Below are 56,361 nucleotides of genomic sequence, written 5' to 3'. Positions count from 1 at the left end.
GCGCCAGTGAAATCATCGACCGCGCAACACTGTCCGAACCGGGCAAACCTTTGGCGAAAGAACGTTGGGCGGCGGTGATTGATTCGGTCGGCAGTCACACCCTGGCCAACGCCTGTGCGGCCACCAAGGCCAACGGCACGGTCGCCGCGTGTGGCCTGGCGCAAGGCATGGAGTTCCCGGCCTCCGTCGCGCCGTTCATTTTGCGCGGGGTGACATTGGCCGGGATCAACAGCGTGACCCAACCGAAAGCCAAGCGGGTACAGGCATGGGATCGTCTGGCGAAGGACCTGGATTTCGCCTTGCTACCTCTGATCAGCCATGAAATCGGTTTGAGCGAAGCAATCGACGCCGCGCCACGCCTGCTTGCCGGGCAATTGCGTGGGCGGGTGGTGGTCGATGTTAATCGCTGATCAGACGGTTTCGCGTTCCAGCAATTGACGCTTGCGCTCGACACCCCAGCGATAGCCTGACAGGTTGCCGTCGCTGCGCACCACGCGGTGGCATGGAATCGCCACCGCGATGTTGTTCGCGCCGCACGCTTGAGCTACGGCGCGCATCGATTTGGGCGCGCCGATGCGCTGAGCGATCTCGGCATAACTGGCGGTGCTGCCGACCGGAATCTCCCGCAGCGCCTGCCAGACGCGCTCCTGAAAGGCTGTGCCGCGCACGTCCAGTGGCAAATCCAGGCCAATGGCTGGCGACTCAATGAATCCGACCACTTTGGCGATCAATTGCTCGAACCCGTGATCGGCACCGATCAGGTTGGCGCGGCGAAACTTGTCCTGCAGATCGCAAACCAATTGGTGCGGGTCATCGCCTAGCAGAATCGCGCAAACGCCGCGCTCACTCTGCGCCACCAGAATCGCCCCCAGCGAACACTGGCCGACGGCAAAGCGGATGTCGTTATTTTTCCCCGCGGCGCGGTACTCACCGGGTTTCATCCCCAGCAACTGATCCGCCGCCTCATAGAAACGGCTGTTGGAGTTGAAGCCGGCGTCGTACAACGCATCGGTGACCGAGTTGCCTTCTGCCAGCCGCTCGCGAACCCGGCGAGAACGGTGGGCAGTGGCGTAGCCTTTGGGTGTCAGGCCAGTGACCGCTTTGAACACCCGATGGAAATGGAAGCTGCTCAATCCGGCCGCGTTCGCCAACTCGCTCAGCGCAGGCAAATCCTCGGCGGCTTCGATTTGTCGGCACGCGGCGGCTACAGTGGCGGCGTGTTGCGCGGCGCCATCGCTCTGATCTTTTGTCGACCGTTTGCTTGGACGATAACCCGCAGCCTGGGCCTGCTCGGCGGTATCAAAAAACTCGACGTTTTGCGGATTCGGCAACCGTGCCAGGCTGCTCGGGCGGCAATAGACGCCGGTAGTCTTCACCGCGTAGACAAATTGCCCGTCGGCGCGCGGATCACGTGCGACCACTGCGGCCCAGCGCGGATCATTTTCGGTAGCAGTTTTCAGCGAATGGCGTGTCATGGCGTTCTGTCCGTTGACCAGTTTCATTCAGATTAATCAGGCGCTGCAAACGCGGCACTCCGGGTCTTGCGGTTGAATTCGAACGCGTCAGCCGGCAACCCGAAATGTGAAGTTGATTCGCTGCTCGCCCAGTTGTGGATGCAGCCCTTCCTTGATCGGCAAGACGCCGTGAAACCGCAAGCGATCCACGCCGCCCCAGACCACGATGTCGCCATGAAACAGTGGCACGCGCTGGCTTTTATCACTGCGGGCAAATCCTCCAAACAAGAACATTGCGGGCAATCCAAGCGAAACCGAAACGATCGGTGCTGCGTAGGAACCTTCGTTTTTATCCTGATGCAACGACATCTTCGCCCCAGGGACATAGCGGTTGATCAGGCAGGAATCGGGCATGAAGTCGTTAAATTCCGCGGCCTCAGCCGCCGCGTGTGCCAGTTCGAGAAACACGTCGGGCATGTCGGGCCAGGGTTGGCCGGTTTGTGGATCGGCGCGGGTGTAGCGATAACCGCTGCGGTCGGTGGTCCAGCCCAGTGTGCCGCAACTGCTCAGTGCGACCGACATGGTAAAGCCGCCCGGGGTGACCATCTGCCGAAATGGCGCCGCCACCAGCACGTCTTCGAGCGCCGGCAACAAACGGTCGAGCGACGGCAGGGCAAAGCCTCTCAGCACGTAGGACTGTTCACCGATCTGTTCGCGTTTTGGCGGCTGTTCGGGTTCGGTGTTGCCAAACAAGTCGAGGGTGCTCGGGGTCATTGGGTCATAACGCATCGTGAAAGATGATTCCAAGGGTATGCCGTTGTCCGCTGTGCAGGCGACTGACGCCGTGGCGCATTGTCACCCGGTAATAGCCGCGAACGCCTTTGACCGGACGCTGGTTGACGGCAAAGATCAGTCCATCGCCTTTATTGAGGCTGATCACCTGAGGGCGCGACTGCATCCGTGGACGCTGCTCGGTCAGCACAAACTCGCCACCGGTAAATTCCTCGCCCGGTTCTGACAGAAGAATCGCCAATTGCAGTGGGAACACGTGTTCGCCGTACACATCCTGATGCAAACAGTTGTAGTCCTGCGGCCCATATTGCAGCAACAACGGGGTGGGTCGTTCCTGACCGGCGGCATGGCAGCGTTCGAGAAACGCTTGATGCGATGCCGGAAACTGCTGCGGCATGCCCATGGCTGCATGCCAGCGGTTGGCGATGGGCACCAGCCGCGGATAGAACTCGCTGCGCAACGTGGCGACCCTGTCTGGCAGCGGATAGCGGAAGTACTTGTATTCACCGCGACCAAAACCGTGGCGAGCCATCATGACCTTAGAGCGAAACGGCTCAGTGTGTGTATAGAGGGCGCTGACTTGTGCGCACGCCTGAACACTCAGCAGCGACGGAATGATTGCGCAGCCTTGTTGATCAAGCTGTTGTTCCACAGCTGCCCAGTCAAGCGTGTCGAGCGTGTATTCGTGCGGCATGTTCTGACTCCCTGACCAACGGTTCAAGGTGACAGTCTGGGTTCAGGGCGCGGTGCGAACACCCCGGCGCTTGCGGTTGAATTCAATCGCGTGTGGAGCAGGACGTCCTGTCGCTCCGGGGGGACGGATCGGGTTACAGCGCTTTGCTGACGGCGATGTCGCTGATGACGTCTTCACTCGAACCGTGAATGGCATCCAGCGCCGCTTTGGCTTCTTCTTCAGTGCCTTGTTCGAGTTGGGCAAATTCGAAGCGGCGTTCGCCGTTGAGTTTGTACTTGATGACGTACTTGGTCGTCTGGGCCACGGTCATACCTGCCTGTGTTCGTGTGTTGACGCTACTCAGCTCAGTTTCGTGCTGGAGCGGCGAATGATCTTGATCGAGTGAGTCAGTGTCGGTTTGCGGGTCACGCTGATCGGCCGGCGGTTGACCGTGTCGATGGTGATGTTCCAGAAACCGGTGCTCGGCGCAGTAATGCGGGCGGGGAATGTATCGAAGGCTCCGCCGTGGTAGGTGTGGCGGCCGCCATTTTTGAAGCTGCGGAAGTTGGCGTCGTTCATCAAGCGAATGTTGCACGTTTGCGAGCACTGGATGACGACGATGTCGTCTTCATTGAGGTGCTCGCGCTGGTGGATAAATTTCATGAGGCGCCTCCAGAAGGGCTTTTTCTACAAAATCAAAACGATAGCATGGGCGATTGGCGCAGTTTATCAGCCCGAACAGGTTATTATCCGGTCCTCGGGGCCCGGTTTGACAATTAAAAACAGTTAATCGGAATTCTATGAGCGATAAAAGCATCGAGCCTCGGAGAAAAACAGCCTTTACGCTGTCGGAGGGTCTTTATCGGAGGTTTTGTATGAAGTGGGGTGTGTGGGTGTTGCCGTTGGTATTGGCGGTCAGTGGTTGTGCGAATGTGTCTGAAATCAATGAGACCCTGCCGACCATGAACGTAATTTCAGGCAAGAAACCCCATGAGTATGCGCAATGCCTGGTCGAAAAACTGGCCGACAGCCGTGGCGCGTTGCAGTTGGAACCGCACAAAGACGGAATGCGGGTGATTGTTCCAGCGAAGTTCTCGTCAGCGCCCGCCGCCGTGTTCGACATCGAAGACCGCTCCGGTGGCAGCAGCATCAAGCTGCATGAGCGCATGTCCAATGTGCCGGTGCGGCCAAAGGACGTACAGAAAGCTGCCAACGCCTGCATTTCCGGCTGATAAACTGCCGGCCAACCCATCAATGCCGTCGAAGCAGCGCTTTGACGGCATTGTCATTTCTGGAGTGAGCATGAAGCGAGAGCAGGTACGGCAACGTCATGTAGAGGGTCAGATCTCTGCCACCCATGTGATTCAGAATCCGGCGAGCCCAGGCGAATGGATCGTATTTTTCAAGAAGAGCGCCGGGCGCAGTTATTTCCTGGTGGACGATAACGATGAAGTCGAATCTTTCGGTCACCTCGATGAACTGGTCGAAACCGTGCGGGGCCTGGGGATCAAATTCGCCGAAATTCACATGTAGGGCAGAGCGCCTTACTTGCAGACCACCACGACGCTGCGCGTCTTGAAGTTTCCGACATCGACGCCCAGGGTCTTGTCGCTTTCCTTGGATTGCGGCGTGCCGTCAGTGCCGACGATCCGGTAACCGGTGCCCGCGCACGACGCATCGGCTTTTTCATAGCAGGTTGCCCAGGAGTTCGCTTCCCCGGAGCAGTCGATGGTCAAGCCTTGCTCGCCGTTGTTGAGGTAAGTGGTTTCCGAAGTGGCGCAGCCGTTCAGGGCCAGGACTGCTAATAACGGCAAAAATCTATTCATGGTGTGGTCGTCGTCAGAATGATGGGGCTAAGCCTGTGACAGCACCGGCTTCAAAAGGTTATAGCGAATGGCCACTTCATTTTGCGTTATCACAAAAAAGCCCTGCGCCAGGGCAGGGCTTCGGTCGATTCGGCGGCGTCTCAGGATTTGTCCTTGCCGCGACGCTTGGGCCCCGCAGGCTGATCTTGCAACACCGATGCCACCTCGATAGCCAACGCTTCGGTAGGAAACGGCCCGGCGATATTTTCGCCGCTCGCGCTGTCCACCCACCATTGCCCATCCTTCGCCTGATTGATCAGGTACCCGTTGACGCTTTTTGCTGCCGACATCTATCTGCCTCTTTGGCTGGTTCAATTGCGCAATGATAGCGCCAAATGCCCCCGGACGGTGCTGATGGGCGTATGGTGGTTTCGGATAATTCGACGGTGCAGGTTCGACGATCTCTGCTATCTGTTAGTGGCGGTGAAAAGTTCTGCGCAGCTTCTTGCGGAACTATCGGCAAGAATATTTCTCTATGATGGCATCGGTTAGCCAGCGCGGGGCATTGTAAGGTGTGCGCCGCCTGATTAGACTGCGCCGAAACTCGTACACACAGCCCTTTCAAGGACTTATATGATCAAGAAATGCTTGTTCCCAGCAGCCGGTTACGGTACTCGCTTCCTGCCAGCGACTAAAGCCATGCCCAAAGAAATGCTGCCGGTGGTGAACAAGCCACTGATCCAGTACGGCGTCGAAGAAGCCTTGGACGCCGGGTTGACTGAAATCTCTATCGTTACCGGACGCGGCAAGCGCGCCCTGGAAGACCACTTCGACATCAGCTACGAGCTGGAAAACCAGATCAAGGGCACCGACAAAGAAAAATATCTGGTTGGTATCCGCAAACTGCTCGACAACTGCTCGTTCTCCTACACCCGTCAGACCGAAATGAAGGGCCTGGGCCATGCGATCCTGACCGGCCGTCCGCTCATCGGTGATGAACCGTTCGCCGTGGTACTGGCGGATGACTTGTGCGTCAACCTGGACGGCGACGGCGTTCTGACCCAGATGGTCAAGCTGTACAAACAGTTCCGCTGCTCGATCGTTGCGATTCAGGAAGTCGATCCGCAAGAAACTCACAAGTACGGTGTGATCGCTGGCGAAATGATCCGTGACGACATCTATCGCGTTCACAGCATGGTTGAAAAACCAAAGCCTGAAGATGCACCGTCGAACCTGGCGATCATCGGCCGTTACATCCTGACGCCGGACATCTTTGACCTGATCGAGCAAACCGAGCCGGGCAAAGGTGGTGAAATCCAGATCACCGACGCCCTGATGAAGCAAGCCCAGAACGGCTGTGTAATGGCCTACAAGTTCAAGGGCAAGCGTTTTGACTGCGGCGGAGCCGAAGGTTACATCGACGCGACCAACTTCTGCTTCGAGAACTTCTACAAGACTGGCAAGGCTTACTGATAGCGCCTGACCGACTTGTATCGAAAAGCCACCTTCGGGTGGCTTTTTCATTTTCCGGCCCCATATCGTCTGCAGCGCTTGCCCGGCAGATGGCTGCGGGTATGCTGGTTGCCTGCCGAGGAGAGATTGAAAATGGCCTACGATTTTGACCTTTATGTGATTGGCGCCGGTTCCGGCGGTGTGCGGGCTGCGCGATTTGCTGCCGGTTTTGGCGCAAAAGTGGCAGTGGCGGAGAGCCGCTATTTGGGCGGCACCTGTGTCAACGTCGGCTGCGTGCCGAAGAAATTGCTGGTCTACGGCGCGCACTTCGCTGACGACTTCGAGCAGTCTTCGGGGTTTGGCTGGACGCTGGGCGAAGCGGAGTTTGATTGGGCCACGCTGATCGCCAACAAGGATCGTGAGATCAATCGCCTGAACGGTATTTACCGCAACTTGCTGGTTAACAGCGGCGTGACCTTGCATGAAGGCCACGCCAGGATCGTCGACCCCAATACCGTCGAGATCAATGGCCAGCGACATACTGCGAAAAACATCTTGATCGCCACCGGCGGCTGGCCGCAGATCCCGGAGATTCCGGGACACGAGCATGCGATCAGCTCCAATCAGGCATTCTTCCTCAAAGAATTGCCCAAGCGTGTGCTGGTGGTGGGTGGCGGTTACATTGCGGTCGAGTTCGCCGGGATCTTCCACGGGCTTGGTGCCGACACCACGCTGTTGTATCGCGGTGATCTGTTCCTGCGTGGTTTTGACGGGGCGGTGCGCAGGCATTTGCAGGAAGAGCTGACCAAGCGTGGCATGAACCTGCAATTCAACGCCGACATCGAGCGCATTGAAAAACTGGCTGACGGCAGCCTGAAGGCCACCCTCAAGGATGGTCGTCAGCTGGAAGCGGATTGCGTGTTTTACGCCACCGGCCGGCGCCCGATGCTGGACAATCTCGGGCTGGAAAACACCGGCGTCACACTCGACAAAAAAGGTTTTGTCGAAGTTGACGAGCAGTATCAAACCCGCGAGCCGTCGATCCTGGCGCTTGGCGATGTGATCGGTCGCGTGCAGCTCACGCCGGTTGCGCTGGCAGAAGGCATGGCCGTGGCGCGGCGCCTGTTCAAACCGGAGCAATACCGTCCCGTGGATTACAAGATGATCCCGACCGCGGTATTCAGCTTGCCGAACATCGGCACGGTCGGTCTGACCGAAGAAGAGGCGCGCGAAGCCGGCAATGACGTGGTGATCTACGAAAGCCGTTTCCGCCCGATGAAGTTAACGTTGACCGACTGCCAGGAGCGCACGTTGATGAAACTGGTGGTGGACGCCAGGACCGACAAGGTGCTGGGTTGCCATATGGTCGGGCCGGATGCTGGCGAAATTGTGCAGGGCCTCGCCATCGCCTTGAAGGCGGGTGCTACCAAGCGCGATTTCGACGACACCATTGGTGTGCATCCGACGGCTGCCGAAGAGTTCGTTACGATGCGCTCGCCCGTCGCGGGTTAAGCGTCTTTGTCGACCTGTGATGCGTCTGGCGCGTTCGCAACAACCGCTGCCAGGCGCACACTTTCATCGAGGCTTGCCTGAGTCTTGAACAGTTCGACTTCCAGCGCTTTATTGATCTGCGATTGATCATCGATGCTTTGCTTGAGTGACTGACAATCCAGCAGCGCAACGCGCAGGCGTTCCTGGAGGAGGGTGCGTTCGCTGTCGATACGATTGACCTGCTCCAGCAGTTGGTCCTGTCGGCTATTAGTCTGCTTGAGTTGATCCTGCAGCAGGTTCAACTCTCTCAGCGTGCCGCGGTTTTCAGTAAGTAATCGCTCGTTGTCGCGGTGCAGTTGAGTGATCTCGTCTTGCCGCACCATCGCGCTTTGCTGCGCCTGGCGCAATTCCATTTGAACCTGCTGCACCTGGCTTTCGTGGCGGCTGTGTTCCTGCTCGCGTTGTTCTTTGACGGCGCTGCGGTAATGCTCCAGCGCTTCGCGCGCGTGCAGGTGCTTTTCTTCCAGAGAGCGGATCTGCTCGTCCTTGTCCTGCAAACGCAACTCGAAATCGGCCAGCGCCTGATTCAGGCCGGCGTTGCGGGTTTGCTCGGTCTGTAGCATCGAGCGGGTTTCTTGCAGCGCTTCAGATTCCTGAGTCAGTGCCAGGCTTTGAATTTCGTATTGCTTATGCAATTCAGTGTTGCCTGCGTGCGCCTCGGCCAATTGCACTTCCAGCGCTTTGCGCTGCTGATCGAACTGCTCGCGAGCGTTATCGATAGATTCTTGCGCTTTCTCCTTGAGGCGCTGCGCCAAGCGTGAAACCAAGCCTGCCAGCTCATCATCGATGGGTTCAGTCGGCGTCTCGGTGCGTTCATTGCCGTCGTCCAGCTCCTTCAGATAGCGATGAATCGTGGTTTTCGAACCGGTATTTCCCATTTCGATCCGTACAGCATCAATGCTGGGATTTTCGCCGCGGGCGAGAATCGCCAAACGTGCTGCTTGCACCACTGCCTTATTTACGCCGCCACGAGCCATGAGTTCTCCTACGATTTCGTACTGTGGTACATGCCACTATTGTACGCAGTGTACCATCAATATAATTAAGATATAAAACCTGAATTAATCACACGGGATATACTGGTATTACCCCGTGTGATAAGTCCTGCGGCAACTATTTGAACGCCAAACGGTACGTTTTAGAGAATTGAGCCGATGACCGAGCTGGATCGCTACCTGGAAGCCGCCACCCGCGACAACACCCGCCGCAGCTATCGTGCGGCCGTTGAGCATTTCGAAGTCAGTTGGGGAGGCTTCCTGCCGGCTACTGCCGACAACGTGGCCCGCTATCTGGTGGCCTATGCGGGTGAGTTGTCGATCAACACGCTGAAATTGCGCTTGTCGGCCTTGGCGCAGTGGCATAACAGCCAGGGGTTTCCCGACCCCACCAAGGCGCCCGTGGTGCGTAAGGTCTTCAAAGGCATACGGGCGCTTCACCCTGCGCAGGAGAAGCAGGCTGAGCCGTTGCAATTGCAGCATCTGGAGCAAGTGGTCGCCTGGCTTGAACAGGAAGCGCAGGTCGCCAAATCTCAAAACGATCAGCCGACACTCTTGCGTGCCCGGCGCGACATGGCGTTGATCCTCCTGGGGTTCTGGCGCGGTTTTCGTAGCGATGAGTTGTGCCGCGTACAGATCGAACATGTGCAAGCCAGCGCCGGTTCCGGCATCACCGTGTATCTGCCGCGCAGCAAGAGCGATCGGGAAAACCTTGGCAAAACCTACCAAACCCCGGCGTTGCAGCGCTTGTGCCCGGTGCAGGCCTACATTGCCTGGATAACCGAAGCGGCACTGGTTCGCGGGCCGGTGTTCCGAGGCATCGATCGTTGGGGGCATTTAAGCGAGGAGGGGTTGCACGCCAACAGTGTGATTGCGCTGCTGCGCGAGGCGCTGGAGCGCGCGGGCATCCCGGCCGAGCATTACACCAGCCACTCATTACGACGCGGTTTTGCCAGTTGGGCGCACCAGAGTGGTTGGGACTTGAAGTCACTGATGAGTTATGTGGGCTGGAAGGATATGAAGTCGGCCATGCGCTATGTTGAAGCCAGCCCGTTTCTCGGGATGGCGCGAGTCGTCGAAAAACCTGTACCGCTGTAGATCACGTTTTCTTCTATTAATACTGTCGGCTAATAGCGAAAACAAATCAGCAGCATGAGGTTTGCCAATGAGCCATCCGGGGATCGACTGGGTAGGATTCACCCCATCAACTTTTTAACCCCTGACGGAGAGTCATCGATGCCTATCATCAACAGCCAAGTTAAACCGTTCAAAGCGACCGCCTACAAAAATGGCGACTTCGTACAAGTGTCGGACGCTGACCTGAAAGGCAAGTGGTCTGTCGTTTTCTTCTACCCAGCAGACTTCACCTTCGTATGCCCGACCGAACTGGAAGACCTGGCTGACAACTACGCCGAGTTCAAGAAGCTGGGCGTCGAGATCTACAGCGTTTCTACCGATACCCACTTTGCCCACGCAGCCTGGCACAACACTTCGCCAGCCATCGGCAAAATCCAGTACACCATGATCGGCGACCCGACCCTGACCATCTCCCGCAACTTCGACGTGCTGATCGAAGAAGCCGGTCTGGCTGACCGTGGCACTTTCGTGATCAACCCGGAAGGTCAGATCAAAATCGTTGAACTGAACGATGGCGGTGTTGGCCGTGACGCTTCCGAGCTGCTGCGCAAGATCAAGGCTGCTCAGTACGTTGCTGCTCACCCGGGCGAAGTGTGCCCAGCCAAGTGGAAAGAAGGCGAGGCCACCCTGGCTCCATCGCTGGACCTGGTCGGCAAGATCTAAGTCTGTGAACGCACTGTCAGGGCGGGTTTTCCGCACCTAAGCAAGCTGCAACCGCCCTATAAAACGCCCGGGCGAGATTCGCTCGGGCGTTTTTTTTATGAATGTTCAAAAAGGAAATCGCCCGTATGTTGGACGCCAATCTTAAAGCCCAGTTGAAGTCGTACCTGGAACGGGTCACCCAACCGATCGAGATCGTCGCCTCCCTCGACGACGGTGCGAAATCCCAGGAAATGCTCGAATTGCTGAAAGACGTTGCCAGTCTTTCCGCCCAAATTACCTTGCTCGATAACGGTGACGATGCGCGCAAACCATCGTTCTCGATCAACCGTCCGGGTGCCGATATAAGCTTGCGTTTCGCCGGCATCCCGATGGGCCACGAATTCACTTCGTTAGTGCTGGCGTTGCTGCAAGTCGGCGGCCACCCTTCGAAGGCCAGTGCTGAAGTGATCGAACAGATTCGCTCACTCAAAGGCGAGTTCAGCTTCGAGACTTACTTCTCGCTGTCGTGCCAGAACTGCCCGGATGTCGTTCAGGCGCTAAACCTGATGGCCGTGCTCAATCCGAACGTCCACCACGTCGCCATCGACGGTGCGCTGTTCCAGGCCGAAGTTGATAAGCGCCAGATAATGGCCGTGCCAAGTGTTTACCTGAACGGCGAAGTCTTCGGTCAGGGCCGCATGGGCCTCGAAGAAATCCTCGCCAAAATCGACACCAGCGGCATCGAGCGTCAAGCCGAGAAGATCAGCGCCAAAGAAGCCTTTGACGTGCTGGTTGTCGGCGGTGGCCCGGCCGGCGCCGCGGCAGCAATTTACGCTGCCCGTAAAGGCATTCGCACTGGCGTGGCCGCTGAACGTTTCGGTGGACAGGTGCTCGACACCATGGCTATCGAAAACTTCATCTCCGTGCAGGAAACCGAAGGGCCGAAGCTGGCCAGCGCACTTGAAGAGCACGTCAAACAATACGACGTCGACATCATGAATCTGCAACGGGCGACTGCGCTGATTCCGGCGAAGAACCCAGGCGAGTTGCACGAAGTCCGCTTCGAAAGCGGCGCGACCCTGAAAACCAAGGCGCTGATCCTGGCGACCGGCGCCCGCTGGCGTGAAATGGGGGTGCCGGGCGAGCAGGAATACAAAGCCAAGGGCGTTTGTTTCTGCCCGCATTGCGATGGCCCGCTGTTCAAAGGCAAGCGCGTAGCGGTGATCGGCGGCGGTAACTCTGGCGTTGAGGCGGCGATTGATCTGGCGGGTATCGTCAGTCACGTCACGCTGCTGGAGTTCGACAGCAAACTGCGCGCCGATGCGGTGTTGCAGCGCAAGTTGTTCAGTCTGCCGAACGTGACTGTCATCACCAGCGCGCTGACCAGTGAAGTGAAGGGTGACGGCCAAAAGGTAAGCGGCCTGGTCTACAAGGATCGCGATTCGGGCGAGTTCAACACGATCAGCCTCGAAGGGATCTTTGTGCAGATCGGTCTGCTGCCCAACACCGATTGGCTCAAGGGCACCATCGAGTTGTCGCCGCGCGGCGAGATCATCGTCGATGCTCGCGGTGAAACCTCACTGCCGGGCATATTCGCAGCGGGTGACGTAACCACCGTGCCGTACAAGCAAATCGTGATTGCAGTGGGCGAGGGCGCCAAAGCTTCCCTCAGTGCCTTCGATCACTTGATCCGGAGCTCGGCCCCGGCTTAAGCAGCGCTTAAAACACAAAACCCCATGAGCGATCATGGGGTTTTTTGTGTCTTGCATTTTTTGGCTGGGGGAGCAAGTTCGCTCTCGCCAGGGGATTTGTGCAATGTCTTACATCGGTGCGGGTTGAATAATCTCGACCCAATACGCGTCCGGGTCCTTGATGAATGCCAGGCTTTTCATGCGGCCGTCGCTCAAGCGTTTCTGGAAATCGCAGCCCAAGGCTTCGAAGCGCTCGCACGCGGCACGAATGTCGGGCACGGAAATGCAGATATGGCCAAAACCGCGCGGGTCAGTATTGCCGTTGTGGTAGGCGAAGTCTGCGTCGTTCTCGGTGCCGTGATTGTGGGTCAGTTCGAGAATGCCGGGAATCGATTTCATCCATTCGGTGCGAGCGGCAGCGTCGGCCGGGATCTGATTTTTATCGACCAGCGCCAGAAAATACAGGCTGAACTCGGCTTCCGGGAAGTCGCGTTTTTCCACGAGGGAGAAGCCGAGGATGCGAGTGTAGAAATCCAGGGACTTGGTGATGTCCTTGACGCGCAGCATGGTGTGGTTGAACACGAATTTGTGGGTAGCGCTGTCAGGTTGGGCGGTTACGCCTGGGAAAGTATTCAATTCTTGCAGGCTCATGGGCCCTCCAGTCAATAAGTGGGGCTAACGAATGGCGACAATGATACGCAAGGGCTCTGACATCACCAAACCCAAACCGTCGGCTATTGCCTGACAGGCGGGCGGGCCTCAGACTTTACGGCTCAATTCGCGAGTGCTCATTGCAATGATCCGATTCTGTCAGTCGACCCTTATCCTGATTGGCCTGTTGTCAGGTATCGGCGCCGCTCAAGCGGATGCGCCCGTCATCGCCTGGCCCAACGGCTGGGAAGTCGAAACCATCCCGCTGGATGAGGCTAAACCGGACGTTTCGCGGCAGCGCGCGGTGAAAAACGATGATGGCGGCACGCCGGTGATGGTGATGGAGTTGACCGCGACTCCGGTAGACGCTGGTCACCAGGTGAATCTGCAAGGTGTCTTGCTCGAAATGCGCAAGTCAGTGCAGAAGGACTTCTTTCAAGGGGGCTATCAAACGGTCTGCAACAAAATCCATGCGAGCACCCTGAGTCATCTATCCGCGTTGGAAACTACCTGCACCATTACTCAGAACGGTCGACACGTGTTGTCGCAAACATTGGTCGCGGCGGTGGACGCTGATAAGGCTTATGTTCTTTCCTACGCTGGGCAGGCGCAGGCTTATAAGGAAAGTCAGGACGAAATAGAGGCTGCTCGTAACAGCCTGAAACTTTAGTTCAAGGTTTTGCCATTCGCGCTTTCCAGCGCTGTTCAAAATCTTTAGATACCCAAATGGATTAAGCAGAAAGTTAGTCGGCAAGTATCACGCACTGACGCCTTCTAATCGCTGCGATGAGCGGGCACTCATAAAAAAGCCCTGCATTGCAGGGCATTTTTTATCACCGCCGGTAGTTAGCCACGCAGCCAGGAATCAACGGTAGCGGCACCATATTGTTCCTTCCAGGCCTTCAGGCCGCGGTGATTGCCACCCTTGGTTTCAATCAGTTCACCGGTGTGTGGGTTGTGATAGACCTTGACCACCCGAGCGCGGCGGGTTTTGGGTGCCGAGGCTTGTTGCAGGCCGGATTTTGCCGGGTTCGGATCGAGAATGGCGATGATGTCACGCAGGCCTTTGCCATAGGTTTTCATCAGCCCCTGGAGCTTCTCTTCGAATTCGATTTCTTTCTTGAGCCCGGCGTCATTCTTCAGTGATTCCAGCTGCTTGAGCTGTTCTTGAAGGGCCTTTTCAGCTGCACGAAATTCAGCGAGTCTGGACAATATCTTTACTCCAATAGTGTGTTTGGCTGATACCAACCGCAAACAAAGCTATAAGCCAAGAGCCTTGAAGCGACTCGGTGATAGTGGCTCACCTGTCAATCTTGCACAGGCATGAAAAATTGTAGTAGTTAATCAGGCAAGAGTAAATGCCGTCTTTTTTCATGTAACCGCAGTAGTGTTTTGATTCAAATGGGTGCGCGGCCGCGTTGCCGGGTCGCTTAAAACCACTAGTTAATGATGACTTAATGCATTAAGGAACTCAGCTCCCGGCATCGGACGTCCGTAAAGATAACCTTGCAGGAAGTTCACACCGTGCGCGGTCAGATAGTCACTTTGCGCTTCAGTTTCCACCCCTTCGGCGACAATGCCCAGATCGAGCTTGGCCGAGAGCTCGATAATGGTGTCGAGGATGTGTCGGGAGAGGGCATCGCCCCCGATCATGGCGACAAAGCTCTGATCGATTTTCAGGAAGTCGACATTGAACTGGCGCAGATAACCAAGACTCGAGTGACCTGTACCGAAGTCATCGATTGCGATCATCACGCCCAATGCGTGCAATTGTTCGAATAGCTGCAGGGTGATCGCGGTCGGCTCGATGAGTTCACGCTCGGTCAGCTCCAGCACCAGATTGATCGCGCCCGGCGCAAACGCCTCAAGAAAGTCCCGGCAGTCTTTGACCAGTTCAAGGTCTTTGCAGTGTCTGGCGGTGATGTTGATGCCGATGTGAAACGGTCCGTCGAACGAGGAGGCAATCGGCGACAACAACTGGGCGGTCTGCTGCATCAGCGAGCGGGTCATCGGCACGATCAATCCGGAGTGCTCGGCAAACGGGATGAACAGGTCCGGACGCACCAAGCCTTCCTTCGGATGATTCCAGCGCATCAACACTTCGGCGCCGGACCATTTTTTATTGGCGCCATGCACCACAGGTTGAAAATACGGAACGAACTCCCGCGCCTCCAGCGCCCGCTGCATTTCATGGCTGGGTGATGACGAGCGTTTTTGCAGGATGTGCCCGATGGTGCCCGATACCATCGCGAAAAAGATCAGCAAACTGAACAGCGGCGGGTACTCGCTGCTCATGTACCGCCAGGTTTCACCCTTGGGGAAACCGGCGGCGACCGTGAAAGCATGATGGGTGGAGGCCAGTCTGGTTTCAGCCACCGGCAAGTCGGGCAGAGCGCCTTCGTGAACCTTGCCGTCGGCGGACAACCAGTTGGGCCCCACTTGCAGCAGCAACAAAGTCTTGCGACCTATCAAGCGCAATACGTTACTCAGGTGATAACCATCGAGGGTCGTCAGCGCACCCTTTTCCCCCTCACTGAGCCGGTACACCAGCAACGCAGTATTGGGCGTCACCGGGTTGCCGTTCATTAGCCACAACTGGCCTTTGGTGTAGTCGCCAGGATTGACTTTCTCCTGATAGTCACCGAACAAAGAACTGCAATAGAGGGTGTTGTCCCACACCAGATTGGTCGAACGCACGAAGGGTCGGCGCGTCACCTGTTCGCGCAACGCCAGCTTGACGTCATCGCACGGCTGGCCAGCCAGTGGCAGCAATTCGCGTGCGGCCAGGGCAGTGTTGTCGAGCATCAGTTCGAATTGGTGCACGGCTTCTTCGGCGGTCAGTTTGGTGCTTTGTTTGAGCGTTCGTTCGGCCTGCATATAAAGGATGACAGCACCCAACAACAGCGGGACCAACCCGCACAGAAGGGTCACGGCAATCCGTTGGGTTCGTTTGTGACGACTTCTGGCGTTCAGTGGCATTCTCGAACCTGTGTCGAAAAGTAGGGCTATCAATGCGGGCAGGTCGATGACGCACCACCCAAAAAGAGTTCGGGTATCGGCCATGATAGTTGGCTGTTGGCGCCTATGCCGCTCAACGGTAGCGGGCAGGCCAGGGGTGTGCAGATCCTGTCGGGATTTTCCTGTAGAACAAACCCCTTGCGCGACCAGTGGAAAAGGGGATTTGATACAGAAGGCGGACAAACCTATTTACGCTGTGTAGAATCCGGTTACGCATACAATAATAATCGTCTTCTGCCAGCAGAAGCCTCGCCCGCAAGAGCCTTGGGTCGACAATGAAGAGTTTCGGGTTTCAATTGATCTACGGTGACTTCCTCGCCCGCAGTGTGCGGGGCATCTCCTGCGCGCCACCCGCCGGCTTCAGCATTCTTAGCAACTAACGTTCTGTTAATTCTAAAAAATGATGAGGCGCCAAAATGGCAGATTTATACGAAAACCCAATGGGCCTGATGGGCTTTGAATTCATCGAGCTCGCTTCGCCGAAGCCGAACACGCTGGAGCCGATCTTCGAGATCATGGGCTTCACCAAAGTCGCGACCCACCGCTCCAAAGACGTGCACCTGTATCGCCAAGGCGCGATCAACCTGATTCTCAACAACGAACCCAACAGCGTCGCTTCCTACTTCGCTGCCGAGCACGGCCCGTCGGTGTGCGGCATGGCATTCCGGGTCAAGGATTCGCAGCTGGCCTACAAGCGTGCGCTGGAAATCGGCGCCCAGCCGATTAACATCGAAACCGGCCCGATGGAATTGAACCTGCCCGCGATCAAAGGTATTGGCGGCGCGCCGCTGTACCTGATCGACCGTTTCGGCGAAGGCAGCTCGATCTACGACATCGATTTTGTGTTCATCGAAGGCGTGGACCGCAACCCGGTCGGCGCCGGTCTGAAAATCATCGACCACCTGACTCACAACGTGTATCGCGGTCGCATGGCCTACTGGGCCAATTTCTACGAGAAGCTGTTCAACTTCCGCGAGATCCGTTACTTCGACATCAAGGGCGAATACACCGGCCTGACCTCCAAGGCGATGACCGCGCCGGACGGCATGATTCGTATCCCGCTGAACGAAGAGTCGTCCAAGGGCGCCGGGCAGATCGAAGAGTTCCTCATGCAGTTCAACGGCGAGGGCATTCAGCACGTTGCCTTCCTCAGCGATGACCTGATCAAGACGTGGGATCACCTGAAAAGCATCGGCATGCGCTTCATGACCGCGCCGCCGGAAACCTACTACGAAATGCTTGAGGGCCGTTTGCCGAACCACGGCGAGCCGGTTGGCGAGTTGCAAGCGCGGGGCATTCTGCTGGACGGTTCGTCCGAATCGGGCGACAAGCGTCTGCTGCTGCAGATCTTCTCGGAAACCCTGATGGGGCCGGTGTTCTTCGAATTCATCCAGCGTAAAGGCGACGATGGCTTCGGCGAAGGCAACTTCAAGGCGCTTTTTGAATCGATCGAGCGTGACCAGGTTCGTCGTGGCGTGCTCACTGCCGAGTAATTCGTTGCACCGCTAAAAACTGTGGGAGCGTCGCTCCCACAGTTGTTTTGTGTGCGGCTTAAGGTCTACGGTGCCGCATCAAATGCTTGAACCCTTCAAACACCAATACCAGCACTGCCAGCCAGATCGGAATGTAGGTCAGCCATTCGCCAGGCTTGATGCTTTCCCCAAGCAGTAACGCCACGCCCAGCAACAACACCGGCTCGACATAACTCAACAAGCCGAAAAGACTGAATGGCAGCAAGCGGCTGGCGATGATGTAGACCACCAGCGCGGACGCGCTGATCACCCCCAGTATCGGGATCAACAGCGACAGCCACGGGTGTTGATCAAACACGCCGAAACCCTGTTCGCCACTCTGCACAAACCAGAACGCCACCGGCAACGTCAATGCCATGTCCAGCCACAAACCGCCAAGGTTGTCCGCGGCCAGACGCTTGCGCACGATGAAATAGGTCGGATAGCCAATGCACACCAATAAGGTCGCCCAGGAAAAACCGCCGACCTGATACACCTCATTCAACACGCCAAGACAGGCCAGCACCACAGCGATTTTTTGCAGATAGGAAAGGCGTTCGCCATAGGCAATCCGTCCGGTCAGGACCATCGTCAGTGGCAACAGGAAATACCCGAGCGACACATCGAGGCTGTAACCGTTGAGCGGCGCCCACATGAATAGCCAGAGCTGCACACCGAGCAGGGCGGAGGAAGCGAGCAGGGCGGCGATCAATTTCGGCTTGGCAATCACGCGCCGAACAATTTCCGCCACACGTTTCCATTCGCCCGAAACCACCATGAACACGGTCATGCAGGGCACCGTCAACAGCATGCGCCAGCCGAAAATTTCCACGCCACTCAGCGGAGTGAGCAACGAAGTGTAGTAATACATGACGGCAAACAGCACCGAGGCCGAAACCGATAAAGCGATACCTTTAGACAAACTGCCCTCGCGAGGTTGAAGGGGAAACGGGGCGCAGAGGATACGTGGTTTTCGTATCAAATATTGTCCGATCGATCAACACAGTCCACCTGTGGGAGCGTGTGTTTGTTCAGTGGGTACGGGGTTTACGGCCCGACACAAAATGGCTCACATCATTAAACCCTGGCGTCGACGAATGCCCCGGCACCACCAGCGAATCAATAAACGCCTCATCCTCAGCGGTAATCTTCACTGCCTGCGCCTTGGTATACGCGTCCCACTGTTCCTCGGTGCGCGGCCCGACAATCGCTGAAGTGACGGCGCCGTTGTTCAGCACCCAGGCAATCGCGAACTCGACAATCCCCACGCCGCGTTCTTGCGTGTACTGCTGAATCTGCTGGGCAATGCGCAACGACTCAACCCGCCATTCGGTTTCCAGAATGCGCTTGTCGGCACGCCCGGCGCGGCTGTTGGCGTCCGGCTTTACGTCCGGCGCATATTTACCGCTGAGCACGCCACGCGCCAACGGGCTGTAAGGCACCACGCCCAGACCATAGTTTTGCGCGGCCGTAATCTGCTCGGTCTCTGCCTGACGGTTGACGATGTTGTACAGCGGCTGACTGATCACCGGCCGGTCAACGCCCAATTGGTCCGCCACCCGGATCACTTCGGCGATGCGCCAGCCACGGTAGTTCGACAATCCCCAATAACGAATCTTGCCCTGACGGATCAGGTCGCCAATCGCCGAGACAGTCACTTCCAGCGGCGTGTTGTGGTCTTCGCGGTGCAGGTAATAGATGTCGAGGTAGTCGGTGCCCAACCGCGTCAGGCTGGCATCGATGCCATTGAAAATGTGCTTGCGGCTCAAACCGCTGCGGTTCGGCACACCGTCCACCGGGCCGAAGCCGACCTTGGTTGCCAGCACCCATTCGTGCCGATTGCCGGCAATCGCTTCGCCGACGATCTCTTCGGAACGACCGCCGGTGTAAACGTCGGCGGTGTCGATGAAGTTGATGCCCTGGTCCCAGGCCTTGTCGATGATCCGCAGGGAGTCTTCGGTGCTGGTCTGTTCGCCGAACATCATGGTGCCCAGGGTCAGCGTAGAGACCTGTAAGCCCGAATGACCCAGCGTGCGATAGCTCATGACGAAATCCTTTTACCGGAGGGAGAAAGCCCCAATCAAATACCAGAACCCCTGCCCGGGGCAATATGAATTATCAGTCAGGGCGGTTGGCCAAGGCGTCAGCCGGTGGAATGTGCGAGCAATGAAAAACGGCCCGAAAAGGGCCGTTTTTTTGTCTGCGCTGAAAGTTACACCCGCAACGTGCGCGTCATGCGCAGCGCCAGCAAACTGCCGCAGACGATCACACCCGCCAGCAGATACAGCGCGGCGTCGGTCGAGCCGGTGCTGTCCTTGACCCAACCCACCAGATACGGGCTCAGGAAACCAGCCATTTGCCCCATGGAGTTGATGAAGGCCAAGCCACCCGCCGCCGCACCCGCGCTCAGCAGTGCCGTCGGCACGGGCCAGAACATTGGCAGGCCGGTGAGGGCACCCATGGTGGCGATGGTCAGGCCGAGAATTGCAATGGCCGGAGTCGTCGCGAAGTTTACGGCAATCAGCAGGCCCACTGCGCCCATCAGCATCGGCACCACCAAGTGCCAGCGGCGTTCTTTGCGCAGGTCGGCCGAGCGACCGACGATCAACATGAACACCGCCGCCAGCAGGTACGGAATCGCACTCAACCAGCCGATCACCAGGTTATCGCTGAAACCCAGGTTTTTGATGATCGACGGCAGCCAGAAGTTAATCGCGTAAACACCGCTCTGGATGCAGAAGTAGATCAAGCCGAAGGCCCAGATCGCCGGGTTCTTGAACACGGCCAGCAACGAGTCGGTGGTGGTTTTCGGTTTGTTGGCCAGGTCTTCTGCCTGATCCGCTTCAAGCACCGAGCGTTCGTGCGCAGTCAGCCACTTGGCGTTGGCGAAGCTGTCGCTCAGCAAGAAGTAGGCGAGGACGCCGAGGATCACGGTCGGAACGCCCTGCAGCAGGAACATCCACTGCCAGCCCGCCAAACCACCTTGGCCGGCGGCGAAGTGGTTGAGGATCCAGCCGGAAAACGGGCTGCCGAGCAGGCCGGACACCGGGATCGCCGACATGAACAGCGCCATGATGCGGCCACGGCGGAAGGTCGGGAACCACTGCGAGAGGTACAGCACCACGCCCGGGAAGAACCCGGCTTCGGCAGCGCCAGTGAACAGGCGCAGGGTGTAGAACCCGGTCGGGGTGGTGACGAACAGCAGGCAGGTCGACAACGTGCCCCAGACGATCATCATCAGCGCGATCCAGCGTCGCGGGCCGAATTTGGTCAGCGCCAGGTTGCTCGGCACGCCGCACAGCACATAGCCGATAAAGAAGATCCCGGCCCCGAGGCCGTATACGGTTTCGCTGAATTTCAGCGCGTCGAGCATCTGCAGTTTGGCAAATCCAACGTTTACCCGGTCGAGGTAGTTGAACAGGTAGCAGATGAAGATGAAGGGGATCAAACGCAGGGTTATGCGCTTGTAGACGGCGTTTTTATCGTCAGCGATGGCCTGGATAGCTGCGGCGCTCTGTGACATGGCGGCTCTCTCTTTATTATGATTTTTGCGATGCAAAGGGTAACGTTGATCGCCCTGAGAGTCTCGGCCACGCTTCGGGTCGTTGTCTTTGTGCTTGAGCACAGGGTTTGCGACCAAGGCCTGTGCGGGTGAACAACCCGTTTCATTCCCGTATTCAAGGACCCCCGTCATGTTTGAACTCGATCACGACCTGGCCCAGGACATCGTCGACCGGGCGATGGCCATTCTGCCGTACAACGTCAACGTGATGGACAGTCAGGGCTTGATCCTCGGCAGTGGCGAACCGGAGCGCATCAACACCCGCCATGAAGGCGCACAACTGGTGTTGGCCAACGGTCGGGTGGTGGAAATCGACGCACAGACAGCCATTCATCTCAAAGGCGTGCAACCGGGGATCAACTTGCCGCTGCTGCTCGATCAGCGCTTGATTGGCGTGCTGGGCATTACCGGCGAGCCCGAGCAATTGCGCACCTACGCCGAGTTGGTGCGGATGACGGCGGAGATGCTCGTGGCCCAGCGTAACCAGCAGGCCGAGCAGCAATGGCGGCGCCAGCGTTGCGATGATTTGCTGGCCTTGCTCCTGAGTGAGGCAGGGGATTCGCCGCGCTTGCTGGACGAAGCACAGCAATTGGGCCTGAAACCGCAGATGACGCGGGTGCCCTACCTGTTTGAGTTGGGCAGCGAACACGGGCCGGGGCAAACGGTGGATGCACTGAGTGCCTGGCTGACGTCGCGTTACCCGGACAGTTGGTGTGTGAGTTCGGCAAAGTCGTCGTTGCTGTGGTGTCGACCGGCATCGCAATCGATCGAAAATGACCGGTTGCTGGAAAAACTCGACGGGCTGGGCTGGAACATTCTGCGCATTGCCGTCGGCGGGCAAGCGGACGGCTTGACCGGGTTACGTCGCTGCTATCGACGGGTAGGCGACTTGCTGGCGTATGGGCGCGATGTGTTGCCCCGTTCGCGCTTGTTGACGCTGACCCGCTATCGGTTGCCGGTGATGCTGTGGCGTCACCGCAACGACGATGCGCTGGATGAACTGCTCAAGCCGCTACGCAAAATGATCGCCAAGGATAGCAACGGCCAATTGCTCGCAACCTTGCGCAGTTGGTGCGAGCACGACGGGCAGAGTCAGGCGTGCGCCGATGCGCTGGGGATTCATCGCAACAGTTTGCGTTATCGGATGGAGCGGATTGCCGAACTGAGCGGGGTTGATCCGTTGCGCTTGGACGGGATGCTGGCGCTGTACCTGGGTGTGCAGCTTCTCCCACAAACCGACTAGGGCGATGGTGATTTCAAAGACGTCGGAACGCCACCCCAAGCAAGCTCGCCCCCACATGGAATGCATATCCCTGAGGGAGCGAGCTTGCTCGCGAAGAGGCCATCCACGCCAACAACACGGCCGTTTTGTGAAAATGAACAATAAACGCCATCCCCGCTTGTGCAGCGGACCGGCGTTATTGTGTGGGGCTACTGGCAGCATGGCGCTTATTGGAACTGGAGAATTCGCATGAAGATCGTCATCGCCCCCGATTCGTTCAAGGACAGCCTCAGCGCCCAAGGTGTTGCCGATGCCATTGCCCGTGGTCTGGCGCACGTCTGGCCAGAGGCTCAATTGGTTAAATGCCCGATGGCCGACGGTGGTGAAGGCACGGTGGAGTCGATTCTGGCCGCGTGCGAAGGCGAACTGCGCCGTACGAATGTTCGTGGGCCGCTTGGCACAGCGGTCGATGCCGCGTGGGGCTGGTTGCCGCACAATCACACGGCGATCATCGAAATGGCCGAGGCCAGTGGTTTGCAATTGGTGCCAACGGGCCAGCGCGATGCGTGCACCAGCAGCACTTTTGGCACCGGCGAATTGATTCGCGCGGCGCTGGATGCAGGGGCGCAACGGGTGATTCTGGCGATTGGCGGCAGCGCCACCAACGATGGCGGCGCCGGGGCGATGCAGGCGTTGGGCGTGAAATTGCTGGACGCCGAGGGGCAAACGCTGGCGCCGGGCGGGCTGGCGTTGGCGCAATTGGCGCTCATCGATCTCAGCAACATCGACCCACGGCTATCCGAAGTGCGCTTCGACATCGCGGCTGACGTGAACAATCCCCTGTGCGGTCCTCACGGTGCCTCAGTGATTTTTGGTCCGCAGAAAGGCGCGTCGCCCGAGCAAGTGCAGCTATTGGATAAGGCGCTTGGGCACTTTGCCGAACGCTGTGTCGCTGTTTTGGGCCACGACGTACAAGACGAACCGGGCAGCGGCGCTGCCGGTGGTTTGGGCTTCGCGGCCAAGGCGTTCCTTGGCGCGCAATTTCAAGCCGGCGTGGAAGTGGTCGCCGAACTGGTCGGTTTGGCCGAAGCCGTGAAGGGCGCTGACCTGGTGATCACCGGGGAAGGCCGATTCGATGCGCAAACCTTGCGCGGCAAGACCCCCTTTGGCGTGGCGCGCATCGCCCGCCAGCACGGCGTGCCGGTGATTGTGATCGCCGGAACCTTGGGCGAGGGTTATCAGGCGTTGTACGAACATGGCATTCATGCCGCATTCGCCTTGGCCAGTGGCCCGATGACCCTTGAGCAGGCGTGCGCCGAGGCGCCGCAGTTACTGCAAGATCGCACCCGTGATATCGCGCGGGTCTGGCGCATGGCCGCTGGCAAAGCCTGATTCAACACCGTGCTGCAGCAACTGCCGCGAAACGTCGGCAGCCGCTGCGGCAGGTTGTGTTTGCGCGTGATGACACTTCGTCGCCCCGTGAAATATTTTTCGACATCCCCCGCAACAAAACTCATCCCCAGCCGATACAGCGGATAAGCGCCAACGAAAGCCAACAACACCGGCGCCATGCTGAATCACGCCTGCCATCGCCCGCGATTCAGCCATCATGGCAAGGATGCTCGCCGCCACACTCCACCGAGTATCGTCCTATGTCCCTGCGTAACCTGAATATCGCGCCCCGAGCTTTCCTGGGTTTTGCCTTCATTGCCTTGCTGGTTATCGTGCTGGGTGTGTTTGCCGTGAACCGGATGTCGATCATCCGCCAGTCCTCCATCGACATGGGCAGCACTCAGTTGCCCAGCGTCAGCTTCCTGGGCAATGTCACCGAAAATATTCTGCGCATGCGCATTCTGTCGTTTCGTATCCTGGTGAACCGCGATCCGGCGAGTTTGCAGGAAGCCGAAACCCGGATTGCCGTGCTGACCGACAAGGCACGCAAGGCTCAGGCCAGCTACGCCGAGTTGCCGGCGGTCCCGGATGAAGCGGCGTTGTACAAGGTGTTCAGCGTGACGCTGGACAACTACATGCAAGCCCAGCGCGAAATGATGGAGCTGTCGCGCCAGAACAAAATCGAAGAGATGCGCACCCTCATCAACACGCGGATCAAGGACGGCACCGACCTGATGGGCGAGCAGCTCAGCAGACTGGTGGCGTACAACGTCGATGGTGCGAAAGCCGCCGGTGTGATCGCTGGAGACAATTACAGCACCGCCGTGAACGGCATCATTGTGGTGTCGGTGGTGGCGGCGCTGTTGACCGTGTTGCTGGCCTGGCTGCTGACTCGCAGTATCGTCACGCCGCTGAACCGCGCCGTGCAGGCCGCTGAAACCATTGCCGGCGGCAACCTGACCAAAGTGATCGAAATCGACGGCAAGGACGAGCCGGCGCGTTTGCTCGGTGCTTTGTCTGTCATGCAGGCCAATCTGCGTAAAACCATCGAGCAGATCGCCGGTTCCGCCACGCAACTGGGTGCCGCTGCTGAAGAACTCAGCACCGTGACCGAGGAAGCGTCTCGCGGCCTGCAACAGCAAAACAATGAAATCGAGCAGGCCGCCACCGCCGTCAACGAAATGACCGCCGCCGTGGAAGAAGTCGCGCGCAACGCGGTGTCGACGTCTGAAGCGTCGAGCGAGTCGACGCAAGCGGCGCGCGAAGGCCGTAACCGCGTGGTGGAAACCGTCGACGCGATCCAGACGATGACCCACGACGTGCAAAACACCTCAGTGCTGATCGAAGGCCTGGCCGCGCAAGGTCGCGATATCGGCAAAGTGCTGGACGTGATCCGCGCCATCGCCGAGCAAACCAACCTGCTGGCGCTCAACGCGGCCATCGAAGCGGCCCGTGCCGGTGAAGCCGGACGTGGTTTTGCCGTCGTGGCCGACGAAGTCCGGGCGTTGGCCCATCGCACCGCCCAGTCGACCCAGGAAATCGAAAAAATGGTCGCCGGCATCCAGAACGGCACCGGCGAAGCGGTTTCGTCGATGCAGCAAAGCAATCAGCGCACCCAAAGCACCCTGGAAATGGCTCGCGCCGCCGGTGTTGCGCTGGAGCAGATTACCCAGTCGATCCACCTGATCAACGAACGCAACCTGGTGATCGCCAGCGCCTCGGAAGAACAAGCCCAGGTGTCTCGTGAAGTCGACCGCAACCTGGTGAATATCCGCGACCTCGCCACCCAGTCCGCCGCCGGAGCCAACCAGACCAGCGCTGCTTCCCATGAACTGTCGAGACTGGCGGTTGATTTGAATGCGATGGTGGCGCGTTTCGTGATTTGAGATAGGGTTGAGGCTAGGAGCTCGCGCGAAAGGAGAGATTCATGCGCTATTCAGCCTTGACCCAACGAATCGCCGGCGAAGGCGCGGCAGCCTGGCAGATTCATGATCGGGCGCTGGAAATGCGCGAGCAGGGCGTCGACGTACTATTGCTGTCCGTCGGCGACCCGGATTTCGACACACCCAAGCCGATTGTCCAGGCCTGCATCGACAGCCTGCTGGCAGGCGAGACGCACTATTCGCATGTGCGCGGTCTGCGCACCTTGCGCAACAGCATCGCCAGCCGTCATCGGCAGCGCAGCGGTCAGGCGGTGGACGCCGAGCATGTGCTCGTGTTGCCCGGCGCGCAATGTGCGGTGTACACGGTGGCGCAATGCCTGCTCGACCCCGGCGACGAGGTGATCATCGCCGAACCGATGTACGTGACCTATGAAGGCGTGTTCGGTGCCTGCGGGGCGAAAGTGGTGCCGGTGGCTGTGCGGCCCGACAATGGCTTTCGGGTCGATCCGGCGGACGTCGCGGCGCTGATCACGCCGAAAACCCGCGCCATTCTGCTTAACAGTCCAAACAATCCATCCGGTGCGAGCCTGTCGTTGAAGATCTGGCAAGCGCTGGCCGCGTTGTGCATACGCCACGATCTGTGGCTGATAAGCGACGAGGTGTACAGCGATCTGCTGTACGAAGGCGAACACATCAGCCCGGCAAGTCTGCCGGGCATGGCGGAACGCACCGCGACCCTCAACAGTTTGTCCAAGTCCCACGCCATGAGCGGTTGGCGCATAGGCTGGGTAATCGGCCCAACGACGCTGGTCGAACACCTTGTGCATTTGTCGTTGTGCATGTTGTTTGGCATTCCGGATTTTGTGCAAAAAGCTGCGCAAGTGGCGCTCGACGAAGACTTGCCGGAAGTGGCACTCATGCGCGAGGAATATCGCCAGCGTCGCGATCTGGTGTGCGCGCGGTTGAGTGGCTGTCCCGGTATTCGGCCGATCCGGCCGGACGGCGGGATGTTCGTGATGGTTGACATACGCCAGACCGGGCTTGGCGCCCAGGGGTTTGCCGAGCGGCTACTGGACGGCTATGGCGTATCGGTGCTGGCCGGGGAGGCATTCGGGCCGAGTGCCGCGGGGCATATCAGGCTCGGGTTGGTGGTGGACCAGGCAAAACTGGTGGATGCGTGTCGGCGGATCGCGCGGTGTGCGGCGGATTTGCTCGAAGCACGACGGGCCTGACGGTTTTGTATCGTTTGTGCGGCCATCGCAAGCAAGCCCGCTCCCACAAGGGATCTACATCGAACACAAATCCCCCTGTGGGAGCGGGCTTGCTCGCGAAGGCTGCGTGCCAGACGCCAGATTCCCTAAGCCTTCCACGCCCCAGCATTCACCAGATTCGCCGGCCGCTTGCCCGCTAACGCCATCAACAGATTGTCCACCGCACACTTCGCCATTGCCTCCCGCGTTTCATGGGTCGCCGAGCCCATGTGCGGCGTCGCCACGACATTGTTCAACTGCATCAATGGCGAATCCTGATTCAGCGGCTCACGCTCGAACACATCCAGCCCGGCCGCACGAATCTGCCCGTCACTCAACGCGTTAATCAGCGCCGCTTCATCCACCACCTTGCCCCGGGAAATATTGATAAAGATCGTTTCCGGGCGCATCAGCGCGAACTGCTCAGCGCCGATCAAACCTTGGGTTTCAGCGGTCAGCGGCAGCGTCAGGCAGACGAAGTCCGCCTCTCGCAACAGCTGCGGCAAGCTGCGGTACTGCGCATTGAAACGCTGTTCCACCGCGGGTTTCGGCGAATGACTGTGATAGATCACCGGCATGCCAAAGCCGAAATGCCCACGCTGCGCCAACGCCTCGCCGATGCGTCCCATGCCGATAATGCCCAGCGTCTTGCCGTGCACATCCGTGCCGAAATGCACGGGACCGATGTTGCGTTTCCACTGGCCGTTGCGAACCATGTTGGCCAGTTCCACCACGCGTCGGGCGGTCGCCATAATCAAGGCAAAACCGGTGTCGGCGGTGGTTTCAGTCAACACGTCGGGGGTATTGCTCAGCAGAATGCGCCGTTCGGTCAGGTAGTCGATGTCGTAGTTGTCGACACCGACCGAGACGCTGGCGATGGCTTGCAGGTTCGGCGCCAGGTCCAGCAGTTGCGCGTCCAGTTTCAGGCTGGCCCCGAGCAAGCCGTGGGCGCGGGGCAGGGCGTCACGCAACTGCGCGAGGCCGTCCGGCTTGAGGTTGTCGATCAGCGTCACATCGGCGTGCTCGTGCAGGCGAGCCATCAGCAGCGGCGAGAGTTTCTTGTACAGCACAACCTGCTTTCTCATTGTCATCGTCTCAACTTCAATTCAAGGGTGAGCAGCCACTGGCTGTTGCAAGGCCGATTTGGCTACGACCCGGTCACTGGCGCCGGGCTTGAGGAAAATCGTCAGCACCACCGAGAGCATCAGCGCACCGCTCATCAGTAAATACGAGGCCCCTGGCGAACCGGTGCTGCTGTTCAGGTAACCGACCAGATAGGAGCCGCCAAACGAACCCAGCGCGCCCATGCTGTTGATCAACGCCATGGCGCCACCCGCCACGTTGGCCGGGAGGATTTCCGGGACAATCGCGAAAAACGGACCGTAAGGCGCATACATGCAGGCGCCGGCGATCACCAACAGCGTGTAGGACCACCAGAAGTGCTCAGCGCCCAAGGCGTAAGAACCGTAGAACGCAATCGAGGCGATCAACAGCGGCGGCCAGACGAAGCGTTTGCGCTTCTGTAATTTGTCCGAGCCCCAGGACACCAGCAACATGCCGACGACGGCCGCCAGATACGGCAGCGCCGAGAGCCAGCCCGCTTCGATCATGTCCATCTGCGCGCCAGCCTTGAGGATCGACGGCAGCCACAGCACAAAGCCGTAGACGCCAATGCTCCAGCAGAAAAACTGCAGTGCGAGGATGATCACTTTCGGCGAGCGAAACGCTTCGGCGTAGTTCTTCACCGCTTTGATACCGACCTGTTCGGCGGCGAGGGCGCTTTCCAGATCCTGCTTCTCTTGATCGGTCAGCCACTTGGCCTGGGCCGGACGATCATCAGCCAGACGCCACCAGATAAACGCCCAAATCACCGCCGGCAAACCTTCGATGATGAACATCCAGCGCCAGCTGAAATGCTGCACCAGATAACCCGATACCACCGACATCCAGAGCATGGTCACGGGGTTGCCGAGGATCAGAAAGGTGTTGGCGCGCGAGCGTTCGGCACGGGTGAACCAGTGGCACAAATACACCAGCATCGCCGGCATCACGGCGGCTTCGACCACGCCGAGCATGAAGCGAATGACGATCAGCCAGTAGGCGTTGGAGACGATCCCGGTCAGTGTCGCCAGGCCGCCCCAAAGGATCAGGCTGACAAAAATCAGCTGCTTCACGCTGTGCTTCTGCGCATAGATCGCGCCCGGCACCTGAAAGAAAAAGTAGCCAAGGAAGAACAGAGCGCCAAGCATCGACGACAGGCCCGGCGTGATCATCAGGTCGGCGGCCATCCCGGAGGCGGCGGCGAAGCCGTAGTTGGCGCGGTCCAGGTACGCCAGGCTGTAGGTGATGAAGACGATGGGCATGATGTACCACCAGCGGCGGGCGGCGAGTGAGGCGGTTTTCATAGTGATGCTCCTGAGCTTGTTGTTTTTGTCGCAGCAGGTAACGGCTAAATCATCAGTGACCGCTATGGCCTCATCGCGAGCAAGCTCGCTCCCACATTGGATCTGTTGCGCGCACAAACTCCTGGTGGCAGTGAGTTGTCTCGAATTCGACTGACATCTCGGCTCGGGTCGGCAACCCTTCCATATCGCCACGGTTCTGCACCGCACGACTGCCAACCCAGTTGGCACGCCGCACAGCGTCGGCCACGCTGTGGTTTTCCAGCAGGGCGCTGATCAGGCCGACCGCAAACCCGTCGCCAGCGCCAACGGTATCGACCACTGTTTGCACTGGCACACCGGCGATAAATCCCTGATCCAGCTGCGTGCGGTAATAGGCACCGTGCGGCCCGAGTTTGATTGCCACCGCTTCCGCGCCCTGATCGAGGTAAAACGCCGCGATGTCGGCCGGGTCTTCAAACCCGGTCAGCAACCGGCCTTCGTTCAACCCTGGCAGCACCCAGTGGGCGAGGGCGGCGAGGCGATTGATCTCGGTGATCATCAACTGTTCGCTGGCCCATAGGCTTGGGCGCAGGTTCGGGTCGAACGACACGCTGCGCCCGGCGTCGCGCAAGCGAGTCATCAGTTCGAATGACATTTCCCGGGCCGAGGCAGACAGCGCCGCCGGAATGCCAGTGGCGTGCAAATGCCGGGCGTTGAGTAACGGCGGCGAAATGGATTGCACGGACAAGTGACTGGCCGCCGAACCACGCCGGAAATATTCGACCACCGGATCGCTGCCATCGTCGGCGCGCGACTTGAGCTGAAATCCGGTCGGGTGCGCAGCGTCGATGGCGACGTTGCTGCAATCCAGGCCTTCTTTGCGCAGCGTGTCGATGACAAATCGCCCGAGAGAATCGGCGCCGACCCGGCTCAACCACGCGACATTGAAACCCAGTCGTGACAAGCCGATCGCAACGTTGCTGTCCGCGCCGGCAATGCGCTTGTGGAATTGGCCGACTGTGGCCAGATCGCCGTTGTGCTCGGCGACAAACATCGCCATGGTTTCGCCGAACGACAGAATATCGATCTCAGACATGAGCGCTCTCCAAACGGGATTGACCGAGGCGGGCGAGGGTGGCCACGTGGTCGGTGGTCAGTTGCACCAGGTCATCGCCTTGCAGCGGATATTCCGCCGCGCGCATTACCCCTTGGGCCATGTGCCGCAGCAGTTGTTCCCAGCGCTGCACGTCGCTGACGGTCGGCGCAATAGCGACGAGTTTGCCGTCGGCCCGGCGTGTCACGGCTTTGCAATGCACATAACCGACATGCCGGCCGAGCAACCGTGCGGCGCTGGCGGCGGACTGGTCTTGCCACTGCCAGTTGCCGATATCGAACGTCATTTTGATCGGCAAATTGTGCTGCTCGACCTCACCGAAGAAGCGTTGGAACGGTTCGATGCGGCCGCCGTGCAAGGTCTGGTCGTTTTCCACCAACAGCTGCACAGGGCTTTGCGCGAGAACCCGGCTCAATGCCTGGAGATCATTGTTGTCGGTGAAGTAGCCCAGGGAGACTTTCAGCCATCTGGCGCCAAACAACTGCGCGCGCTCAAGGGTGGCAGGCAGTTCAGGGTTGGGGTTCGACTGGCCGGCCAGCCACAGTTCCATCGGCGAGGAATAGATGCTTTCAAGCCCATGGGAGTGAGTGGCGTCGGCCAACTGCCGTGGGTTTTCATCGGTCAGCAATTCTTGGCGCCATTCGATGCGTGTGGCGCCAGCGGCGGCCAGTACTTCGATAAAACTGCCTTGGCCGCGTTGGCGGACCAGGTCGGCGCCGTAGCTGGAGAGGCTGATGGCAACGGGTGGTTTATTCATTGTTTTATACCTCTGAAACCGGTTTCATTTTTGTTCAAAAAAAAGCACTGCTTAGGTGATGGGGTGTTTTCCAGGGCGCTTCGCGAGCAAGCCCGCTCCCACAGGGATTCGCGGCCCGCACAAAACCGGTGGGAGCGGGCTTGCCCGCGAAGAGGCCCTGACCTTCACTGCAAATGCCCAACTGTCGAGCCCCGTACAATCAACCGCGCCGAAAAGTCCAGCGTCCGCACCGGCCCGGCATCCCCGCGCAAGCGCTTGAGCAAACACTCGAACGCACTCGCGCCTATCTCGGCGGTCGGCTGCGCAAGCGCAGTAATCCCGCTACCGACCAGCGGATACCAGTCCAGATCATCCAGCGCAATTAGCCCGACATCCTCAAACAGATTGCACTGAAGCTCGCGCAACGAATGGGTGCTGGCCAGCGCCGCAATGCCATTGGCGCAGAACAGCGCTTTCGGTCCACGGCCTGGGGTGTTCAGGAAGTTTTTCAGTTGTGCAGTCAATTCGGTGCCGGTTTCCACCACCGCGCCGGTCAGCGCGGCACGCTGCGCAATCTGCGCCTTGAAACTGCTGACCCGCTCGATGCGTGAACTGGTGCCGTCAAACGGCTCGGTCACCATGAGCACATCGCGATAGCCACGTTCCTGCAAATGGGCGAGGGCCATTTCCACTGCCGCCGGGTTGTCCAGCCCGACCAGATCGCTCTCAAGCTGCTCGACCTTGCGATCGACCAACACCATCGGCATTTCCCGATGCAGTTCGCGCAGTTCCTCACGGTGATGGCCGAGGGTGTTCACGATCAGACCTTCGATGTTGTAAGAGCGCAGCAGTTGCAGGTGCTGACGTTCCTGCTCGTCATCGCGGTCGGTGTTGCACACCACCAGGCTGTAGCCGTGCTGACGGCAGGCGGTTTCCACCCCGTGCATCACGGCAATCGAATAGGGGTTACGGATATCGGCCACCAGCATGCCGATCAGCCGGGTTCGCCCGCGTTTCAGGCCACGGGCCATCTGGTTGGGGCGATAGCCCAACTCGGCGATCGCCTGCTCGATGCGCAGGGCAATGGCATCGGAGAGCAGGGCGCGGTCATCGCCGATGAAGCGCGAGACGCTGGCCTTGGACACGCCTGCGTGCTCGGCGACGTCAAGCATGGTGACGCGGCTGCGCTGGGCGATGGAGAAGTCATTCACGGGATGGACCTTGTTATTGGAAGTATCGTCGGTCATTTCGACGCTGAAACCGGTTTCAGATAACCCGATTAACCGCTTGTTCGTCAAGTTTGCTCGCAGCAATCCACCGCCAGACGGCCGATTAATCCGACAGACGGTTGACGAACCTGTCAGATATGACAGTAGCCAGGTCCAGGGCGCAGGCGCCTAATTTATCCACTACTTTGTCGCTCGCAGCTTGCATGACTGCGCGATCCATCTGGAGAGGATGTGACGATGCCTGAGGCCACGCAAAAGATCATCGCCGCGGCTCTGACAATCGATGGCGTCAGCGACACCGATCCGGACGGGCTAATACCGGCAGATAAATTGCTGACAGGTACCACAGGAAGAATACCGCGCTGGCTGAACTTCCCGGCGCCCCCCGCCCCCGGACAACCCGCCGACTACACGAAACTCTATGTTTACTGGAAACAGAACGGTGTCGACACGCTGATATTCAGTGCGACCTACACACACGTCGACGACAGACCTGAATTCACGTTTCCAATCACACCACAACAAATGAGCGTTAATGGTGTTGCGTATATTTACTACGTGTTGGAAGGCGTTAGCGGTAACGAAGATCCATCGCCAGAAAGAAAGTTGACCGTTGATCATTCCGTCGTGCCAACGTTCGCTGAGCCGCAGTTCCCGGATGCAACGATTTTCGGTTATCTGAACTGCACTTCGGTAAAGCCCGTCTTTGAAGGCGTGAGAGTCAGCATCCGGCCAGAGAATGGTTTTGCTGTGTTGGACGAGTGTGTACTCATCTGGCAGGGTTTTGAAAATTTAAATGGCACCGGGGATGAACTGACCCCACCGCACGAGTTTCGTCGCGTCATCAATCAAGCTGACGTAGATAATGGTTTTATTATGTTAATCCCCTTCGATCCTTATGTAAGACCCATGGTCGACGACGACTCTGCTACTGCGCGATACACCATGTATCGCGCAGGAGTGCGCCTGGGTGTGTCGTTTAAGGGGCTGGTCAAGATAGACCGAACATTGCCGGGTGGAACATTGTGTGGAGGGCCTGCCTGAATAGCTGCGTAACGAATGAAAATGAAGTGTCTGTTTAAATGAAGTGTCAGGGTTTTTGCATTAATCATTTAATAGCGATGGAGACCGCAAGATGACCATTCAACATAAACTCGGCAGAAATGAACGTTTATCCTTACAGGAAGTTGGAAAGCGCTCACGTCTGGCACTGCGAACCTCCGATGTCGGGGTCGGTATTCTATTGGCAGATCCAGAAGTGGTCGGAATAATTGTCGATAATCTGATTCCAATAGCCATCCTGGACCCCGGCCCCTTACTGGTACGTGTCAACACCGGTACGTTTCCTGACCCTCAGGATGGCGATGAATATGAACTGTGGCTGCGCAAAGGACCCGGAGACGGAGGAATTATGGTCGCCGATGATACCTTCGGACCTGTTGCCGGGCGTCCCGCGATCGTTGATATTGAAGTGGTTACAACGTCGTTAGATGACGACGATCTTCCAAAAGCTTCAACGTTGTACGAGATTCAGTTGGCTCTTTATAAAGGCACCAATGGCAACGAAGATCTTTCAGGTTGGGTGCCTATCGAGATTGACCGTTTTGCGCCCGTGCAAGACAAGGATACCGGTTACAGGGGGCAGCCCGACAGAATCGTTTATAGAAACTTACCGTCCCCTCCGATCATTGACGATGATTGGATGAACAATAATCCGACACTCGAGCTCACCATCGGCATTGCTTATGATTTTTATCGACCGGATGACACTGTCAATATTTATATTGACACGGCTTACGGCTCGACGATCGCGCCCGTGTATACCGGTGCCTTGGCATCCAGCACAGTCTCTGTTCCAAACACTGGCCTTCCCACCAATAACGGCCGTTTTTTCATTTGGTACACGTTGACCGATGTAGTGGGCAATGTGAGTGAGCGGTCTTTTTCCCTTTTCTTCGATGTTGCCCGCCAGCCGCCACCAGCACTTAGAGAGATGAATATTCCCAAGGGTATTTTGCCGGACGTCATTGACCTGGAGGACATACAAACTCCCGTTCATGCACACGTCTTGTATACCACCAATGGGCAGCCAACCGACTTGATTAACGCGCATGTTGGCCTCGTGGGTGCCACCTCCCTGAGTTTGGGTACTCAGCCATTAGGGAATCTACCCGGACCGCTTCAATTTCTGATTACCACTAACAGGTTGTTGCAGTTATGGGGTGCATCCACGGCGCAACTGCCGATCGAAGTCAGTTACCGGTTCAATCGGGGAGTTGAGCCGCCTCGCGATTCGGCAGTTACACCGTCGGCTCTTGATTTCTCCTATAGAGGCCCAGTGAATCCGACGTTTCCTGATCTGGAAAATCCCAATATGACCCAAGTCACCGTCTTAGGGGATTCCCGGACTCCCAATCACATTACCGCCGCTGATCGTGGTAAAGAGGTGGAAATTAGCACGCCCATGGTTGAGCTACCCGTTACCTGGACGCCGATTGGCGATGAGACTGTTCGCCTGTGGTACAACGGTGTTGACGTCCATTCGGAGTTGCTGAGCTCTACGCCGACGTTATTGAAGGTCGACGTGCCCGCCAGTGTTATCGATGCTGCCGGACCTGGTACAAAAATCGCCTATTGGTCTGTTGAGGAAACCGGTGGGCGTAACGTCATGAAATCATTACCCACGTCGGTCCTGGTTGATGCTGTTCTCGTCGTATTACCCCAACCCACCGTGCGACTCTTTAACGGGTTTGTATCCTGTCGCTACCTGGAAAGACCCGATTTCCAGTTGCCCGTGACGGTGCCAATTGACGTCGGCAATATGCCAACAGGTACAACAGTGACCGTGCGCTCTGTCGGGACTAGCGATGCGCTCGGTTTGGTGGAAATCCCGGGTACAGAGTTTTCGGCGCCATACACGATTAACGGTTCGGAAACAGGGGGGATCTTTGTACTGAATATCCAGCCGTACCTGACCAAGCTGAAACCTATTCAACCGCCCGCCAGTTCAGGTCTGCCGAACGGATATATAAAAATCTGGTATGAAATCACGATCGGTGGCGTGGTGAATCCATCAACCGAGTTTTTTAATGAAGTTTCACTGCTTAACACCAGTAACAACTATTGCGATGGGAGCCCTGTTAACTAAATAACGAACAGAAGCTCTGGATGTATCTATCGGAGGGGGGCAGTCCCCCTTCCGATTTCTCCGTCTGCCGGGCACCTGTTCCTACTGCACAACAGGATAAATCCTACATACGTGCGGTTGGTTAGGCTGTAGTTTGCCCGAGCTAAAGAAAAGCGACTTGCTCATTTGGTCGGCTTTGTTGTTCCTAAGTACGCGACACATGGGGATTTTTTTTATATGAAGCTCAAAAAACACGGGTGGCAACCAGCGTCGTCTTTAATCTGCCAGGGCACGTCATCTCTTTGTTTTCTGTTTTTATTCTCGGAACTCGCCAGTGCCGGACAATTAGTGGGCACCAGTCAAACCATTAGCAACGGGGCTGCGGTAGAGGCGTGGACACTCACGCAAAACGCAACATTGACCGTTGATGGCGCCCAAACGCTCGGCGTCAGCGCGGCACAATCCACATTGAATGCCAGCGGCGCAACGACACAACAGATTTCAGCCTCCGATGGCTCGGCTGTGACCCTGGTCAATACGACGGTAAACGGTGGGAACGCCCGCGCTGCCCTGGAGTTGATCAACAGCAATGCTGCGATCAGCGGTGGCACTACCATCAGCAGCAATCGACTGGGCTTGCAAGCCGCGCGCAATGTCGCGACGTCCACAGGTTCCACGGTGACCGTGAACGACAGCACCATCACCGGTGTGACCGGTGGCGCACGTGCCACGGCTTTCAGCACCCTGGAGTTCTCCAACTCGACGATTGAAGGCACCGGCACTGGCAGTGTTGGCCTTTCGCTATTGAGTGGCGCAGCAACCGCCAGCAATAACACTCACATTATTGGTGCTCTGAACGGTGCGTCGCTTGGCATTGAGAGTGCCGGCCCTATTGGCAGCCAGCTACAGCTGGACCAATCGAGCGTAGAAGGCAAAAGCGGTTCGGCCATTTTAGTGAATTACGCTGGCGTGGCAGCGCCCGCTACGCAGATCAACGTGCTCAACGGTTCGACATTGACCGGTGGCAACGCTACGGTGCTCGAAGTCAGCGGCGCGAGCGACGTCGTCATGAATGTGGGGCGTAGTGATCTGACAGGAAACGTCGACATTTCGGGCAATAGCACCACCGCGCTCAATTTCACCCAAGGCTCGCTAGTCGGAAATGTGACGGCCGATACCGGCAGCACGGCCACAGTGGCCTTGCAGCAAGGGTCGCAGTTGACCGGCACTCTGAACAATGTCGGTTCGGCCACTATTGATGCCCAGTCACGCTGGAACATGACGGGCAACAGTCAGGTCGGTGACCTGGCGCTCAACGGCGGTACTGTGAAATTGGGTACCGATAACGCCTTTCACCAATTGGACGTCACCAACCTGTCCGGCAATGGCCGGTTTGAATTGAACACCAACTTCGCGACGAACCAGACCGACTTCCTCAACGTCACAGGCACCGCGACGGGCGACCATCAATTGTTGATTGCCAGCAGTGGCAGCGAACCGGCCAGCGGGCAACCTGTCCAGGTGGTCCATACCGCTGCGGGCGATGCCAATTTCTCGCTGAGCAACGCCAACGGCGTGGTTGACCTGGGTGCTTTTTCCTACGGATTGACTCAAGCCGGTACCACTAACGATTGGTTTCTCAACCCGACAGCACAGGGCGTCAGCCCATCCACGCGAGCTGTCACGGCGCTCTTCAACACCGCGCCGACGGTGTGGTACGGCGAACTCACTTCATTGCGCAGCCGCATGGGGGAGTTGCGCTTCAACACGGATAAGTCTGGCGTCTGGTTCCGGGCTTATGGCAACAAGTACAACGTCAATGACGCATTCGGTGACGGCTATCGGCAAACCCAACAAGGTTTCACATTGGGCGCCGATGCACCGCTGCCCTTGGGTGACGGCCAGTGGTTGCTGGGTGTGATGGGCGGCTACAGCACGTCGGACCTGAGTTTGCACGGCGGTACTTCCGGCACGATAAACAGCAGCTACCTGGGTACTTACCTGACCTGGATCGATGATGCCACGGGCTTCTACGTCGACAGTGTGCTCAAGCTCAACCGCTTCCAGAACGACGCCAAAGTCGGGATGAGCGATGGTACACGCGCCAAGGGCGACTACGACAACACCGCCCTCGGTGGTTCGGTAGAGTTCGGCCGTCATATCAAACTGGATGATGGCTATTTCGTCGAACCTTTTACTCAGTGGTCCGCCGTGGTTATTCAAGGCAAGGATTACGACCTGAACAATGGCTTGCAGGCTGATGGCGATCGTACCCGCTCCCTGCTTGGCAAGGTCGGTGGGACGGTTGGTCGCGATATGCAGCTGGGCAATGGCATGCAGGTACAGCCGTATGTTCGAGCGGCATTGGCCCATGAGTTTTCAAAGAACAATGAAGTGAAGGTCAACAATAACGTGTTCAATAATGATCTTTCGGGGTCCAGGGCCGAGTTGGGCGCGGGCCTCGCCATTAACATGTCGAAGAACTGGCAAGCCCATGCGGAGATCGAGTATATGAATGGCAATAACATCGAAATGCCGATAGGCGGCACTATCGGCGTCCAGTTCAAGTGGTAGCAAAGCAACAACGAAATCTGCTTGGGTAGTTGCCAAAAAACCAACGTAAAAAGCCTTGATGTTCAGTCAAGGCTTTTTTTATTCCGGTACTTCAACAGAACACCTAATGCACCTGATGTTTCATCCTTTACCCACCAGCAACGTATCGTAGTGACCCCTGCACAGGTAGGTGTTGCCACTTTGGTCGGCTTTGTCGATATCCGCATTAAACGAGCCAACAAATGTTTTGGTGGTGGAGTTGAACGTGTACTGGATGGTGCCGGTTCTGGCGACCTGTAACGTTGGATTCTGTATATCCGAATAGTCGTTAAAGTGCAGAGAAACCTCATCATCGCTGTCAGTGATTTTTCCGATGACTTTGCCTTCGTCGCTGTCTTTGCAAAAACTGATGGTGAACGTCTTAGTTGCATCGTCTGTTCGGTCTGTCGCTACGATGATCCATACATCACCTCGTCCGGGAGTGTTTCCGCTCTTGAGTTCGGTAAACGTGGCGCTGAAGGATGAACCATCTTCAAGGTTGGCAGTGAAATCTTCTCTTGGGTTTTCGAGTTTCAAAGCTGCGGTGCTCATGAGTAAATCTCCATGATCTTTTGACGGAATGGACCACGTGGCGTTGATATATTTAATGCATGGGGCGCAGTTATATAAGGCTAATAATTACGCGTTGTAAACTGTCAAATATAACAGGTAGGCAGTGCGTAATTTTTATGCTTGAAATACGTCGCTCCGGGCCATTTTGAACAGCCCGGTTTTTGAGTAAGAGCTTTTTTCGATGACTCGAAGGTTAGTTCACGGATCAACCGAACAACCCTGCGGCGATGTTGATCGAGAAGCCAAGTATGGCGGTGTTGAACAGAAAGCCGATCAGCGACTGCGCCAGCACAATCTTGCGCATGTCCCGGGTCGCCACGCCAACATCCGCGGTCTGAACCGCCACGCCGATGGTGAAGGAGAAATACAGAAAATCCCAATAGTTAGGGGTTTCCAGCCCTTCGGCAAAACGCAGCGCCAGGCCCTTGCCGCTCCATGTGTAGAACAGCCGGGCGTAATGCACGCTGAAAATCACGCCGATCAATAGCCATGAACCGATGATGGTCAGCGCGGTGAAACCGTAATGCAGCAGCTTGCCACTGGTTTCCAGGTCTTTGCTGCCGGCCAGTTCAAAGGTGATGGTGGCCAGGCTGGCAATCGCGGCAATGCACACCACAAAGAGCACCAGCCCGGCATTTTCGTCTTCGATTTCGGCAATCCGTTTCACGTCCGGGGCTTTGGCCCGTGTGGCGAGCCACACCATCAGGATCAGGTAGGTCCAGACGCCGGCATTCCAGCCGATGAGGATTTTGCTGATTATCGAATCGGCCGGGGCCAGAATGCCCGCCGCGACGCCGAGGGTGGTGGCGGCGGACAGGCGAGGGTGGGTACGGGCGAGGAAGGGCATGTGAGCTCGATGGGCCAAAGTATGCAAACACCTTAGCCCAGTGACGTCGATTGTGACCACAACCCAGAAATCAACCAGAGCGAAAGGTGGGAGCGGGGCGGCGGCGGTCTAATCTTCTTTATGGCGTTTGCGCACGAGTTTCATCACCACCACAAAAAACACTGGCACAAACACCACCGCCAATGTCGCCGTGATCATCCCGCCAATCACCCCGGTACCGATCGCCTGCTGACTGGCCGAACTGGCGCCCGTGGCAATTGCCAACGGCACCACGCCGAGGATGAACGCCAGTGACGTCATCACAATCGGTCGCAACCGCAGGCGCGCGGCTTGCAGCGTGGCATCGATCAGGTCGTGGCCTTCGTCATACAAGGTCTTGGCAAACTCGATAATCAGAATCGCGTTCTTCGCCGACAGGCCAATGATGGTGATCAGTCCGACTTTGAAAAACACATCGTTGGGCATCCCGCGCAAAGTGACGGCCAGTACCGCACCGAGCACACCGAGCGGCACCACCAGCAACACCGACGTCGGAATCGACCAGCTTTCATACAGCGCGGCCAGACAGAGGAACACGATCAGCAGCGACAGACCGAGCAGGATCGGTGCCTGACTGCCGGACAAGCGTTCCTGCAATGACAACCCGGTCCATTCCTGACCTAACCCTGGCGGCCCCATCGCCACCAACCGTTCGATCTCCGCCATCGCCTCGCCGGTGCTGTGACCCGGCGACGGTTCGCCGGAAATCGCAATCGCCGGATAGCCGTTGTAGCGCGTCAACTGCGCGGGCCCCTGGGTCCATTTCGCCTGAACGAAGGCCGACAACGGCACCATTTTCCCGCTGCTGTTGCGCACGTGGATTGTCAGCAGGTCGGCGACCTGACTGCGCTGGTCGCCTTCGGCCTGGACCACCACCCGCTGCATCCGCCCCTGATTGGGGAAGTCGTTGATGTAGGCCGAGCCGACCGCAGTGGACAGCACGTTGCCAATGTCGGCGAAGGACACGCCCAGCGCGTTGGCCTGCTTGCGGTCGACCTCCAGTTGCACTTGCGGGGCTTCGGCCAGCGCGCTTTCACGCACGTTCATCAGGATCGGGCTTTTCTCGGCGGCGGCAAGCAATTCGCTACGGGCCTTCATCAGCGTGGCATGGCCCAGCCCGCCACGGTCTTGCAAGCGGAACTCGAAACCGCTGGACGTGCCAAGACCGTCAACCGGTGGCGGCAAAACCGCGAAGGCCACAGCGTCCTTGATCTGGCTCAGCGCAATATTGGCGCGATCGGCGATGGAACTCGCCGAGGCGTCGCTACCGCGCTCGGACCAGTCCTTCAGCGTGGTAAACGCGAGTGCGGCGTTTTGCCCGCTGCCCGAGAAACTGAAGCCGAGAATCACCGTGCTGTCGCCGACACCGGGTTCCGTCGCGTTATGGGCTTCGATCTGCTCCACGACCTGCACCGTACGGTTTTTGCTCGCCCCCGGTGGCAGTTGAATATCGGTGATGGTGTAACCCTGATCTTCGGTCGGTAGAAACGAGGAGGGCAGTCGACTGAAGCACACGCCCAGGCCGATCAGCAGCACACCGTAGATCAACAGGTAACGACCGCTGCGCTTCAGCGCATAGGCGACCCAGCCTTGATAACGCTCGGTCAATCGTTCGAAAACGCGGTTGAACCAGCCGAAGATCCCGGTCTTTTCATGATGCTCGCCCTTGGCAATCGGCTTGAGCAACGTCGCGCACAGCGCTGGGGTCAGGGTCAACGCCAGAAACGCCGAGAACAGAATCGAGGTCGCCATCGACAGCGAGAACTGTCGGTAAATCACCCCGACGGACCCTTGCATGAACGCCATCGGGATAAACACTGCCACCAGCACCAGGGTGATACCGATGATTGCCCCGGTGATCTGCTTCATTGCCTTGCGCGTCGCTTCCTTGGGCGACAGCCCCTCAGTGACCATGATTCGCTCGACGTTCTCCACCACCACAATGGCGTCGTCCACCAGAATGCCGATGGCCAGCACCATGCCGAACATGGTCAGCACGTTGATCGAAAACCCCAGCGCGAGCATGGTCGCGAAGGTGCCCATCAGCGCCACCGGCACCACCAGCGTCGGGATCAGCGTGTAGCGGATGTTCTGCAGGAACAGGAACATCACCGCAAACACCAGCAGCATCGCCTCGCCAAGGGTGTAGACCACTTTGGTAATCGAGACTTTGACGAAAGGCGAGGTGTCGTAAGGAATCTTGTATTCGACGCCCACGGGGAAGTAGCGCGCCAGTTCGTCCATCTTCGCCCGCACCAGCGTGGCGGTGCTCAAGGCATTGGCGCCGGGCGCCAATTGCACGCTGACGGCGGTCGAAGGTTTGCCGTTCAGACGAGTGCCGAACTGGTATTCCTGACTGCCGATTTCGACCCGCGCGACGTCCTTGATCCGCACCGTCGAGCCGTCGGGATTGGCTTTCAACACGATGTCGGCGAATTCTTCCGGCGTCGACAGCTGGCCCTTGACCAGAATGGTCGCGGTGATTTCCTGCGTGGTGCGCGTTGGCAAATCGCCGATGCTGCCAGCGGACACCTGAGCGTTTTGCGCGACGATGGCGGCGTTGACGTCCGCCGGGGTCAGGTTGAAACCCACGAGTTTGCGAGGGTCGATCCAAATCCGCATCGCCCGCTCGGCGCCGTACAACTGGGCTTTGCCGACGCCGTCCAGGCGCTTGATTTCGTTCATCACGTTGCGCGCCAGGTAATCGCTGAGCGCGACGTCGTCGAGCTTGCCATCACTGGAGGTGAGGGTGATCAGCAGCAGGAAACCGGCGGAGACTTTCTCTACCTGCAAGCCTTGTTGGTTGACCGCTTGCGGCAGGCGCGATTCCACGACTTTCAGGCGGTTCTGCACATCGACCTGAGCCATTTCCGGGTTGGTGCCCGGTTGAAAGGTGGCCTTGATGGTGGCGCTGCCGAGGCTGCTCTGCGATTCGAAATACAACAGGTGATCGGCGCCGTTGAGCTCTTCCTCGATCAGGCTGACCACGCTTTCGTCCACGGTCTGCGCCGACGCGCCGGGGTACACGGCATAGATTTCGATCTGCGGCGGCGCGACGTCGGGGTACTGCGCCACCGGCAACTGCGGAATGGCCAGGGCACCGGCCAGCAGGATAAACAGGGCGACCACCCAGGCGAACACCGGGCGATCGATAAAGAACTGCGGCATAAAAAAGCGTCCTGCTTACTGACCAGAAACCTGGGCAAGTGGAAGAGGGGAGTTGTCGACCTGGACTTTATCGCCGGGTTTGGCGTGTTGCAGGCCTTCAGTGACGATGCGGTCGCCGGGCTTGAGCCCACCGGTGACGATCCAGCGATCGTTCTGCACCGCGCCCAGTTCCACGGTTTGTTGACCGACCCGCTGCTCCGCATCCAGCACCAACACCTGGGCAATGCCGGCACTGTCACGCTGGACGGCCCGTTGCGGCACGCTGATGCCTTGCTGATTCACCCCTTGCTCCACGCGCACGCGCACGAAGCTGCCGGGTAACAAATCCAGGTCCGGGTTGGGAAATTCGCTGCGCAGGATGATCTGCCCGGTACTTGGGTCGACGGTGATGTCGGTGAACAGCAACTTGCCCGGCAATGGATACAAGCTGCCGTCGTCTTGGATCAATGTGGCTTTGGCCTGGCCCTGGCCCACTTCCTGTAACTGCCCGGAGCGGAACGCGCGGCGCAAGTCGTTGAGTTCGCGGGTCGATTGGGTCAGGTCGGCGTGGATCGGGTTCAACTGCTGGATCAGTGCCAGCGGCGTGGTTTCGTTTTGCCCGACCAGTGCGCCTTCAGTGACTAATGCGCGACCGATGCGCCCGGAAATCGGCGCGGTGACGGTGGCGTAGCCAAGGTTCAGTTTGGCCCGCTCCACGGCGGCCTTGTTGGCGGCAACGTCGGCGGCGGTTTGTCGGGCGCTGGCCCGCGCATTGTCGTAATCCTGGCCGCTGATGGCGTTGCCTTCGATCAGTTGGGCGTACCGCTGCTCTTGCAGTCTGGCCTGGAAAGCATTGGCCTCGGCTTTGCGCAGCGACGCTTCGGCGCTGTCCAGGTCCGCCTTGAACGGTGCCGGGTCAATGCGAAACAGGACGTCGCCCTTTTTCACGTCGCTGCCTTCGTGGAAGGCCCGCTGCAAGACCACGCCAGCAACACGGGCGCGGACTTCGGCGATGCGCGGCGCGGCAATCCGCCCGCTCAGCTCGCTGCTGATCGACAGGGGGCGGGCTTCGATGGTTTCGATCCGCACGGTCGCCAGCGGCGCCTGTTCTTCAGCGTTCGAGGACTTGTCACAAGCGCTCAGCGTCAGCGCCAGTGCCAGCAGGCTGAGCTTGGCAAGCAGGTTCTTTGACATGTAACTACCCCAATAATGACTGCCCGCATATTACGGGGAGCCGCCGAGGGTAGCGGTGAAGCTTTGTTGGTGCTGTGTGAAATTGTGTAAGGGTTTTACTCCGGCGGGCGTGAGGGCGTATATCCTTCGCAGCTTGATTGCTTTTGCGAAGCCGGGACCGCCTTCGCGAGCAAGCCCGCTCCCACAGTTATCTGCAGGTGTTCACATAATTTGTGCGCACGATAGATCTAATGTGGGAGCGGGCTTACTCGCGAAGAGGCCGGCCCGGTCGCCACCGAACTCCCTGGAAACACCCATGCCCAACATCCTCCTGGTCGAAGACGACACCGCGCTCTCCGAACTGATCGCCAGTTACCTGGAACGCAACGGCTATAGCGTCAGCGTGATCAGCCGTGGCGATCACGTGCGCGAACGGGCGCGGGTCAATCCGCCGGACCTGGTGATCCTCGACCTGATGCTGCCGGGCCTCGACGGCCTGCAAGTCTGCCGCTTGCTGCGCACCGATTCGGCGACGCTGCCGATCCTGATGCTCACCGCCCGCGATGACAGCCACGATCAGGTGCTGGGCCTGGAAATGGGCGCCGACGACTACGTCACCAAGCCGTGCGAGCCCCGGGTGTTGCTGGCCCGGGTGCGAACGTTGCTGCGCCGCAGCAGCCTCAGCGAGCCGCAAGCCGCGAACGACCGCATTCTGATGGGCAACTTGTGCATCGACCTGTCCGAGCGCACCGTCACCTGGCGCGAACAACTGGTCGAGTTGTCCAGCGGTGAATACAACCTGCTGGTGGTGCTGGCCCGACACGCTGGCGAAGTACTGAGCCGGGATCAAATCCTGCAACGTCTGCGCGGCATCGAATTCAATGGCACCGACCGTTCGGTGGATGTGGCGATTTCCAAACTGCGACGCAAGTTCGACGACCACGCCGGCGAGGCGCGCAAGATCAAAACCGTGTGGGGCAAGGGCTATCTGTTCAGCCGTTCCGAGTGGGAATGCTGAGGCCATGTTCAGGATTCTGTTTCGCCTGTACCTGGTGACCATCGTCTCGTTCAGCGCGGCGATTTACCTGGTGCCGGACCTGGTGATCAAGGTGTTCCATGAGCGCTTTGTCACTTACAACCTCGATTATTCGCGGGGGCTGCAAACCCTCATCGTCAAACAGTTTCACGCCGTACCCCCAGCGCAATGGCCAGCGTTGGCGGTCGAGATGGGCAAGGATTTCGAACCGCTGCAGATCGTCCTGAGCGGCAACGACGATCCTGGCTTCACCGCCCTTGAGCGCGAGCGCCTGCAACGCGGCGAAAACGTGGTGCGCATCGGCGACTGGGGCTGGCGCACCCTGGCCGTGGCGCCGCTGGACGGGCAGACCGTGGTGCAAATGGTCGTGCCGCCGGACCCGATGGACGTCAGCCTGTTGTACTGGAGCATCAACGTGCTGATCGGCGCGACCATGCTCGCCTGCCTGTTGCTGTGGTTGCGCCCGCACTGGCGCGATCTGGAACGCCTCAAAGGGGCTGCCGAACGTTTCGGCAAGGGTCACTTGAGTGAGCGCACGCAGATTTCCCGACACTCCAACATCGGCAGCCTGGCCAATGTGTTCGACACCATGGCCGGCGACATCGAAAGCCTGCTCAACCAGCAACGCGACCTGCTCAACGCCGTCTCTCACGAATTGCGCACACCGCTGACACGCCTGGATTTCGGGCTCGCCCTGGCGCTGTCCGACGACTTGCCGGCCGCCAGCCGCGAGCGCCTGCAAGGGTTGGTCGCGCATATTCGGGAACTGGACGAATTGGTGCTGGAGTTGCTGTCGTACAGCCGACTGCAAAATCCGGCGCGCGTACCGGAGCGGGTGCAAGTCTCGCTCGACGAATTTATCGACAGCATTCTGGGCAGCGTCGACGAAGAACTGGAGTCGCCGGACATCGTCATCGACGTGTTGCTGCACGGGCAACTTGAACGCTTCACCCTCGACCCCCGGTTGACGGCCCGGGCCATTCAGAACCTGTTGCGCAACGCCATGCGCTACTGCGAAAAGCGCATCCAGATTGGCGTGCAGGTGTGTCCGAAAGGCTGCGAGATCTGCGTCGATGACGACGGCATCGGCATCCCGGAGTTCGAGCGAGAACGGGTCTTTGAACCGTTTTATCGGCTGGACCGCAGCCGCGATCGGGCGACTGGCGGGTTTGGCCTGGGGCTGGCCATCAGCCGCCGGGCGCTGGAGGCGCAGGGCGGAACCCTCACGGTCGAGCCATCACCGCTCGGTGGCGCACGTTTCCGCTTGTGGCTGCCGGCGCAAGCCTGATGCGGCTATGGCGTCATGCACTCAGCCGGCTGCGCAGCAATTTGGCCATTTCGTCCAGTTCCGCCGCCGGGTTATGCCCGATCAGCATCCACGCATGCTCCATGTCCGCCCAGTAGACGACGTTCATCTCGTGCCGCTTCTCATGGGCGAAATGACGGCTGCCGCTGTTGGAGCGGGTCGCGCACAAGGCAATCGGGCCGTGGGCCGGGTCCAGATAGGTAATCTGGGCGATGGGCACGCCGTCGTACTCAAGGATTTGTGCGCGCTTGAGTTCGGAGCGCGGTAACGCCAGTTTCGCCAGCGACAGGTTCAGGCCCAGACGCGCGTCGATGGTTTGCAACTGCGCTCGCTGCGAGGCTTCGTCGCCCGCCAGATGCTCCAGGGTTTGCGGCACGTAAAGCGACATATAGTCGGCCACCAGCCCACGCCAGTTTTCCTTTTGCTGACTGCTTTGCCAGCCAAGGAACAGTCGATCCGCCAGCACGCCACTCACCACCAGGCCCGCCGCAGCCGCGAGGAACCAGCGGCGACTCAGGGCCGGGCGCTCAGGCGGCGGCAAGGTATCGAGCATCGATTGCAGGCGATGCACCGGAGCCTGTTGCCCCAGCTCGTCATAGGCGGCCGTGAACGGCAGGCTGCTGCGGGCCAGCCATTGCAGGCGCAGGTTAAGCGCCGAGTCATCGGCAATGGCCGCGTCGATGTGCGAGCGCTGGTCGACGTCGAGCTGGTCGTCGAGGTAAGCCACCAGTTGCTCATCGGAGGGTGGCGCGCGGTCGTTCATCGACGTTCTCCCGTGGAAGGGTTGGGGACCGCCTGCAACGGCGGGTATTCGGCCAGCTTGACGCGGGCGGCGGCGAGGCGGCTCATGACCGTGCCGATGGGGATTTGCAGCACGTCAGCGACTTCGCGGTACGACAGGCCTTCGACATACGCCAGGTACACCGTCTCGCGCTGAGCCTCGGGCAGGGCGTCGACGCGCCGGATCACCTGGGCGGCCAGCACGTGGGTTTGCGCCGCGGATTCTCCGTCAAACGACAACTGACTGTCGGCATCGACCACGCCCTGGCCCTGACGCACCCGCCGGGCGCGCACTTCGTTGAGCCAGATCGAATGCAAAATGCTCAACAGCCAGCGATCCATGCGCGTGCCAGGGATAAATTGGCCTGCACGCTCGAGCGCGCGCACGCAGGTGGCCTGCACCAGGTCTTCGGCGACATGCCGTTGCCGCGACAGCACCAGGCCATAGCGCCACAAACGCGCTAAATGCTGGCCCAACTCTGTGCGTATTGCCTGATCGCTGGCGATAGCGACCTCCGTCTGCTCGGTGTGTCAGGTTTTCGATGAGTCGTTGATGGCTTCGGCCAGGTCCTGGTATTCCTCGCAGGTGTTGCCGCAGATCGATTTGATCTCCTGCAATTGCTCTTGCGCCAGGTCCAGGCGTCCCTTGATCACATACGCTTCACCGAGGTATTCGCGAACTTGCGCGTACTGCGGATCCAGTTTGACCGATTGCAGGTAATAGCCGATGCCTTCATCGGTGCGCCCCAGTTTACGCGTGGCGTAACCGCGATAGTTGAGTGCCTTGGCGGTGTTGGGATTTTTCAGGGTGTCGAGCAGCGCCAAGGCTTCCTCATAACGTCCATCCTTGGCCAGGCGATAGGCGTAATCGGTGCGGTCGGCATCCGGCACCAGGCTGCTGGTCTGCATCACGCATTTCTGCGATTTGGTGTCGAAGACCTGGCCTTTGGGGCAGTTGGGTTTGGCCGGGGCGTCATCTTCGCCATTGGCCATGGCCAGCGAACCGGACAAGGCGACAGCGAGCAGCAGCGGGGCGGTGAGCACAGCAAATCGGATCGTCATGAGCAAAGCTCCACAGGTCATTTCGTTTCAGTTTGAACCACGCCCCGGCAGCATCCGGCGCAAGGTGTCATCGCGCAGGCCGTAATGGTGAACCAGCGCCATCACCGCGTGTAGCCCGGCCAGAATCACGATGGCCCAAGCCACTTGTTCGTGCAGACCGCCGAACACCGACTTCATGCTTTTATCGAACGTCAGCAAGGTTGGGACATCGAACAGGCCGAAAAAGTTGAAAGGTTCTGCCTGCGCCCAGCGAAACAGAAAGCCCAGCACAATCTGGCTCAGCAGCAGGGCATAAAGCGCCCAATGCGCGGTTTTCGCGGCAAGGTTCATCACCCCGGAATTGGCCGCTGGCAAGCGGCGGCCATGGGTCAGGCGCCAAAACAGGCGGCCGACGACCAACACCGCTAGCAGGATGCCGCAAGAGATGTGCAGCGCCTGCAATTCCTTGCGCAGTGGCGTGCCTTTGGCCAGTCGTTCCCAGATCTGGGCGCTGGCGAACATGCCGATCACCAGCAGGGCGGTCAGCCAGTGCAGGCTCATCGTCAGGCGGTCGTAACGGGGCGGCGAAGTCAGGTTCAGTGGGTTCACGGGCAATCCTCAAGGGGCGTTGTGGAAAGAACACCGCAGCGTGAACAATTATTCATTTCTTTGTGGCGATATCTGCGCCGACAGCGCAAACCGAAACGCTATGCTCCTTGGCATTCGTTGTCCATCGGGAGAACTGCCATGAAAGATCAGGTCCATCACTCGGCGGCGGCCGGCTTCAAAACCGGCGCCGACAGCTATGTCAAAGGTCGCCCGGACTATCCGCCGCCAGTGGCCGACTGGCTGACGGGCACCCTTGGCTTGAACGCGGACAAAACCGTGATCGACCTCGGCGCCGGCACCGGCAAATTCACCGGGCGGCTGGTGGCGACCGGGGCGCAGGTGATTGCCGTAGAACCGGTGGCGCAGATGCTGGAGAAATTGTCGCTGGCGTATCCAGACGTGTTGGCGGTCAGCGGCACGGCGGCCGATCTGCCGTTGCCGGACGCTTCGGTGGATGTGGTGCTTTGCGCCCAGGCGTTTCACTGGTTTGCCAGCACCGAAGCGCTGACCGAAATCGCCCGCGTATTGAAGCCCGGCGGCAAATTGGGGCTGGTGTGGAACCTGCGCGACGCCAAGGTCAGTTGGATGCCGAAACTCGATGCGATCATCAGCGCCCTGGAAGGTGACACGCCGCGCTATTACACCGGTGCCTGGCGGCGGGCGTTTCCGCATGAGAAGTTCGGGCCGTTGCAGGCGCAGCATTTCAGCCATGCGCATACCGGGTCGCCGGAAGATGTGATTTTCAATCGGGTGCGCTCCATCAGTTTTATTGCGGCATTGCCTGAGGCGCAGCGAGCGAAGGTGGATGAGCAGTTGCGCATGTTGATTGCCGGGGAGCCGGAGTTACGTGGCAAAGATCGGCTGACGGTGCCTTATGAGACGGTGGCGTTTGTCGCGGTGAAGGGCAGTTGATCGGCGGTGCGGCCTTCGCGGGCATTGCAGTCACCACACACCTCTGACCAGTCCGGCTTTTGGCCGAACCACTGCCTTACTCCCTCCGTCGCTGCCTTGTTATAGTCCGGCCCTCATTTTCTGCCCGGTAAAAGGATCACTGCCATGTCTCAGTACACCGCGTTCACCGTCGAACTCGCCGACAACATCGCCCATGTGCAGATCAATCGCCCGGAAAAGATCAATTCGATGAACGCCGCGTTCTGGAGCGAGATCATCGAGATTTTCCAGTGGATCGACGACACCGACGAAGCGCGGGTCGTGGTCCTCAGCGGCGCCGGCAAACATTTTTCCTCCGGCATCGACCTGATGATGCTGGCTGGCGTGGCCAATGAACTGGGCAAGGACGTCGGGCGCAACGCGCGCTTGCTGCGCCGCAAGATCCTCGCCCTGCAAGCGTCGTTCAATGCTGTCGATAATTGCCGCAAGCCAGTGCTGGCGGCGATTCAGGGTTATTGCCTGGGTGGCGCCATCGACCTGATCGCCGCGTGCGACATGCGCTACGCCGCTGAAGACGCGCAATTCTCGATCAAGGAAATCGACATCGGCATGGCCGCTGACGTCGGTACCCTGCAACGCTTGCCGCGGATCATCGGTGACGGCATGCTGCGCGAACTGGCTTACACTGGTCGCACCTTTGGCGCCGAAGAGGCGCGCAGCATCGGCCTGGTCAATCGCGTTTACAGCGACACCGCGAGCCTGCTGGATGGCGTGCTGGGCATCGCCCGCGAGATCGCCGGCAAGTCGCCGATTGCGGTCACCGGCACCAAGGAAATGATCAGCTACATGCGCGACCATCGCATTGACGACGGCCTCGAATACGTCGCCACCTGGAACGCCGCCATGCTGCAATCCACTGATTTGCGCGTGGCCATGGCCGCCCACATGAGCAAACAGAAACCCGAATTTCTGGACTGATTAACCATGACTTCACGCTGGACCACCGCAGTACTGGACACCGACACACCCGGCGGCTGGGCCGTGGCGCGCAGCCCCGAAGGCTTTCTGTTCGATGACAACGGCGCGCTGTTCCCCCGGGAATGGCTCAAGCGCCAGGATTTGTCGATTCTCGCTGAACATGGCATCGGTCACCTCGACGGCGAGCCGGTGTACCTGCTGGAGTTGCGCAGTCACAGCGAAGTGCCGGGTTGCAACTGGAAAGGTCTGCGGGCGTTCATGCTCGACGGTGATCACACGGTGTACAAAGTGCTCGGCTACGCTGCGCAAATCGGTACCTGGTACCGCGAGCACCGTTTCTGCGGCAACTGCGGTCAACCCGCGCAACAGGTGCCGCGCGAGCGCGCGATGCACTGTCAGTCGTGCGACTTGCGCTATTACCCGCGCATTTCGCCGAGCATGATCGTGCTGGTCACCCGTGGCGATGAAGTGCTGCTGGCGCGCTCACCGCGTTTTGTCAGCGGGGTCTACAGCACGCTGGCAGGGTTTGCCGAGCCGGGCGAATCGGCCGAAGAGTGCCTGATTCGCGAGGTGCGTGAAGAAGTGCAGATCGAGGTCCAGAACATCCAGTACCTGGGCAGCCAGTGCTGGCCGTTTCCGCACTCGATGATGCTCGGCTTTCATGCCGAATACGCCGGTGGCGAGATTGTCTGTCAGGAAGACGAGATCGAAGACGCCCAGTGGTTCAACGTGCACGCGCTGCCGCCGTTGCCGGCGTCACGCTCGATTGCCCGGTACCTGATCGACGTCTACGTGGCGCGGCGTCTAGGCCACGCTGAACCAGTGCTGCCAGGCTAGGCGCACGGTCAACCCGAGCACCACGGTGATGAACACCGGACGAATGAATTTGGCTCCGCCGCTGATGGCGGAGCGGGCGCCGAAAAACGCGCCGACCATCACCGACAGGCCCATGCTCAGGCCGATAACCCAGTCCACTTGCCCCGAAAATACGAACACCGACAGCGCCGCAATGTTGCTGACGAAGTTCATGCTGCGCGCCACGCCGCTGGCCTTCACCAGATCGATCGGGTACATGAGCAGGCTGCTCACGGTCCAGAACGCCCCGGTGCCGGGCCCCGCAACACCGTCGTAGAAGCCCAGGCTGAAACCCTGGGTCGATTGCCACTTTTTCCTGATCGGCGCGTTGCTGTCCAGCGGCGCCTTGGGCGTGCCGCCGAACAACAGGTACAGGCCGCAGGCGAAGACGATCACTGGCAGCATCTTGTTCAGCCATTCCGCCGGCAAGAAATGCGCGACGACGGCACCGGTGAGCGCGCCGATCAGCGTGCCGACGATGGCGTGCACCCATTGGCGAGGGTGGAACAGCTTGCGCCGGTAGAAGGTGAAACTGGCGGTGGCCGAGCCGAAGGTCGAACTCAGTTTGTTGGTGCCCAGTACCAGGTGTGGCGGCAGGCCGGCGGTCAGCAAGGCTGGCGTGGTCAGCAGGCCGCCGCCGCCGGCAATGGCGTCGATGAAACCGGCAATGAAGGCGACGACGGCCAGAATGGCCAGGGTGGAGAGGTCAACGCTGAGTTCGAAAGGCATGGAAATCGGCTTATTCGGCGGGTGCAGCACGTGCTGCGGAAAGGGCCGATATCTTAACCATATCCAGACGCTGCGGCGACCGGTCTTGCTTCATCGCGAGCAGGCTCGCTGCCCCATTTGCATCAGCGTCTACAGGCCCAGGTCGGACAAGCCCGGATGATCATCCGGCCGGCGCCCCAGCGGCCAGTGGAATTTGCGCTCGCTTTCCTTGATCGGCAGGTCGTTGATGCAGGCAAACCGGTTGGCCATCAACCCGTTGTCGTCGAACTCCCAGTTTTCGTTGCCGTACGAGCGGAACCAGTTGCCCGAGTCGTCGTGCCATTCGTAGGCGTAACGCACGGCGATGCGGTTGCCGGTGAAGGCCCAGAGTTCCTTGATCAGTCGGTAATCGAGTTCCTTGGCCCATTTGCGTGTCAGGAAGGCTTTGGCTTCTTCGCGGTTGTGGGCAAACTCCGCGCGGTTGCGCCATTGCGTGTCCAGGGTGTAGGCCAGCGACACGCGCTGCGGGTCACGGGAGTTCCAGCCGTCTTCGGCCAGGCGCACTTTTTCGATGGCCGACTCGCGGGTAAACGGCGGCAATGGCGGACGAACTTCGACGTTAGACATAAACAGTTTCCCTCTCAAAAGTTAAGTTCATGACACGGTGTCGGCTTATCGATGGGTTACAGGTTGAGTAACTTTCGTGCCACGTATTGCGCCTGATCGGCGGCCGTGTGATCACCCATTACAAGTGCGACGGTAATGGCGCCGTCGATCAGGATCAGCAGCTGTCTGGCCAGTGAGTCCGGGTCGCTTGCGCCGTGTTCGGTGCACAACTCGCGCACGTAGTCGAGCAACTTCTGTTTGTGCTCTTTGGCGACCTGGCGGACCGGGTCCAGAGGGTCGCCGGTTTCACCGCTGGTGTTGATGAATGCGCAGCCGCGAAAGCCTTCGGAGGCGAACCAGACCTTGAGCACGGTGAACAGGTTCAGCAGGCGCTCGGCGGGCGTTTCAGCCTGATCGACGGCGTTTTTGTACCAGTTCATCCAGCGCACGTCGCGGCGTTGCAGGGCGGCGACGGTCAGCTCCTCCTTGTTGGCAAAGTAGCGGTAGATACTTTTTCTGGAGACACCGGCGGTCTTCACCAGAAGCTCCATGCCCGTGGCGGCGATGCCACTTTTATAGATCAGCTTTTCGGTGACATCCAGAATGATGTCGCGTGTGTCATTGCGGGTCGGTTCGTTCATGTGGCGAACAGTAGAACGGTCGTTCTTCTTGTTCAAGCGAGTATTTGCCGGCCACTAAATCGCCATCGTCGGAACGCCGCTCGGAGCAAGCTCCCACCGTTTGAAATGCATTTCCCCATGTGAGCGAGCTTGCACGCGAAGAGGCCAGCACCGACACCAACAAGACCCAAACCCAACGATGGTGTAAGCTCTCGACCTATTCGGAATTGACCCTTTGCGAGCCCTATGCCGTCGCTTTTCAAACGCTCTCTGCTGCCTAAACTGCGCAGTTTTCCGCTGACCGCCGATGCCGTCACCATCCTCTCCGGCGCCGCCGAATACCGTCGTTGCCTGCTGGAAAAAATCGCCAGTGCGACCCGGCGTATCTATATCGTCGCGCTGTACCTGCAACAGGACGAGGCCGGTCAGGAAATTCTCGATGCCTTGCACGCCGCCAAACTGGCGCGTCCGCAACTGGACGTGGTCGTGGTGGTGGACTGGCTGCGCGCCCAGCGCGGTTTGATCGGCGCCGGCAAGCAGCCGGGCAACTCGGCCTGGTATCAGGAAGCAACGCGCACCCACGCCAGCGAAGTGCCGGTGTACGGCGTGCCGGTGCAAACCCGCGAGCTGTTCGGCGTGCTGCATTTGAAGGGCTTTGTGATCGACGACTGCGTGATCTACAGCGGCGCGAGCCTGAACAACGTCTACCTGCACAAATTCGACAAATACCGCTACGACCGTTATCACCTGCTGCAAAACCACGCGCTGGCCGATTCCATGCAGCATTTGATTCAGCATGGGTTGATCGCTTCCAAAGCGGTGCATCGCCTCGACCTGCCGAACCTGCCGACCACCCGCAGCCTGCGCAACGACATCGGCGATTTGCGCAGCCGCCTCAAACACGCGGCGTACGACACCACGGCAGGCAGCACGGAGAAGGGCGGCTTGTCGGTGAGCCCGTTGCTCGGTGTCGGCAAGAACAACCCGTTGAGCCGGGTGATTTGCGAGTTGATCGCCAGCGCCCAGCATCAGCTGACCATCTGTACGCCGTATTTCAACCTGCCGCTGGCGGTGACCCGCGAGATCAACCGGGCCTTGGGCCGTGGCGTGAAGATCGACATCGTGGTCGGCGACAAGACCGCCAACGACTTCTACATCCCGCCGAGCGAGCCGTTCAAGGTGATTGCCGCGCTGCCGTACCTGTACGAGATCAGCCTGCGGCGCTTCGCCAAACGCCATCAGCACAGCATCGACAGCGGCAAGTTGAACCTGCATTTGTGGAAGGAAGGCGACAACACCTATCACCTCAAAGGCATGTGGGTCGACAAGCGCTACACCTTGCTGACGGGCAATAACCTCAACCCGCGCGCGTTTCGTCTGGATCTGGAAAACGCGCTGCTGATCGATGACCCGAAAGGCGAACTGCTGGAGCCACGCAATAAGGAACTCGGCGAGATTTTCCAGCACACCACGCGTATCGCCCGCTATCAGGACCTGGAAACCCTGCTGGACTATCCGGCAGCAGTGGCCAAGTTCCTCAAGCGCGTCAGTCGGGTGCGGATCGAGCGCTTGCTCTATCGGATGCTCTGAGGCTCAGGCCCGACGTGGCTTGGGCCACAGCGCCACCAGCAGCAACAGCGCCGCCGCTACCAGATAAGGCAGGCGCGGTTCGACGTCGTAGATGAGGGTCGCCGCCAGCGGCCCGATCACCACGCCGGAACCCTGCGCGGCACCGATCGAACCGGCGGTGGCGCCTTGCTCCGAGGCCTCGACCGCGTTGGCGGCCAGCGCGGCGAAGGACGGGAAGATCAACCCCATCCCGCCCGCCGACACAAAAAAGCACAGCCACAATCCCCACGCCGTATCGACCATGATGCTGCCGGCAAAACCCGAGGACGCTACCAGTGCGCCGGCGCGAATCAAGCGCAGCGGCGGCCATTCGAGCCGCCGCACCACCAATTGCGAACCGATCAGCGCGAAACCGACCATGGTCAAGGCAATGCCGGCTGTTTGCGCGGCGTCGGCCGGGCTCATGCCGAGGCGGTCGAGGGCAAAGAAACCCACGGTGATTTGCGCAATCGAGACACACAGCATCGCCACAAACGCGACCGCCATCGGCCGGCGCAGTCGCGGGTCACTCACACGCACCTTGCGCGGCGCCTGGCGCAGGTGCAGCTCCTGCCGCTGAAGTTTGAAACGCAGCACCAGAAACGCCAGCAGCGGCAAGATTGCCATGGCGTAGAGCGGCAAGCTCAAGCTAAAGCGCGATAGCAATGCCGCAATGGCCGGGCCGATCACCAGCCCACAGGCGTTGGCCGCACCCAGCGCGGCCATGGCTCGGGCCCGGTGTTGCGGTTCGATGTTGTCGGCGATCAACGCGTTGCCACCCACCGGAATCGCCGCGTAGAACACGACGATCAAGCCGCGACCGATCAACAATCCGATAAAGCCCAGCAACGCTGACGGCAAAAACCGAAGCGAGGCGTCGATGAACAGGCACAAGGACCAGTAGGCGAGGGTGAAGCCGCCAATGGCGATCAGCAGAATGCGCCGCCGGCCATACCGGTCACTCGCCCGGCCCCACGAACGGGCGAGCAGCATCCAGATCAACCCGGACCCCGTGACGGCCGCACCGGCCTGCCAGGTCGCGAGACCCAGGACACGGGCAATCGGGCCAATCAGCGAGACGAACGCCATCATCGACATGGAACAGGCGATGTTGGCCACCATCAAGGGGCGCAGGTTGAAGGCGGGGGTGGTCATCGGCGAATCGTCCGTGAGCATTTTTGTTTGCGCAGGAGGTTAGCGCAGCGTGTGCAAACAAAGACGAATATTTGACTGGGGTAAAAGCATCGTCGGAACGTCGCCCGGAGCAAGCTCGCTCCCACATTGGTCCTCAGCGTTGGTGAGAGCCTTTGTGGGAGCGGGCTTGCTCGCGAAGGGGCCGGTCAAGACACTACAAAAATCAGTTCAAGCCCAATTTTGCACGCAGCGTCGACAGGTCTTCAGCCAGGGTATTCACCGGCCCGACCAGCGCCTTGCGGTCTTTCTCGTTCACTTTGTCGTAAGTTTCGAAACCGCCGTCCTTGGTTTTGTACTTGGCGAGGATGGTGTTCACCGCAGCGAAGTTCTTGTCGACTTTGGCGATGAACGCCGCGTCTTGCTTCGCGATCTGCGGACGGAACAGATCGACGATCTTCTTCGCGCCGTCGATGTTGCCCTGGAAGTCATAGAGGTCGGTGTGGCTGTAGCGGTCTTCTTCACCGGAAATCTTGGTGGCCGCGACTTC

The 56,361-nt window shown here is 59.0% G+C and carries 55 protein-coding genes (2 of these 55 running past the window's edge); 23 read left to right on the top strand and 32 right to left on the bottom strand.

Annotation, left to right across the window (positions count from 1 at the left end):
• Positions 1-410, top strand: the 3' portion of a protein-coding gene (locus tag ACQKP4_RS02115) for an MDR family oxidoreductase (RefSeq protein ID WP_427629953.1). The gene continues 574 nt to the left of window position 1, outside the view; only the last 410 of its 984 coding nucleotides appear in the window; its start codon lies off the left edge, out of view; its stop codon occupies positions 408-410.
• Here the strand turns inward: ACQKP4_RS02115 and ada are convergent, their stop codons facing one another.
• The 5 genes from ada to ACQKP4_RS02090 form a co-directional block, all read right to left on the bottom strand.
• Positions 411-1,475 carry a bifunctional DNA-binding transcriptional regulator/O6-methylguanine-DNA methyltransferase Ada gene (gene ada / locus ACQKP4_RS02110; protein WP_427629999.1) on the bottom strand — a complete coding sequence of 355 codons (1,065 nt, stop codon included), beginning with the start codon at positions 1,473-1,475 and terminating at the stop codon, positions 411-413. It lies immediately after the preceding gene.
• Positions 1,476-1,562: 87 nt separating this feature from the next.
• Positions 1,563-2,243 (bottom strand): DNA oxidative demethylase AlkB, encoded by a 681-nt coding sequence (gene alkB / locus ACQKP4_RS02105; RefSeq protein ID WP_427629951.1) that lies wholly within the window; start codon positions 2,241-2,243, stop codon positions 1,563-1,565.
• Positions 2,233-2,940, bottom strand: a complete 708-nt coding sequence (locus ACQKP4_RS02100; RefSeq protein WP_427629949.1) for a 2OG-Fe(II) oxygenase — start codon at positions 2,938-2,940, stop codon at positions 2,233-2,235. The genes alkB and ACQKP4_RS02100 overlap by 11 nt, the downstream gene beginning before the upstream one ends.
• Before the next feature lie 133 nt (positions 2,941-3,073).
• Positions 3,074-3,244, bottom strand: a complete 171-nt coding sequence (locus ACQKP4_RS02095; protein ID WP_427630004.1) for a hypothetical protein — start codon at positions 3,242-3,244, stop codon at positions 3,074-3,076.
• Positions 3,245-3,279: 35 nt separating this feature from the next.
• Positions 3,280-3,582: a DUF1883 domain-containing protein gene (locus ACQKP4_RS02090; protein ID WP_007946189.1), complete on the bottom strand. Its 303-nt coding sequence runs from the start codon at positions 3,580-3,582 to the stop codon at positions 3,280-3,282.
• Between the two features lie 212 nt (positions 3,583-3,794).
• Here ACQKP4_RS02090 and ACQKP4_RS02085 point away from each other — a divergent pair, with 212 nt between their 5' ends.
• Positions 3,795-4,151 carry a hypothetical protein gene (locus ACQKP4_RS02085; protein WP_427629947.1) on the top strand — a complete coding sequence of 119 codons (357 nt, stop codon included), beginning with the start codon at positions 3,795-3,797 and terminating at the stop codon, positions 4,149-4,151.
• Positions 4,152-4,221: 70 nt separating this feature from the next.
• Positions 4,222-4,452: a hypothetical protein gene (locus ACQKP4_RS02080; protein WP_427629945.1), complete on the top strand. Its 231-nt coding sequence runs from the start codon at positions 4,222-4,224 to the stop codon at positions 4,450-4,452.
• Positions 4,453-4,463: 11 nt separating this feature from the next.
• Here the strand turns inward: ACQKP4_RS02080 and ACQKP4_RS02075 are convergent, their stop codons facing one another.
• Together ACQKP4_RS02075 and ACQKP4_RS02070 are read right to left on the bottom strand one after the other, a co-directional pair.
• Positions 4,464-4,745, bottom strand: a complete 282-nt coding sequence (locus ACQKP4_RS02075; protein WP_427629943.1) for a hypothetical protein — start codon at positions 4,743-4,745, stop codon at positions 4,464-4,466.
• A gap of 140 nt (positions 4,746-4,885) precedes the next feature.
• On the bottom strand, positions 4,886-5,074 hold the full coding sequence (locus ACQKP4_RS02070; RefSeq protein WP_427629941.1) for a hypothetical protein: 189 nt from the start codon (positions 5,072-5,074) through the stop codon (positions 4,886-4,888).
• Positions 5,075-5,357: 283 nt separating this feature from the next.
• On the opposite strand from ACQKP4_RS02070, the gene galU reads away from it, so the two are divergent.
• Positions 5,358-6,197: a UTP--glucose-1-phosphate uridylyltransferase GalU gene (gene galU, locus ACQKP4_RS02065; RefSeq protein WP_064678069.1), complete on the top strand. Its 840-nt coding sequence runs from the start codon at positions 5,358-5,360 to the stop codon at positions 6,195-6,197.
• A 132-nt stretch (positions 6,198-6,329) separates the two neighbouring features.
• Entirely contained in the window at positions 6,330-7,688 is a 1,359-nt protein-coding gene (gorA, locus tag ACQKP4_RS02060) for a glutathione-disulfide reductase (protein ID WP_427629939.1), read from the top strand.
• On the opposite strand, the gene ACQKP4_RS02055 is transcribed toward gorA, so the two are convergent.
• Positions 7,685-8,704, bottom strand: coding sequence for a DNA-binding protein (locus tag ACQKP4_RS02055; protein WP_427629937.1), 1,020 nt, complete (start codon positions 8,702-8,704; stop codon positions 7,685-7,687). The two genes, gorA and ACQKP4_RS02055, sit on opposite strands and share 4 nt — an antisense overlap.
• 177 nt (positions 8,705-8,881) lie before the next feature.
• Here ACQKP4_RS02055 and ACQKP4_RS02050 point away from each other — a divergent pair, with 177 nt between their 5' ends.
• The 3 genes from ACQKP4_RS02050 to ahpF all read left to right on the top strand — a co-directional run bounded on the left by ACQKP4_RS02050 (position 8,882) and on the right by ahpF (position 12,213).
• Positions 8,882-9,820, top strand: coding sequence for a site-specific integrase (locus tag ACQKP4_RS02050; protein WP_427629935.1), 939 nt, complete (start codon positions 8,882-8,884; stop codon positions 9,818-9,820).
• Between the two features lie 138 nt (positions 9,821-9,958).
• Positions 9,959-10,522, top strand: coding sequence for an alkyl hydroperoxide reductase subunit C (gene ahpC, locus ACQKP4_RS02045; RefSeq protein ID WP_427629933.1), 564 nt, complete (start codon positions 9,959-9,961; stop codon positions 10,520-10,522).
• 125 nt (positions 10,523-10,647) lie between these two features.
• Positions 10,648-12,213: an alkyl hydroperoxide reductase subunit F gene (ahpF, locus tag ACQKP4_RS02040; RefSeq protein ID WP_427629931.1), complete on the top strand. Its 1,566-nt coding sequence runs from the start codon at positions 10,648-10,650 to the stop codon at positions 12,211-12,213.
• Between the two features lie 108 nt (positions 12,214-12,321).
• On the opposite strand, the gene gloA is transcribed toward ahpF, so the two are convergent.
• Entirely contained in the window at positions 12,322-12,843 is a 522-nt protein-coding gene (gloA, locus tag ACQKP4_RS02035; RefSeq protein ID WP_427629929.1) for a lactoylglutathione lyase, read from the bottom strand.
• Between the two features lie 145 nt (positions 12,844-12,988).
• On the opposite strand from gloA, the gene ACQKP4_RS02030 reads away from it, so the two are divergent.
• A complete protein-coding gene (locus tag ACQKP4_RS02030; RefSeq protein ID WP_427629927.1) occupies positions 12,989-13,513 on the top strand; it encodes a DUF4946 domain-containing protein in 525 nt (174 codons plus the stop codon).
• Positions 13,514-13,689: 176 nt separating this feature from the next.
• Here the strand turns inward: ACQKP4_RS02030 and ACQKP4_RS02025 are convergent, their stop codons facing one another.
• Both ACQKP4_RS02025 and ACQKP4_RS02020 read right to left on the bottom strand, forming a co-directional pair.
• Positions 13,690-14,055: a histone-like nucleoid-structuring protein, MvaT/MvaU family gene (locus tag ACQKP4_RS02025; RefSeq protein ID WP_427629925.1), complete on the bottom strand. Its 366-nt coding sequence runs from the start codon at positions 14,053-14,055 to the stop codon at positions 13,690-13,692.
• Positions 14,056-14,286: 231 nt separating this feature from the next.
• A complete protein-coding gene (locus tag ACQKP4_RS02020; RefSeq protein WP_427629923.1) occupies positions 14,287-15,822 on the bottom strand; it encodes an EAL domain-containing protein in 1,536 nt (511 codons plus the stop codon).
• Positions 15,823-16,277: 455 nt separating this feature from the next.
• On the opposite strand from ACQKP4_RS02020, the gene hppD reads away from it, so the two are divergent.
• Positions 16,278-17,354: a 4-hydroxyphenylpyruvate dioxygenase gene (gene hppD / locus ACQKP4_RS02015; protein WP_427629921.1), complete on the top strand. Its 1,077-nt coding sequence runs from the start codon at positions 16,278-16,280 to the stop codon at positions 17,352-17,354.
• 58 nt (positions 17,355-17,412) lie between these two features.
• Here hppD and rarD read toward each other — a convergent pair whose 3' ends face one another.
• From rarD to ACQKP4_RS02000, 3 genes are all read right to left on the bottom strand, one after another.
• Positions 17,413-18,294, bottom strand: coding sequence for an EamA family transporter RarD (gene rarD / locus ACQKP4_RS02010; protein WP_427629919.1), 882 nt, complete (start codon positions 18,292-18,294; stop codon positions 17,413-17,415).
• A gap of 109 nt (positions 18,295-18,403) precedes the next feature.
• A complete protein-coding gene (locus tag ACQKP4_RS02005; RefSeq protein WP_427629917.1) occupies positions 18,404-19,417 on the bottom strand; it encodes an aldo/keto reductase in 1,014 nt (337 codons plus the stop codon).
• Positions 19,418-19,584: 167 nt separating this feature from the next.
• Entirely contained in the window at positions 19,585-20,895 is a 1,311-nt protein-coding gene (locus tag ACQKP4_RS02000) for an MFS transporter (protein WP_427629915.1), read from the bottom strand.
• Positions 20,896-21,064: 169 nt separating this feature from the next.
• Here ACQKP4_RS02000 and ACQKP4_RS01995 point away from each other — a divergent pair, with 169 nt between their 5' ends.
• From ACQKP4_RS01995 to ACQKP4_RS01980, 4 genes are all read left to right on the top strand, one after another.
• Positions 21,065-22,177: a sugar diacid recognition domain-containing protein gene (locus tag ACQKP4_RS01995; protein ID WP_427629913.1), complete on the top strand. Its 1,113-nt coding sequence runs from the start codon at positions 21,065-21,067 to the stop codon at positions 22,175-22,177.
• A gap of 228 nt (positions 22,178-22,405) precedes the next feature.
• Entirely contained in the window at positions 22,406-23,548 is a 1,143-nt protein-coding gene (locus ACQKP4_RS01990) for a glycerate kinase (RefSeq protein ID WP_427629911.1), read from the top strand.
• Between the two features lie 260 nt (positions 23,549-23,808).
• Positions 23,809-25,434 carry a methyl-accepting chemotaxis protein gene (locus ACQKP4_RS01985; RefSeq protein WP_427629909.1) on the top strand — a complete coding sequence of 542 codons (1,626 nt, stop codon included), beginning with the start codon at positions 23,809-23,811 and terminating at the stop codon, positions 25,432-25,434.
• Between the two features lie 41 nt (positions 25,435-25,475).
• The gene (locus ACQKP4_RS01980; protein WP_427629907.1) at positions 25,476-26,663 is read left to right on the top strand and encodes a pyridoxal phosphate-dependent aminotransferase; all 1,188 of its coding nucleotides are present in this window, start codon (positions 25,476-25,478) and stop codon (positions 26,661-26,663) included.
• A 125-nt stretch (positions 26,664-26,788) separates the two neighbouring features.
• Here the strand turns inward: ACQKP4_RS01980 and ACQKP4_RS01975 are convergent, their stop codons facing one another.
• The 5 genes from ACQKP4_RS01975 to ACQKP4_RS01955 form a co-directional block, all read right to left on the bottom strand.
• On the bottom strand, positions 26,789-27,766 hold the full coding sequence (locus tag ACQKP4_RS01975; protein ID WP_427629905.1) for an NAD(P)-dependent oxidoreductase: 978 nt from the start codon (positions 27,764-27,766) through the stop codon (positions 26,789-26,791).
• 21 nt (positions 27,767-27,787) lie between these two features.
• Complete coding sequence (locus tag ACQKP4_RS01970) at positions 27,788-29,086, bottom strand: MFS transporter (protein WP_427629904.1); 1,299 nt, start codon at positions 29,084-29,086, stop codon at positions 27,788-27,790.
• A gap of 70 nt (positions 29,087-29,156) precedes the next feature.
• Entirely contained in the window at positions 29,157-30,161 is a 1,005-nt protein-coding gene (locus tag ACQKP4_RS01965; RefSeq protein ID WP_427629902.1) for a sugar kinase, read from the bottom strand.
• The gene (locus ACQKP4_RS01960) at positions 30,154-30,936 is read right to left on the bottom strand and encodes a sugar phosphate isomerase/epimerase family protein (protein ID WP_427629900.1); all 783 of its coding nucleotides are present in this window, start codon (positions 30,934-30,936) and stop codon (positions 30,154-30,156) included. Before ACQKP4_RS01960 ends, ACQKP4_RS01965 begins: the two co-directional genes overlap by 8 nt.
• Before the next feature lie 164 nt (positions 30,937-31,100).
• The gene (locus tag ACQKP4_RS01955; RefSeq protein WP_427629997.1) at positions 31,101-32,126 is read right to left on the bottom strand and encodes a LacI family DNA-binding transcriptional regulator; all 1,026 of its coding nucleotides are present in this window, start codon (positions 32,124-32,126) and stop codon (positions 31,101-31,103) included.
• A 255-nt stretch (positions 32,127-32,381) separates the two neighbouring features.
• Between ACQKP4_RS01955 and ACQKP4_RS01950 the strand changes: the two genes are divergently transcribed.
• From ACQKP4_RS01950 to ACQKP4_RS01940, 3 genes are all read left to right on the top strand, one after another.
• Positions 32,382-33,188: a hypothetical protein gene (locus ACQKP4_RS01950; RefSeq protein WP_427629899.1), complete on the top strand. Its 807-nt coding sequence runs from the start codon at positions 32,382-32,384 to the stop codon at positions 33,186-33,188.
• Positions 33,189-33,279: 91 nt separating this feature from the next.
• On the top strand, positions 33,280-35,292 hold the full coding sequence (locus ACQKP4_RS01945; RefSeq protein ID WP_427629897.1) for a hypothetical protein: 2,013 nt from the start codon (positions 33,280-33,282) through the stop codon (positions 35,290-35,292).
• Positions 35,293-35,508: 216 nt separating this feature from the next.
• Complete coding sequence (locus ACQKP4_RS01940) at positions 35,509-37,845, top strand: autotransporter outer membrane beta-barrel domain-containing protein (protein ID WP_427629896.1); 2,337 nt, start codon at positions 35,509-35,511, stop codon at positions 37,843-37,845.
• Between the two features lie 120 nt (positions 37,846-37,965).
• Here ACQKP4_RS01940 and ACQKP4_RS01935 read toward each other — a convergent pair whose 3' ends face one another.
• From ACQKP4_RS01935 to ACQKP4_RS01920, 4 genes are all read right to left on the bottom strand, one after another.
• Positions 37,966-38,415 carry a hypothetical protein gene (locus tag ACQKP4_RS01935; protein ID WP_427629894.1) on the bottom strand — a complete coding sequence of 150 codons (450 nt, stop codon included), beginning with the start codon at positions 38,413-38,415 and terminating at the stop codon, positions 37,966-37,968.
• A 226-nt stretch (positions 38,416-38,641) separates the two neighbouring features.
• The gene (locus ACQKP4_RS01930) at positions 38,642-39,283 is read right to left on the bottom strand and encodes a DUF1345 domain-containing protein (RefSeq protein ID WP_427629893.1); all 642 of its coding nucleotides are present in this window, start codon (positions 39,281-39,283) and stop codon (positions 38,642-38,644) included.
• A 108-nt stretch (positions 39,284-39,391) separates the two neighbouring features.
• Entirely contained in the window at positions 39,392-42,490 is a 3,099-nt protein-coding gene (locus ACQKP4_RS01925; RefSeq protein WP_427629891.1) for a multidrug efflux RND transporter permease subunit, read from the bottom strand.
• 15 nt (positions 42,491-42,505) lie between these two features.
• On the bottom strand, positions 42,506-43,663 hold the full coding sequence (locus ACQKP4_RS01920) for an efflux RND transporter periplasmic adaptor subunit (protein ID WP_427629889.1): 1,158 nt from the start codon (positions 43,661-43,663) through the stop codon (positions 42,506-42,508).
• A gap of 295 nt (positions 43,664-43,958) precedes the next feature.
• Between ACQKP4_RS01920 and ACQKP4_RS01915 the strand changes: the two genes are divergently transcribed.
• Both ACQKP4_RS01915 and ACQKP4_RS01910 read left to right on the top strand, forming a co-directional pair.
• A complete protein-coding gene (locus tag ACQKP4_RS01915) occupies positions 43,959-44,660 on the top strand; it encodes a response regulator (RefSeq protein ID WP_427629887.1) in 702 nt (233 codons plus the stop codon).
• Between the two features lie 4 nt (positions 44,661-44,664).
• Positions 44,665-45,966, top strand: a complete 1,302-nt coding sequence (locus tag ACQKP4_RS01910) for an ATP-binding protein (RefSeq protein WP_427629885.1) — start codon at positions 44,665-44,667, stop codon at positions 45,964-45,966.
• Between the two features lie 13 nt (positions 45,967-45,979).
• Here ACQKP4_RS01910 and ACQKP4_RS01905 read toward each other — a convergent pair whose 3' ends face one another.
• Genes ACQKP4_RS01905 through ACQKP4_RS01890 form a run of 4 tightly spaced genes read right to left on the bottom strand, consistent with a single transcriptional unit; the run spans position 45,980 to position 48,414 of the window.
• On the bottom strand, positions 45,980-46,747 hold the full coding sequence (locus ACQKP4_RS01905) for an anti-sigma factor family protein (protein WP_427629883.1): 768 nt from the start codon (positions 46,745-46,747) through the stop codon (positions 45,980-45,982).
• Complete coding sequence (locus ACQKP4_RS01900) at positions 46,744-47,241, bottom strand: RNA polymerase sigma factor (RefSeq protein WP_427629881.1); 498 nt, start codon at positions 47,239-47,241, stop codon at positions 46,744-46,746. Before ACQKP4_RS01900 ends, ACQKP4_RS01905 begins: the two co-directional genes overlap by 4 nt.
• Before the next feature lie 54 nt (positions 47,242-47,295).
• Positions 47,296-47,826 (bottom strand): tetratricopeptide repeat protein, encoded by a 531-nt coding sequence (locus ACQKP4_RS01895; protein WP_427629879.1) that lies wholly within the window; start codon positions 47,824-47,826, stop codon positions 47,296-47,298.
• A 27-nt stretch (positions 47,827-47,853) separates the two neighbouring features.
• Entirely contained in the window at positions 47,854-48,414 is a 561-nt protein-coding gene (locus ACQKP4_RS01890; RefSeq protein ID WP_427629877.1) for a cytochrome b, read from the bottom strand.
• 138 nt (positions 48,415-48,552) lie between these two features.
• On the opposite strand from ACQKP4_RS01890, the gene ACQKP4_RS01885 reads away from it, so the two are divergent.
• The 3 genes from ACQKP4_RS01885 (at position 48,553) to nudC (ending at position 51,120) form a co-directional block, all read left to right on the top strand.
• Entirely contained in the window at positions 48,553-49,326 is a 774-nt protein-coding gene (locus ACQKP4_RS01885) for a methyltransferase domain-containing protein (RefSeq protein WP_427629875.1), read from the top strand.
• A gap of 144 nt (positions 49,327-49,470) precedes the next feature.
• On the top strand, positions 49,471-50,283 hold the full coding sequence (locus tag ACQKP4_RS01880) for a crotonase/enoyl-CoA hydratase family protein (RefSeq protein ID WP_427629873.1): 813 nt from the start codon (positions 49,471-49,473) through the stop codon (positions 50,281-50,283).
• A gap of 6 nt (positions 50,284-50,289) precedes the next feature.
• Complete coding sequence (nudC, locus tag ACQKP4_RS01875) at positions 50,290-51,120, top strand: NAD(+) diphosphatase (protein ID WP_427629871.1); 831 nt, start codon at positions 50,290-50,292, stop codon at positions 51,118-51,120.
• Here nudC and ACQKP4_RS01870 read toward each other — a convergent pair.
• The 3 genes from ACQKP4_RS01870 to ACQKP4_RS01860 all read right to left on the bottom strand — a co-directional run bounded on the left by ACQKP4_RS01870 (position 51,088) and on the right by ACQKP4_RS01860 (position 53,093).
• On the bottom strand, positions 51,088-51,867 hold the full coding sequence (locus tag ACQKP4_RS01870; RefSeq protein ID WP_427629869.1) for a TSUP family transporter: 780 nt from the start codon (positions 51,865-51,867) through the stop codon (positions 51,088-51,090). The two genes, nudC and ACQKP4_RS01870, sit on opposite strands and share 33 nt — an antisense overlap.
• Positions 51,868-51,996: 129 nt before the next feature.
• The gene (locus tag ACQKP4_RS01865) at positions 51,997-52,473 is read right to left on the bottom strand and encodes a DUF1348 family protein (RefSeq protein WP_427629867.1); all 477 of its coding nucleotides are present in this window, start codon (positions 52,471-52,473) and stop codon (positions 51,997-51,999) included.
• A gap of 56 nt (positions 52,474-52,529) precedes the next feature.
• Complete coding sequence (locus ACQKP4_RS01860) at positions 52,530-53,093, bottom strand: TetR/AcrR family transcriptional regulator (protein ID WP_427629865.1); 564 nt, start codon at positions 53,091-53,093, stop codon at positions 52,530-52,532.
• Positions 53,094-53,318: 225 nt separating this feature from the next.
• On the opposite strand from ACQKP4_RS01860, the gene pssA reads away from it, so the two are divergent.
• The gene (gene pssA, locus ACQKP4_RS01855; protein WP_427629863.1) at positions 53,319-54,662 is read left to right on the top strand and encodes a CDP-diacylglycerol--serine O-phosphatidyltransferase; all 1,344 of its coding nucleotides are present in this window, start codon (positions 53,319-53,321) and stop codon (positions 54,660-54,662) included.
• Between the two features lie 3 nt (positions 54,663-54,665).
• Here the strand turns inward: pssA and ACQKP4_RS01850 are convergent, their stop codons facing one another.
• Both ACQKP4_RS01850 and efeO read right to left on the bottom strand, forming a co-directional pair.
• A complete protein-coding gene (locus ACQKP4_RS01850; protein WP_427629861.1) occupies positions 54,666-55,835 on the bottom strand; it encodes an MFS transporter in 1,170 nt (389 codons plus the stop codon).
• Positions 55,836-56,037: 202 nt separating this feature from the next.
• On the bottom strand, positions 56,038-56,361 hold the 3' end of the coding sequence (gene efeO / locus ACQKP4_RS01845; RefSeq protein WP_427629859.1) for an iron uptake system protein EfeO. Its footprint extends 501 nt past the window's final position; only the last 324 of its 825 coding nucleotides appear in the window; its start codon lies off the right edge, out of view; the stop codon is at positions 56,038-56,040.

The sequence above is a fragment of the Pseudomonas sp. NPDC086278 genome (assembly GCF_050280905.1).
GTDB lineage: Bacteria > Pseudomonadota > Gammaproteobacteria > Pseudomonadales > Pseudomonadaceae > Aquipseudomonas.
The sequence above is the reverse complement of the archived record's forward strand: the minus strand, read 5'-3'. Positions and strand labels throughout refer to the sequence as shown.

Coding starts and splice junctions, on each gene's coding strand:
- ACQKP4_RS01985 (WP_427629909.1), top strand. CDS start 23,809: ATGTCCCTGCGTAACCTGAATATCGCGCCCCGAGCTTTCCTGGGTTTT.
- ACQKP4_RS01980 (WP_427629907.1), top strand. CDS start 25,476: ATGCGCTATTCAGCCTTGACCCAACGAATCGCCGGCGAAGGCGCGGCA.
- ACQKP4_RS01895 (WP_427629879.1), bottom strand. CDS start 47,826: ATGACGATCCGATTTGCTGTGCTCACCGCCCCGCTGCTGCTCGCTGTC.
- ACQKP4_RS01975 (WP_427629905.1), bottom strand. CDS start 27,766: ATGAGAAAGCAGGTTGTGCTGTACAAGAAACTCTCGCCGCTGCTGATG.
- ACQKP4_RS01910 (WP_427629885.1), top strand. CDS start 44,665: ATGTTCAGGATTCTGTTTCGCCTGTACCTGGTGACCATCGTCTCGTTC.
- ACQKP4_RS01970 (WP_427629904.1), bottom strand. CDS start 29,086: ATGAAAACCGCCTCACTCGCCGCCCGCCGCTGGTGGTACATCATGCCC.
- ACQKP4_RS01965 (WP_427629902.1), bottom strand. CDS start 30,161: ATGTCTGAGATCGATATTCTGTCGTTCGGCGAAACCATGGCGATGTTT.
- ACQKP4_RS02090 (WP_007946189.1), bottom strand. CDS start 3,582: ATGAAATTTATCCACCAGCGCGAGCACCTCAATGAAGACGACATCGTC.
- ada (WP_427629999.1), bottom strand. CDS start 1,475: ATGACACGCCATTCGCTGAAAACTGCTACCGAAAATGATCCGCGCTGG.
- ahpF (WP_427629931.1), top strand. CDS start 10,648: ATGTTGGACGCCAATCTTAAAGCCCAGTTGAAGTCGTACCTGGAACGG.
- ACQKP4_RS01865 (WP_427629867.1), bottom strand. CDS start 52,473: ATGTCTAACGTCGAAGTTCGTCCGCCATTGCCGCCGTTTACCCGCGAG.
- ACQKP4_RS01990 (WP_427629911.1), top strand. CDS start 22,406: ATGAAGATCGTCATCGCCCCCGATTCGTTCAAGGACAGCCTCAGCGCC.
- ACQKP4_RS02000 (WP_427629915.1), bottom strand. CDS start 20,895: ATGTCACAGAGCGCCGCAGCTATCCAGGCCATCGCTGACGATAAAAAC.
- hppD (WP_427629921.1), top strand. CDS start 16,278: ATGGCAGATTTATACGAAAACCCAATGGGCCTGATGGGCTTTGAATTC.
- ACQKP4_RS01935 (WP_427629894.1), bottom strand. CDS start 38,415: ATGAGCACCGCAGCTTTGAAACTCGAAAACCCAAGAGAAGATTTCACT.
- pssA (WP_427629863.1), top strand. CDS start 53,319: ATGCCGTCGCTTTTCAAACGCTCTCTGCTGCCTAAACTGCGCAGTTTT.
- ACQKP4_RS01870 (WP_427629869.1), bottom strand. CDS start 51,867: ATGCCTTTCGAACTCAGCGTTGACCTCTCCACCCTGGCCATTCTGGCC.
- ahpC (WP_427629933.1), top strand. CDS start 9,959: ATGCCTATCATCAACAGCCAAGTTAAACCGTTCAAAGCGACCGCCTAC.
- ACQKP4_RS01915 (WP_427629887.1), top strand. CDS start 43,959: ATGCCCAACATCCTCCTGGTCGAAGACGACACCGCGCTCTCCGAACTG.
- ACQKP4_RS02050 (WP_427629935.1), top strand. CDS start 8,882: ATGACCGAGCTGGATCGCTACCTGGAAGCCGCCACCCGCGACAACACC.
- ACQKP4_RS02085 (WP_427629947.1), top strand. CDS start 3,795: ATGAAGTGGGGTGTGTGGGTGTTGCCGTTGGTATTGGCGGTCAGTGGT.
- ACQKP4_RS01880 (WP_427629873.1), top strand. CDS start 49,471: ATGTCTCAGTACACCGCGTTCACCGTCGAACTCGCCGACAACATCGCC.
- ACQKP4_RS02100 (WP_427629949.1), bottom strand. CDS start 2,940: ATGCCGCACGAATACACGCTCGACACGCTTGACTGGGCAGCTGTGGAA.
- ACQKP4_RS01850 (WP_427629861.1), bottom strand. CDS start 55,835: ATGACCACCCCCGCCTTCAACCTGCGCCCCTTGATGGTGGCCAACATC.
- ACQKP4_RS01905 (WP_427629883.1), bottom strand. CDS start 46,747: ATGAACGACCGCGCGCCACCCTCCGATGAGCAACTGGTGGCTTACCTC.
- alkB (WP_427629951.1), bottom strand. CDS start 2,243: ATGCGTTATGACCCAATGACCCCGAGCACCCTCGACTTGTTTGGCAAC.
- ACQKP4_RS02070 (WP_427629941.1), bottom strand. CDS start 5,074: ATGTCGGCAGCAAAAAGCGTCAACGGGTACCTGATCAATCAGGCGAAG.
- ACQKP4_RS01940 (WP_427629896.1), top strand. CDS start 35,509: ATGAAGCTCAAAAAACACGGGTGGCAACCAGCGTCGTCTTTAATCTGC.
- ACQKP4_RS02005 (WP_427629917.1), bottom strand. CDS start 19,417: ATGAGCTATCGCACGCTGGGTCATTCGGGCTTACAGGTCTCTACGCTG.
- ACQKP4_RS01995 (WP_427629913.1), top strand. CDS start 21,065: ATGTTTGAACTCGATCACGACCTGGCCCAGGACATCGTCGACCGGGCG.
- ACQKP4_RS01945 (WP_427629897.1), top strand. CDS start 33,280: ATGACCATTCAACATAAACTCGGCAGAAATGAACGTTTATCCTTACAG.
- ACQKP4_RS02030 (WP_427629927.1), top strand. CDS start 12,989: ATGATCCGATTCTGTCAGTCGACCCTTATCCTGATTGGCCTGTTGTCA.
- ACQKP4_RS01950 (WP_427629899.1), top strand. CDS start 32,382: ATGCCTGAGGCCACGCAAAAGATCATCGCCGCGGCTCTGACAATCGAT.
- ACQKP4_RS02080 (WP_427629945.1), top strand. CDS start 4,222: ATGAAGCGAGAGCAGGTACGGCAACGTCATGTAGAGGGTCAGATCTCT.
- gloA (WP_427629929.1), bottom strand. CDS start 12,843: ATGAGCCTGCAAGAATTGAATACTTTCCCAGGCGTAACCGCCCAACCT.
- ACQKP4_RS01925 (WP_427629891.1), bottom strand. CDS start 42,490: ATGCCGCAGTTCTTTATCGATCGCCCGGTGTTCGCCTGGGTGGTCGCC.
- ACQKP4_RS02075 (WP_427629943.1), bottom strand. CDS start 4,745: ATGAATAGATTTTTGCCGTTATTAGCAGTCCTGGCCCTGAACGGCTGC.
- ACQKP4_RS01930 (WP_427629893.1), bottom strand. CDS start 39,283: ATGCCCTTCCTCGCCCGTACCCACCCTCGCCTGTCCGCCGCCACCACC.
- nudC (WP_427629871.1), top strand. CDS start 50,290: ATGACTTCACGCTGGACCACCGCAGTACTGGACACCGACACACCCGGC.
- ACQKP4_RS01860 (WP_427629865.1), bottom strand. CDS start 53,093: ATGAACGAACCGACCCGCAATGACACACGCGACATCATTCTGGATGTC.
- galU (WP_064678069.1), top strand. CDS start 5,358: ATGATCAAGAAATGCTTGTTCCCAGCAGCCGGTTACGGTACTCGCTTC.
- ACQKP4_RS01920 (WP_427629889.1), bottom strand. CDS start 43,663: ATGTCAAAGAACCTGCTTGCCAAGCTCAGCCTGCTGGCACTGGCGCTG.
- ACQKP4_RS01885 (WP_427629875.1), top strand. CDS start 48,553: ATGAAAGATCAGGTCCATCACTCGGCGGCGGCCGGCTTCAAAACCGGC.
- gorA (WP_427629939.1), top strand. CDS start 6,330: ATGGCCTACGATTTTGACCTTTATGTGATTGGCGCCGGTTCCGGCGGT.
- ACQKP4_RS02055 (WP_427629937.1), bottom strand. CDS start 8,704: ATGGCTCGTGGCGGCGTAAATAAGGCAGTGGTGCAAGCAGCACGTTTG.
- ACQKP4_RS02020 (WP_427629923.1), bottom strand. CDS start 15,822: ATGCCACTGAACGCCAGAAGTCGTCACAAACGAACCCAACGGATTGCC.
- ACQKP4_RS01960 (WP_427629900.1), bottom strand. CDS start 30,936: ATGAATAAACCACCCGTTGCCATCAGCCTCTCCAGCTACGGCGCCGAC.